Below are 55,027 nucleotides of genomic sequence, written 5' to 3'. Positions count from 1 at the left end.
ATCCTGAGCCAGGATCAAACTCTCATGTTTAAGTTTTGATCTTTGGTCAAAATTAACTCTAGCTAAGTTTAACCGTTAATTTACTTTGTTTAGGTTTTGTTCTCTGAACAATTCTTTTTAGAATTTTCAGGGTTGCATTGCTGTTTATTTGTCAAGGTTCTGTGTTGTATCTCTCGACGCAACTCTGATATAATATCATGTGTTTTGTCGTTTGTCAACACCTTTTTTATTTTCTTTTGGATCTCTCGATCTCATTTACACCACTTTTTCGCGGCGAATTTTATAATAGCACTGCCTTTTCTATTTGTCAACACGCTTTTCCCTATTTTTTCATAATTCTTTTTCTTTTTTTGCCTGCTTGTAGGCAGCGTGTTTTTCAGGCACTATATGCTGTGGTCTTACTCTTTCCGGATTCCCGTTTCATGCTTTTCTTCTATATAGATAAACGTGATCTTTTTCCGTATATAACCAGTAGAAAAAACATAGAAGAGATCATATAAATCATATACATATACTTGTTTTCGGATATAGCATGCTTCTGCCGTATCACATGTGTCAGAAAATAGGCAGCATATTCTGGAGCATCCGCAGAACACCGACCAGCAGTATTCCATATGCAGCCCCCACCCCAAAACCGAGCAGTTTATTCAATCCTTTTATAATAGGAAGCCCTGTCAGGATCCGCAGGGAAAGAATGATCGTCTTTAATACCAGAAACAGAACAATATATAATATGATGCAAAGCAGTACTCTGACAACCACAACCTGATGGTCGACCAGCAGAGTCGGGACAAGCTGCGCAAATGCCCATGTATTGAGCAGGTAAACAAGCAAAAGTGACAAGATGCCTGCACACAGCCTGCCCAGTGTTACGACAAAGCCTCTTCTTAAGCCTCTAAGTGCAGCCACCACTATGATCACGAGTCCTATGATATCAAACAATTCCATTATCTTAACTTTATCAGCTGAATACTGTCTTCCAATACAACAAGCAGTTTTGTATTGGAAGAAGTCGGTACGATCGCCTGGATCGTTCCACCCAGCTCTCCTTCGTATTTTTTCACACCGTTTAATCCGTATATAACAAGCTGATTCTGGTTATACACAAGAATCCTGTCATTCTCGACGATCAGATCCGTATATTCAAAATCGATCGTTTCCGACATTTTCTTTCTGCCGTTCATATCATATACCTGTATACTGTAACCGCCGTCCTTTTCTGTATTGCGGAAAACAAGCGCAAAATTGGTTCCGTTATAAAATACAGACTGCACCTCAGCATCCAGTTCTATTTCCGTCTGAAGCGTCGGCTTCTGCTTTCCTTTCAGGATCAGAACACGTTTATCTCCTACTGCCAGCGCATTATCTTCATTCGGATAAAACAGCAGCGGAAACAGTTCACCCGCATAATCATAGCCGCTGACCAAGTTATCCGTTTCGTTCTGCCCGACACCGCCAAAATTATAAAATGCCAGACTGGTATTGATCTTGCCGCCCTCTGCTTTCAGATAGGATACACCCACCTTGATATTATCCGGCGAAACAGAGAACGCAAGCGGATAACCGCTCTTTTGCATGGATGTTTTGATCTCAGAGATCACATCACCTGTCGTCGAAAACATTCTGAGGTAGATCGTCGCATCATCCTGCAGTGCTGCAACCGCAATACCGGAAGAAGAGACATCCAGATCCAGAATCGGCAGGTTGGTCTCTACCGTTGTTGCATTTCCGCTTGGTCCGATCAGATACAAAAGACTGCCCTTGTAATCCGCAACCGCCACATGACCGCCTCTGGATACAACGATCGGTTCCTGCATTTCATAAGTCTGGTTCCAGAGCTGTTTGCCATCCTTGTCATAGGCAGAAATACCGTCCTTACTGTATGTCAGCAGATTGTCCTGATATTTCTGGAATACACCGTCCGAGGTACCTACCTTGTCGATCGTTTTGATCGTTTCAAATTTGGTATATACCTGATTTGCCAGATATATTTTGACACCAGCCGCTATCGCCGCCACAAGTACGATCGCCAGAAGTACCCTGTAGACAATCGTCAGTTTATGATGAAAGATTCTATCTTTATAATCTGTCCTGCTCTTTCCGATCTGTTTCATTCCATTCTCCTTTGTACAACCTTCACGCAACGCCGCCTGTTTTCTGTGCGACAATCCATTATACCATATTTTTTTACGGAAGCACTATTTTTTGTCCATAGTAGATACTATCTTTGTCTTCGATCTGATTTCTTTCACATACCTCCCCCATTTTGGAAAGATTGCCATAATACTGCATACAGATCTTTGCCAGCGTATCCCCCTGCTTGATCATATAAACTGTTTCCTGTGAGGCGCCCGCCTGCGCGGTTGTTTCAGCCGCAGGTTGGGAAGCATCTGCACTGCTGTTTTCTGTCACGTCCGATCCTGCTGCATTTTCATCCGCTGCAGGCGTAATATCTGCATCCGGCTTGTCCGAAGGTTCCGTAGTTGTGTTTGGATCCACCTCCTGTTCACCACCAGCTTGTCCGTTATCTGACTGATTCTCCGCTGTCATATTTTCATCAGTTGTCTGACCTGCCGCCTGCCCGTCCACCGTCTGTTCTGCCATCGCCGGATCTGCCTGCTCCGCTGTCACATCCGCTCCGGTGGTCTGCATGGCTTCTGCCGTCTGCGACATATCCTGTGCATCTGCTGTCATTTCCGCCGTCCGGTCTGCCGCCTGCGTGTTTTCTGCCAGAAGTGCATCCTGCACTGTCTGATCCTGTGCTGTATCCGCATCCGCTGTCGCCTCTGTGGCATCATCCATTTTCCCGGAAATCTGATACAGTACACGCTCCATGCTCTGCATCTTTTCATAATTATTCAGCATTGTAATACCGATCACAAGAATCGCCATGACAAGAAGCAGACTGGCACAGGTTGCAAATGCAGAGCTTCTCTTTTTGTGCAGATCCTGTTTCTTTTCCTGACATACTTCCCGGAATTGCCGCGCTGCATGGTCTGCATTCATTTCTTCCGGATGGCGTTCCCTTGTCCGCAGGGAAACCATGTAGTTTTGCATACATTCGTTTCTTTCATAATAAATGTAATAGCCGCTGAGCATGTTCCGCTTTCCTTTTTCATGCAGATACAATGCTTCGGTCTTATCACTTGTTATGTACTCAAAATACAGCTTCTGATCCGGTCTGAAAAACTGCCGCTGCGTCCGCATGATCTGCTCTTCCAGATCCTCCGTGGAATCCTCTCTGGTGATCGCCCAGCCCATGACCGTCAGATCCGGAAAGAATTTTTCCGCCATCTCATTGACCTTTTTCCACGATTCTTCGTCAATGATCGTCTTTTCCATAAAGAAATCATGCTGTGCTTCCACTGCCCCGTTGACAAACCAGTAAAGCTCGTCCTCTATCATCTCCTTGTGTCCGTACAGGATCATGACACGCATATTCTCCTCCGGTGTCAGGATCTGCCGCAGGTACGTGATCACATAATCCTCCAGATATATTTTCTGATTACCGGTAGCCTGTCCGATCTGTCTGATGTTTTTTGGCAGCATGCCTTCTTTTCCTTGTTCCGCCATTTCTTTTTCCTCCTTATACCATTCTAAACAGGCAGCATTTCGCATATCCTGTATGATTATCCTGTTTCAGAATAGCATCCGATGCTGGCAGAATTTAGCAAAAAAAGCCGTCTTTTTTCCTATTTCATCCGACGCCAGTGCACAAAAAAAGAGACGAGTTTTGCTATCTCGTCTCTTTCTCTCCTATTTCGGCATTCTTTTTTCGGAAATCCGTTCTTTTTTTAGCCTTTTCTGCGATATTTTATTCATCTGTTTTTTCTGTTGCGTCCTGCTCTGTCACATCTTTTGTATGTTCTGTTTCTTCCACAGTCGCCGGCGTTTCCTCTGCATTTTCAGTATCACTGCCTTCCACTTCTTCCTGTGCATCACGCATCGGATCATAATAATCCTTTTTAATCAGACGGATCAGTGCCTTGAGCGCAATGTAAAAGCCGATGATCGCAAACAATACTGCAAATACAATACTGATCACGCGCATTTTTGTATCTGTCGGCAGCGGAACGACAAGCGAGTACGCAAGGTATACCAGATAGCCGCCGATACACAGACGCAGCGTCAATATGCCCGCTGTTGTTTTTCCAGACATCTTTTCTCCTTCTTTCATGTCACCATATACGCAGCCATTACAGCTCTGTATAGCTCTGACTAGTTAACAAATTTGTAGATAGTTGTAGAAGTAAACGGCTTTTCAGGTATCACAACCGGTTTGATAAAACCTTCCTGTCTTGCGCAGTTCGGGAAGAACTGTGTTTCCAGACAGATACCGCCACGACATGGATACAGGGCATCTCCCTTTCCAAGCTCAGGAACCATATTATTTCCTGTATAAAGCTGTACGCCCGGCAGATCTGTATACACTTCCATGGTTCTTAATGCTTTTTCATCTACTACTTCTGCAATCTTCTGTACTTTGCCTGCTTCATAGTCATCGATCACAAAGTTGTGATCATAACCCTTTACAAGCGCAAGCTGTGCATTCTCTGCATCAATATCCTGAGAGATCTGCTTCATGGTTGTAAAATCAAACGGCGTTCCTTCTACGGATGCGATCTCACCTGTCGGAATGGCACCATGGCGGATCTTTGTATAATGAGAAGCCTTCAGCCATACTTTGACATCTTCTACGGTTGTTTCGCTGTCATTTCCCTTCAGATTAAAATAAGAATGGTTTGTCATATTGACAAGTGTATCCTTATCGGTAGATGCAAAATAGTGGATCTCCAATGCATTGTCTTCTGTCAGCTTATAAGTCACGGCAAATTTACGGTTTCCCGGGAATCCCAGCAGACCGTCCTTGCAGGAAACAGAGAATGTCACTGCATTTTCTGCCTCTTTCTTTTCTGCCTGCCACATTGTCTTATGCAGTCCTGCGTTTCCATCGCTGTGCAGGTTGTTGTCATTGTCATTGATGACCAGATTATAAATTGTATCACCCAGCTCAAACTGTCCCTTTGCTGTACGGTTTGCAACCGGTCCGATCGTTGAACCGAAGCAGCTTCCGTTTACAAAGTAATCCTTTGCTCTGTCATAGCCAAGCACAACATCCTTTACTTCTCCGTTTTTGTTCGGTACAAAAAGATTTACAAGGATCGCTCCGAAATTCATCACATCAGCCTGCATGCCATTTTTATTTTTCAGGCTATACAGCATAATGTCCTCTCCGGCGATCGTTCTGCCAAACTTTCTTTCTTCTATCATGTTCTTTCCTCCCATTTCTCATCCATTTTCCATTACATATCCTGTTATAGCTCCGTACGGCCTTCCAGCGCACGCAGAAGTGTCACTTCGTCAATGTATTCCAGATCGCCGCCGACCGGAACACCACTTGCGATCCTCGTCACTTTAATGCCGGTAGGCTTGATCAGTTTACTGATATACATCGCTGTCGTTTCGCCTTCCAGACTGGAATTTGTCGCAATGATGACTTCTTTCACTTCGTCCGTCTGCAATCTGGTGATCAGCTCCTTCAGCCTGATATCCGAAGGCCCGATCCCGAGCATCGGCGAAATCGCACCATGCAGCACATGGTAAACGCCGTCAAATTTGCCGGTTTTTTCATAAGCTGCCAGATCACGTGTATTTTCCACTACCATGATCGTGCTGTGATCCCGTTTGGGATTGCTGCAGATCGGGCAGATCTCCTGATCTGTCAGTGTACAGCAGATCTTGCAGTAGCAGACATTATTTCTGGCATCTACTACTGTTTTGGCAAAACGCTCTACCTGTTCCTTTGGCATATTGACCATATGGAAAGCCAGTCTCTGCGCCGATTTATTGCCGATACCGGGCAGTGAAGCAAATTGTTCAATTAACTGATTGATATAACCGCTGTACAGATCCATTAGAACGGAAGTCCTCCGAGATTCAGACCGCCTGTCATGGATGACATTGCTGCAGCACTTGCTTCATCTGCTTTTCCCAGTGCTTCGTTTGTGGCTGCCATGATCAGATCTTCCAGCATTTCCACATCATCCGGGTCTACTGCATCTTTATCCAGTTTTACTTTTGTCACTACTTTTTTGCCGGATACTGTAACTTCTACAGCTCCGCCGCCTGCTGTTGCGGAAAATTCCTTCTCCTCCAGCGCTTTCTGGTTTTCCTCCATCTGACGCTGCATTCTCTGTGCCTGCTTCATCAGATTGTTCATGTTACCAGGCATTCCTCCGCCCGGAAAACCACCTCTTTTTGCCATATTTCATTTCCTCCTGTTTTATTCTTCTTCTATTTCCATATGAATGATCTGACTCAGATCAATATAAGAACGTTCAAATGACTGTTCCTTTGCAAGCGGTCTGACCTCGACCTGGATCTCTTTCCCGATCACCTGTCCGATCAGATCCTGCAGGATGTCTTTGTTTTCGGGATGTTTGATGAAATAATCCGACTGCAGTCCGTCCGGTAATACGACGAGAAGTCTGTTCTCACCGCCCAGGCTCAGCTTACTGCCCGAAAGATATGTCCGCATGGGCTGTCCGGTCTTCTGGACGATCTCACCCCAGCGTCCGACAACCTGCTGTACTTCCTCGGGAACCGCCTTCGGAAGCTGCGGTCTTTCCTGCACTTCTTCTGCCGGTGCATCTTGTGCAGCTGCTGCCACCGTATTCTGCGGTACAGCAAAATTTCCTGTTTCCAGTTTATGCTCCAGATCACGGATTCTTTCTAACAAAGCATCATTTTTTGTTTCCATGGATGGTCTGCAGATCTTGATGAGCGTCATTTCGATCATGATCCGTTTGCCGACCGCATAGCGAAGCTGCCCTGACAGCTCCGAAAAGATACGGATATACCGCATCAGTGCATTTTCGCTGACAAGCTCTGCTTCTTCCTGCATCAGAGAAAGATTATCCGTGGAAGCATCCACCACATCTTCGATATTTTCCGATGTCTTGAGCAGTAAGAGATTGCGCAGATACCAGATAAAATCCGTTACGAACTGTGTGAGCTCCCTGCCCTGCAATATGATCTCTTCCAGAAGCGAAAGCGATCCCTGCACATTTTTATCCGCAAGCTGACGCAGCATTTTGCCAAATACCTGTGTATCGACCGCACCGAGCACATCCAGTACCATATCATAGGTCAGCTTTTCGCCATAGTGGAATGCGATACACTGATCCAGCAGACTTAGTGCATCACGCATGGAGCCGTCTGCTGCCTTTGCCACATAACGGAGTGCCTTATCCTCGACCTCTACCTTTTCCTGCTGCATCAGATCCTGCAGTCTCTGCGTGATCGTGTCGATCGTAATACGCTTAAAATCATATCGCTGACAGCGGGATAAGATCGTGATCGGTATTTTATGCGCTTCTGTCGTCGCCAGAATGAATATCACATAAGACGGCGGCTCTTCCAGCGTCTTTAACAAGGCATTGAAAGCACCGATGGAGAGCATATGCACCTCATCGATGATATACACTTTATACTTTCCTTCCGCCGGCGAAAAGGAAACCTCATCAACAATCTCTCTGATATTGTCCACGCCGTTGTTGGATGCTGCATCGATCTCGATCACATTCATGCTCGCGCCGGCCGTGATCGCCCTGCACATCCTGCAGGTTCCGCATGGATTACCGTCCTGCGGATTTTCACAGTTTACAGCTTTTGCCAGGATCTTTGCGACCGTTGTCTTACCGGTACCGCGCGTTCCGCAAAACAGATAAGCATGTCCGACTCTGTCCGCTTTTATTTGGTTTTGCAATGTTGTTACAATATGCTCCTGCCCCTTGACATCCGCAAAGTTGTCCGGACGGAACTTTCTGTATAGTGCCTGATAGGACATAGTTAGTCTCCAAAGCAGATGCCAAGCATTTTTGCTTCCTGTACAATAGAAGCATCCGGTGATACCATTTTCAGCTTGCCTGCCACTTCTTCCAACGGCACTTTGATGATCTCACGATTTTTGATACCTACCATGAAGCCATATTCACCGTTTAAAATGAGCTTGCCTGCCTCAGAACCGAGACGGGAAGCAAATACGCGGTCATACGGACATGGGCTTCCGCCTCTCTGTGTATGTCCCGGAACCGTAACACGTACATCATAACCGCCTTTTTCTCTGATCTGCTGTGCAAGTTCATAAGATACGGAAGGGAATGGATAATTTTTCATCTTTTCTTTGTATTCCTTCTTGGACAGCTTTGCATCTTCCTTTGAAATAGCGCCTTCTGCCACCGCAAGGATCGTAAAACGGCTTCCGTTCTGTATTCTTTCGTCAATCTTATTGATAATGCTGTCAATGCTATATGGAATTTCAGGGATCAGAATGATATCCGCACCACTTGCCATACCTGCATTTAATGTCAGCCAGCCGACTTTGTGTCCCATCACTTCCACAATAAATACTCTGCCGTGGGAAGCTGCCGTTGTATGGATACAGTCAATGGCTTCTGTTGCAATATTGACAGCGCTCTGAAAACCGAATGTCATATCTGTTCCCCAGAGGTCATTGTCGATCGTCTTTGGCAGTGTAACAATATTGAGGCCTTCCTCTCTCAACAGATTTGCTGTTTTATGAGTTCCGTTACCGCCAAGGATCACAAGACAGTCGAGCTGCAGCTTGTAGTAATTCTGCTTCATTGCTTCTACCTTGTCCAGTCCGTTCTCATCAGGCTCACGCATCAGCTTGAAAGGAGTACGGCTGCTGCCCAGAATCGTTCCGCCTTTTGTTAAAATGCCGGAGAAATCATGCCCGGTCAGCATACGGAAGTTCCCATAGATCAGGCCTTTGTAACCATCTAAGAAGCCATAAATCTCCACATCACTTTCCGCGTTCAGGATACTCTTTACCACACCACGCATGGCAGCATTTAATGCCTGACAGTCGCCGCCGCTTGTCAACATACCAATTCTTTTCATTACAAGATTTCCTCCCATTTCAGATCATAGATTTATGAAGCAGTTTGCTATGCCCATATGAGAATATTATAGCTCATTTTATGCCTTATCACAACGGCTAATTAAAAAACGCCGGGAGCTGCGCTCCCGGCGTTTCTATCCATCTATTTCCTACAGCAGGCGGATGTGATCCACCTCTCCCGTTTCCTGAAAGATTGCCCAGTTTGCAATATTGACCGCATGGTCACCGATCTTCTCAAGATACTTTGCAAACATCATGACATCAATACAGTCATCCGGATTTTTGGATTCCGATTTCAGATGTGTGATGACATCATTTTTTACCAGATTAAACAGATCATCTACTGTGTCATCGCCTTCCACAACGTGCTGTGCACTTTCTGCACTGCGGTCTACAAAAGCGTTAATGGCTTCTGTCAGCTGCTTTCCGGTCTCTTCGATCATCTGCGGAATATGCTCGGAAAATTCTTTCAGATCCTTAAAGCCCATTCGTTTGACCAGTTCGGCAATATCACTGCACTGATCTCCGATCCTGCTGATATCCGTTACTACTTTCAAAGAGGCACTGACCTGACGCAGATCTCTGGCGATCGGCTGCTGTTTTGTGATCAGGTTCAGACAGCTTCCTTCAATCCTTCTCTGCAGGGTATGTGTACTCTGGTCACTTGCAATGATCTCTTCGATCACGCTTTCCTTTTGCTGCTGCAGGGCAGAAAACAGTCTGGCATACGTGGCGCGCACACCCATTCCCATTTCTTCAACGCTTTCCTGCAGCTGTTTTAATTCTTCTTCATATAATCTTCTTGGTGACATTTCCTTCTCCTTTTCTCCTATCCATCAACCGAATCTACCGGTAATATAATCCTCTGTCTTCTTCTGGGACGGATGCTTGAAGATTGTATCCGTTGTATCAAACTCGATCAGCTCACCAAGCAGGAAGAATGCTGTATAGTCAGACACACGTGCTGCCTGCTGCATGTTATGGGTTACAACTACAACTGTATATTTCTTTTTCAGATCTTCCATCAGATCTTCTACTTTTAAAGTAGAGATCGGGTCAAGTGCACTTGTCGGCTCATCCATCAGAAGGATTTCCGGTTCAACCGCAAGGGCTCTTGCGATACAGAGTCTCTGCTGCTGTCCGCCGGATAAACCGAGTGCGGATTTTTTCAATCTGTCTTTTACTTCTTCAAAAATGGCAGCATCTCTCAGAGAACGCTCCACAATATCATCCAGTTTTGCTTTTGCCGTAATACCGTGAATACGCGGACCATACGCAATATTGTCGTATATGCTCATTGGAAATGGATTCGGCTGCTGGAATACCATGCCTACTTTTTTCCTGAGTAATGTCGTATCAACCTTTGGACTGTAAATATCTTCTCCGTCAATCGTTACCGTTCCGTCAATCTTCACACAATCTACCAGATCATTCATACGATTTAAGCATTTCAAAAATGTAGACTTTCCGCATCCGCTTGGGCCGATAAATGCAGTCACTGCATTTTGCGCAATATTCATATTAATATCCTTCAGTGCATGGTTTTCACCGTAATGCAGATTCAGATGCTGTACAACGATTTTGGAAGGATTTGTTTCCTTTTTCATTCTTTGTCTCTCTTTCTATCTATGTAATGCTGTTATTTTTTGTCTACCTGAAGCTTCTTTGCCATTCCTCTTGCCAGCATATTGATCAGGAATACGATCACCAGAAGTACAAGTGCAATGCCAAACGCCACATCATACTGCGCTTTTGCCATTGACAGATACAGCTGGATCGTAAGCGTTCCGCCTGATTCCATGATCTTTTTCAGATAGCCGATCGCCGTCTTCGGAAGCACAAATCCGCTGCCGGCTGTAAACAGCAGTGCTGCAGATTCACCAACAATACGGCCGATTGCCAGAAGTACACCTGTTAAAATACCGGGCATTGCAGATGGCAGAAGGATCGTACGGATCATATACCATTTTGTAGCGCCCATACCAAGTGCTCCGCTTCTGTAGCTTTCCGGAACGCTCCTGAGTGCTTCCTGTGTATTCCTTGTGATCAGTGGCAGAATCATGATCGTCAGGGTAAGCGCACCTGTCAGGATTGAATAGCCAAATCCGCAGGCTGTTCCGAAAAATACCATTCCGAACAGACCAAATATGATCGATGGGATTCCGGAAAGTGTTTCTGTCGTAAACTCGATCAGACGGACAAGCTTTCCTCCCTTTGCATATTCATTCAGATAGATCGCAGATCCGATTCCGATCGGGGTTGCGATCAATAATGTCAGAACAACAATGTAAAGTGTATTTATAATGTTTCCCGCAATACCCGTTGTCTGCTTGATCGCGCTTGTCACGGTTGTCAGGAAAGTCAGATTCACATTTCTGACACCACGGATCACAACATATCCAATGATACATACCAGCACAAGTACAGAGAAAAGCGCTGACAGATAGATCAGAAAAAGAAGGATGTGATCTTTTAATTTATGTGTCTTATGCATAATACTGCCTGTCATTTAGTCTTCCTCCTTCTCTTTTAAAATACCTGTCAGTACCAGATTGATAATCATAATGAATACGAAAAGGACAAGACCGATCGTAAACAACACCTGTCTGTGTAGACCTGATGCATATCCCATCTCGCTGACGATCGCTGTTGTCAGGAATCTGACAGAATTAAACGGAAGCGGTGCATTGACGCTGCTGCCTGAAACGAGGGTGATCGCCATTGCTTCTCCGATCGCACGCCCTACACCGAGGACAATTGCAGAGATAATACCGGATTTTGCCGCCGGGATCACTACTTTGAATATCGTTTCGATCTTGGATGCGCCCAGTGCAAGAGAAGCACTTCTTAAGTGATCCGGAACTGCATGCAATGCTGATTCACTGATATTGATGACTGTCGGCAGAATCATGATCGCCAGAACCAGAATCGCAGACAGCATATTGGAACCGCCTGTATACTGATGGGTGGAGGATCCTGCAAAAACGGCTTTTTCCAGCTTATACATCAAAGGATTTAAGATCAGGATTCCGAGAAGTCCGTAGATAACGGAAGGAATACCTGCCAAAAGCGTTACCGCAGGTCTTACGATATCCGCAAGTTTCTTCGGCGCAACCTCTGCCAGAAATACTGCTGTCAGAAGTGCAACCGGAACGCCTAACAGGATTGCTGCAAATGTACCAATAATAGAAGTCAGGATAACATATAAAATACCAAAATGAGGTTCCGCTGCCGCCGGTGCCCATTTTGTATTGAATAATATCTCCTTGATTCCTACTTTGAAAAGTGCCGGTGATCCGTTTATGATCATATAAGCAGTAATGGCGAAGACCGCCATTACTGCTACCAGTGCACATACCACGAAGATGATGTGCGCGATAATTTCTACTATGGATTTGTTTTTATGGTTTGCAAAGATTGATGTATGCATATACTTAGTCCACCGTGATCAGACCTACGCTCTGGATCAGCTGTTTTCCTTCATCAGATTTTAAGTAGTCAAACAGTGCCTGTACAGGCTCGCTCTGCGCACTTACTTCGCCCATTGTTGCCATTACGAATGGTCTTGAAAGGATATAGCTGCCAGCTTTGATGTTTTCTTCTGTCGGCTCAACACCGTTCAGTTTTGCTGCAATGATTGTGTCATCTACTGCATCGAGAGAAGCATATCCGATCGCACCCGGTGTAGAAGCTACTTTTGCGATGACAGCACCTGTGGAATCCAGTTCGTTTGCATACTGGCAGGCATCTTCCAGGCCAAGTAATTCTTCAAAGGCACCTCTTGTACCGGAACCTGCTTCACGACCTACTACTACGATCGGTTCATCTGATCCGCCGAGATCTTTCCAGTTTGTTACTTCGCCTTTGTAGATCTGTACGAGCTGATCCTGTGTCAGATCTGTTACTGTATTTGCAGGATCCAGAACAACTGCGATACCATCGATCGCTACGATATTCTCAACACAACCTGCTGCTTTTTCTTCATCCTTTAAGCTTCTGGATGAGTTACCGATATCTACGCTGCCGCCCTCCAGTGATTCGATACCTGCTGAAGATCCTGTAAATTCTGCTGTAACGCTGACACCCGGATATTTTTCCATGAAAGCTTCTGCAACTGCATTTGCCAGTTTTTCCATGGATGTAGATCCTGCCATTGCAATGCTTCCTGAAAGATCGGCATTTGTATCTGTTGTTGCTGCGTCTGCAGCTTCATCTGTTGCTGCATCTGTAGCTGCGTCTGTTGCTTCATCTGTTGCAGCGTCTGCACTTGCGTCTGTTGCTGCTGCATCTGCGGTTGTATCTGCTGCATTGCTTCCGCATCCTGTTAATAAGCCAGCTGCAACTGTTGCAGCCATGAGTACTGTCATAAGTTTGTTCTTTTTCATTTTCTTTCTCCTCCACTATGAGTCTCTTATTTTTCGTGCGGCTTTCTTCCGTACGATACAATAAAAAAGAGGTATTCGTTTGTTTTCTCTTCCTTATTACAGGATCGAGTGTAACACCGGATACCTCTTACATAAAATCATGTTTCGGTAAGAAATTTGTAAGTTTCATGTAAAATGATCTATTGTCTGTTTTCTCACATTGCTTCTATTTTTTTGCGGAGTGCCAGCATCTTTTTATCAATCTTTGCAATCTCCTGCGCATAGGAAAGCAGTTCCTTGCGTACCTGCTCCGTCTCCTGCGGCGTACTCTTTTCCTGCTTGTAACAGAGCTGATGATCGAGCTTTGCCCAATAATTCATTGCCACAGTCCTGATCTGTATTTCCGCCCGCACCGTTTCGCCCTCTTCACCATACGGATATGGCATACTGACGATCAGATGCACGCTCTGATAACCGCTTGCCTTCGGCTTTTTGATGTAGTCCTTTGTTTTGATGATCGTAAGCTGTGGATGTTCTATCAGATATTTTGCTACCTGATATACTTCGTCCCGGAAAGAACAAACGATCCGGACACCTGCCAGATCGTTCAGCCTTTGCACTGCCTGTTCATATGAAATTTCATATCCCTTCCGTTCCAGCTTTTCCGCAGCACTCGCCGCCGTTTTGATCCGTTCCGATACGGAATTGATCACCTTATGCTTCGTGCCCTTCTGTTGTTCATATTGTCTGATCAGACTTTCTACCGTAGCGATCGCATACGATTGCTTTCTTATGTATTCCGGCTCTGCGAATGCTTTTGTCAGTTCTGCAAGCCCCTCCCTGTTTTGTTTCGCATTTTTGCTTTTACCCATACTTCTCTGCTTATTCCTTTCTCATATACCATATCACGAAAATAAGCCCTGCCACGATCGCCACGACCGATGCTGCTGTCTCCGGGCTCACTAATAATTCTATGCCCCCATATAAGAAAGTATTCCATATAAAATAAACAAAGCAGAACACAAGAATCATCCCCCAGATCCAGATAATCTTGATCAGCGGGTCTTCTCCATTCTGCCTTGTCTGTTTTAACCATTCCTGTATTTTTCCCATGTCTGCTTACCTCCGTCAGATATCCGTCTCTCATTACAACTTCTATTACATGACTATCATCTGATAAGCAGCGTTTCCCTTCTATCACACATGGGAAAAATTATTGTAAAATGAATGTAAATTATTTTTCTTCACGCTCTTCGAGCTTCTCTTTGATCTTCTCCTTTACTTCAGCCTTAAACTCCGGCCAGGTCTCATTGCGGAATTCCGCAAAAGCCAGCTTGTATTTTCCGGAAGTTGCGCCCGGGTTACGACGCAGGAGCTGCAGCTTATCCTTCGTAAGATAAGATCTGTCTTTTCCTTTCTGCATAATTTCTTCGATTCTTTCCCGGATCTCTTCTCTCTGCACAAGAGCCTGCTCTTTCTTCAGCTGTGTCTCATCCGCAATTCTTGCCTTGATCTCTTCCTTCTGCTGCTGTGCCTGTTCGATCCGCTGCTGTGCTTCATCCGCAATCACAGCTTCCACAACCTCAAGGCGCTTCTGCAAAAGCTTCAGTTCCTTCTTTGCCGCCTCTACCTTAATAAGTACATCACGCAGTTCGATAGCTGTCTTGAAGCTGAGTGCAAAGTCTGCTGCCGCCACCATCATGATCACATGCACGATCGGAGAAAGAACTACCTCCGGAATGGATAATACAAATTTTTCAAACGGCTTATGTACCCAGTAAACCATGGCAATACTGAAAAAGCCCCATGCCAGAGATGAAGACAGGCAGATGTGTCCCTGAATATTAAATTTCTGATTGGAATAATCCCAGTAACGCACCTTAAACAGAGATTCCATCAAGACACCTGTAATATATTCCAGGATCGTCGCTGCGATCATGCCTGCAAAATAAACCGCAACCGGATGTGCCTTAAACGGAAGCGATACAAACAGGATCAGCACCGCACCACTTCCGTAGATCGGAAGCATCGGTCCGTGCATAAATCCTCTGTTGACCCACTTTCTTTTTTTCACGGATACATAGGATGATTCCCAGCACCAGCCAATAAAACAATAGATGATAAAAAATGCCAGCCACTGTGTCAGGTTATAGGTATACATATCATTTCCTCCTTTTCACCATTTCTGTTGTTACATATTATAATAGAAGTCTTGCACGCATCTGCCGGATCACATCCTCTGCCGCAGAAAGCATCTGCTCTTCATCCTTCTGCACCACACCTGTCGGTGACAGGCGGTAGAAGAAGGTTGGTGTTCCCTTTACCGCAAAGGTCAGTTTCCCGCCATAATTGGCAAGCACCACTTCTATATTTTCCACACGGATCTTTGCGCCCGGATCCATCAGGAACGTGATTCCTTCTTTCTTGCCCCGGATCTCCGTGATATACAGATCATGCGCATACATACGGATCAGTGATACGCGGAGAAGATTTTCCACACTCTTTGGGATCTGTCCGAAACGATCCATCAGCTCGCCGCGCATATCTTCCGCTTCGTCCCTGCTTTCGATCGCAGCGATCCGTTTGTAAATATCCAATTTCTGGTATTCATTGACAATATAGCTTTCCGGAATGAAAGCATCCACATCCAGATCGATCGTCGTGACAAAATCAACGATCTGCTTCTGGCCTTTCATTGATTTTACCGCTTCATTTAACATCTTACAATACAGATCGTATCCGACCGCTTCCATATGTCCATGCTGTACTCTGCCCAGAAGATTTCCCGCGCCGCGGATCTCCAGATCTTTCATCGCGATCTTAAAGCCGCTGCCAAGCTCCGTAAATTCCTTGATCGCCTGCAGGCGCTTTTCTGCTACTTCTTTGAGCACTTTATCCCGTTTATACATCAGGAATGCATACGCCGTCCGGTTTGATCTGCCGACACGGCCTCTTAACTGATACAACTGGGAAAGTCCCATATTATCCGAATCGTGAATGATCATTGTATTGACATTGGGGATATCCAGTCCCGTTTCGATGATCGTTGTGGAAACAAGCACATCGATCTCACCGCTGACAAAATCATACATGATCCGCTCCAGCTCGCTTTCCTTCATCTGCCCGTGGGCAAATGCCACATTCGCCTCCGGTACCAGATTCTGGATAAAAGCCGCCATTTCCGCGATCGTGTTGACACGGTTGTACACATAGTAGACCTGTCCGCCTCTGGCAAGCTCACGTCCGATCGCTTCCCGCACAATTTCTTCATTATATTCCATAACAAAAGTCTGGATGGGCATACGGTCATTCGGTGCTTCTTCCAGAACACTCATATCCCGGATTCCCACAAGACTCATATGAAGTGTACGTGGGATCGGGGTTGCTGTCAGCGTCAGAACATCTACATTTTCCTTGAGCTGTTTGATCTTTTCTTTGTGAGTAACACCAAAACGCTGTTCCTCATCGATGATCAGAAGCCCCAGATCCTTAAACGCCACGTCCTTTGACAGAACACGGTGCGTTCCGATCACAATATCCACCAGTCCCTTTTTCAGGCCTTCGATCGTCTTTTTCTGCTGCGCCGCCGTCCGGAAACGTGACATCATCTCGATCGTGACCGGAAAATCCTTCATACGCTGCACAAAGTTATCGTAATGCTGCTTGGCAAGAATGGTCGTCGGAACCAGAAATACAACCTGTTTCCCTTCCTGTACTGCCTTAAACGCTGCACGGATCGCCACTTCTGTTTTGCCATATCCGACATCCCCACAGATCAGGCGGTCCATAATGCGGCTGCTCTCCATATCCGCCTTTGTCGCATCGATCGCCAGAAGCTGATCCTGTGTTTCCTCATATGGGAACATCTCTTCAAACTCGCGCTGCCATACGGTATCTTTTCCATATTGATAGCCCTTTCCGTGCTCTCTTGCTGCATACAGCTTTACCAGATCCTTGGCAACCTCATTGACTGCGCCCTTTACCTTGGATTTTGTTTTTGTCCATTCCTGCGTGCCCAGCTTATTCAGCTTCGGTGCTTTGCTTTCCGCGGAAGCATATTTCATGACCGCATCAAAGCCCGTTGCCAGTACATAAAGAGTTCCTCCATCACGGTATTCGATCTTCATGTAATCTTTCATGACCTTGTCTACGCATACCTTTTCGATACCGCGATAAATGCCCAGACCATGCGTTTCATGTACAACATAATCGCCAACCTTCAGCTCCGTGAAATCATGGATCTTCTGTCCTTCGTAACGCTTCTTTTTCCGTTTCTTGGCGTGTTTGCCGAAAATATCGCTTTCCGTGATCACGGCAAGACGCAGGGAAGGGTACTCAAAGCCCTTGCTGATCTGCCCATGCATGACCATGATCTCCCCGTTCTGAAGCACACGCTCCGTATCTTCGCTGTAAAAAGCAGTCAGCTCATTGGCACAGATATCCTCTGCCAGTCGTTTTGCTCTTGTCCGTGAGGGCGACAGCAGGATCACGCGATAACCGTTTTTATGATAACGCCTTAAATTCTCCAACAGGATCTCAAAACTGTTCTGGAACGAATTGACCGCCCTGGCATCTGCATAGTACCGCTCCTCCACCTTTAAAAACGGAAGATTGCTGTCCAATACAGACAACAGCAGAAGCCGCTGTCCGTTTAGCATTGCCCAGACCTGATCGGCAGTATACAGAAGCGCTGCCTGCCCGGGCAGTGCATAGCCCTTCTCCAGCCGGTGCTCCATGCTTTCCCGAAATTCCAGTTCCACTGCATTCAGATGTTCTTTCCCATGCAGCGGTTCATCCAAGGTAACCAGCAATTCGTCCTGCGGGAACAGTGAAAGGAAGCTGACAAGCTGCGGACAGAAATATTTCATATAGCTGTCCAGATTTGCCATCACGCCAAATTCTTCCATCTGCTCTCTAAGCTGCTCGGTCTGCACCTTCACACGATGTGCTTCTTCCAGCTTGTTTTCCTTTTTCAATGCTTCCGCTGCCTGTTTTGCCTCTGCTTCGATTGCTTTCAGTCCATCCAGCTTCTGCTGCTTTGTCAGGATCATTTCCGTCGCCGGATAGATCGTCACTGTCTTCAGTGCTTCCACGGAACGCTGGCTGAGTACATCAAACCGGCGGATCGACTCTACTTCATCGCCCCAGAGTTCGATACGATATGGGTTTTCTTCTGTCAGGTCGTAAATGTCGATAATGCCGCCGCGAATGGAAAACTGCCCCGGCTCTTCTACCTGATAGGTCTTTTCGTAGCCCATCTTTACGAGCTTCATCGCAACTGCTTCTTCCTCTACGATGCTTTCCGCAGAGATCGTGATACAGTTTTCCTCCAGCATCTGCAGTGGCAGACAGGGCGCAAGAAGCGCATCCACTGTCGTTACGATCGTCAGCGGTTCCTTCTCCAGAATCCGGCGATAGCAGCAGATCCGCTCCTTTGTCATCTCCTGTCCGTGGATATCCGCCTGAAAGAAAATGTAATCCTTGGCAGGAAACAATATGGTATTTTTATCAAAAAAGGAATAATCCTCATATAATTCTTTTGCCTTGACATCACTGAAGGTCAGGACCAGTTTGTACGGATAATCCTCTCCCTGCCCGCAAAGCATCTGCGCCTTCTGTGCATCTGCGCAGCCTGAGATCAGGACTGTTTTCTGCGCCATGAGTGCACGTCTGGCATCCTCATAAAAGGATAATTCCTTCAAATATTCTGTAAATGCTTTCACTTTATTACCCTCAAATGCAAGCTATCCCTGCTTTTTACCGTTAAAATGGTTCATTGCAGCATCTGCCGAATCATTCATCATCATCACGACCGCATCCGCTGCATCCGCAAATGCCTGCTGCATGACTTCCTGATCTTTTTTATCAAAATGTCCCAGCACGTAAGCAGCCAGATCATAGCCCTGTGGCTTTTCTCCAACGCCTACCTTGATCCGCATAAAGGTATCATGTCCCAAATGTGCGATGATATTCTTGATTCCGTTATGTCCGCCTGCGCTGCCTTTCTTGCGGATCCGCAGTTGCCCGGGCGGCAGAGAAATATCGTCGTAGATCACGATCAGCTCCTGTGTTTCGTCTACCTTATAGTAATCTATGAGCTCCCGCACGCTTTCACCACTTAAATTCATGTAGGTCTGTGGCTTTGCGAGGATCACTTTCTGTCCTTCTATATAGCCTTTTCCGATCAGTGCCTTGTGTTTCTTTTCCGCAACGGAGATCCGGTATTTTTCCGCAATGGCATCTATGGTGTCAAAACCGACGTTATGTCTGGTGTGCATATATTCTTTTGTAGGGTTTCCGAGTCCGACTATGATATACATATGGATGTCCTTTCTTTTATGACTAAGCCGAAGTTTGTTTCCGGTGAGTAGATTGATTCGTAAATCATAGTGTACTTGATTTTGAGGGGAAATTCAATAGGAGGGGGTTCAGGGAAGGGAAATGTGCTTACATATTGAATAAATCTGCGTGCGTTCCTGTGTCAACTAATGTTAATGTCAATATATGATCTTCTTTTAGATATATCAACAACCAGTCCGGTTGGATATGGCACTCACGAAATCCTTGGTAAGTACCTTTTAACTCATGATCTCTGTATTTTTCTTCTAAGATGATATTATTTTGAAGTTTTGTAACTATATCTTCCAGCAGAGAAATATCAAGTCCTCTTTTTCTGGCAAGTTTAAGACTCTTCTTAAATTTGCCGGTCAATATTAATTCATATGGCATCAATCAATGTCCTCCATCGCCTCAGAAAAGCTGGCGTATCGTTTGGTATTTGGGTCTTTACTAAGTTTCTTTGCTTCTTCCATTGCATCCAGAACATCCTGTTTATATTTAGGAAGTGTTACTTCAAAAGGCAGTCCGCCTCTCATAACGCACTGTCTGAGAAATATATTCATTGCACTGGACATGTCCATACCTAATTGAGAGAAGAGTTCTGTTGCCTGTTTTTTTAAATTTTCATCTATTCTAATTTGTGTAGGTACTGTAGCCATATCAATGCCTCCTTTTCTATATAATAAGTATTTATTGTTTTGTATTATTATATGCAGAAGTATTTCAAATGTCAATTATTTGGTTTACATTGTATATCAAATTTGTTTAATATAAAAATGCAGAAATATAAATACTTCCTTGCTCAGATAATCAGAAGCTAAGATGTTCTAAGTGTTTTCCGTTCAGTATCTTAACTATACGCAACCGATGCATATTCGCCATCCGGGCTCAAATGCATCTTGCCCGTACATCCTTGTACGGGCATTGCTATGATATTGATAAAACACTAAGAACATCTAAGCCCCTGATTGATTCGCAAGTCTGTATTTATATTCCTGCCGCTTTATGGTTTTACTTGGCTTTGTTTTATTTTTGTCTGGTATAAATTGATCCATCAATCTTATATATTCAATACGATTATCTAAACAAATCATCTGCAATAATCACTCTCCTGTTGGCGAGTTAAGATATACATCAGCCGGCGTCAGATGAATCTGTTGTTTCGGCTGATAAATCTTCATCTGTTTCTACTTCTGCGCTTGCGTCACTCTGTTCTTCTGATGCTTCGTTTTCTGCTACCTCCGTTTCAGTCACAGTTTCTGCATCGGTTGTTTCTCCCACTGCTGCATCTGAACTGCTTTCTGTTTTTGCATTTCCACAACCTGCAAGCAGGCAAGCTGCCAGACCTGCTACCATCAGAGAATGTACAATCTTGGTTATCTCCCTCTTTTTCATTTTTGTTCCTCCTATTTCGTTTTGTTGTTTGTAATTACCTTTGTGTAGGTAACTTATGTTAAGAATATCCTCTTTTTTCGGCAATATCAACTATGCATAGGTAATTTGAGTGGTATCCCTGTTATGATGTTCTTAACCTCACAAAGGTAATATAGAAAATAGCAGGTAGAAAATGACATACTCTGATATCCTGGCTCTGCGTATCAAACAATTATGTAAAAAGCGAGGCATTACGATCAATCATCTCGCTACACTGGCAGGCTTAAAGCAGTCTACAATCGATAACATTATACGTGGAACAAGTAAGAATCCTAAAATTTATACATTGCATAAAATAGCAATCGCATTCGGTATGACGCTCTGTGAGTTTCTGGATTATCCGGAACTGAACGAATATGATCTGGATGAAGATGAGAATGAAGATTAAAAATTATAATTCATATAAATAGCCAGTCCCGGCAAAGCCGGATCTGGCTATTTTGTTTTGCTACCTATTGTTTTATATATGTTTCAATCGCCTGAACCATATCCACAGCATTTTTATACTGCTCCGTTGCATCCTCTTTAGAGACAATGAAAAAGTCATCATAATCACAGTTATTTCTTATCTGAAATGCCCGTTGCAAAATTTTGGAATATTTTATATCAAATATTGCCGCTTTTATATATTCTCTCTGAAAATACGCTATCACTCCAGCATGTTTTGAAAAATCAACCTGATCTCTTGCCAGCACTGCTCTTACCGCTGTAAATATAGCATAGTAGGATCTTCCAATAGAATCTTTATATTGTCCGGCTTCAAGAAGCAGTCTTGCAGACTCCAAACGCTCTTTCGCACTACTTAATCTGTATTGAACTAAATCATCCAATTTTCTTCCCCTCCTTTTCTATATTCATATAGTAAGGGAGAATTCTCTTGTATTTTTCATATTCGCTGTATGGTATCACTGATGGCGAAATCACTACATCATTCTCCATTCCAATATCAGTCGAATAATCCCATACCTGTTTCAACAATTCCTGCAGGTCATTTCGTTCCCCATGTACGATTGCAACGATATCCACGTCTGATTCATTATCCTGTTCGTTTCGTGCATAGGATCCATATAAAAGTATTTTTTCAACCGCACTGCCATAAACTCTGCGATATTCCTGTACCATGTCATGGGTTATGCTATATAGTTGTCTGCTCGTACACATATATATCTCCTCCCTGCGCTTATTTTCCCATTGTGAGTTTATTATACCATGCTCCCCTCCGTTAAAAAAGCCCAAGGTTTTACACAAACCTTGGGCTCTTTGCTTCTTTTATTCCATTTCCGGCTCTGACAGTGATTTTTCGTATGCCTCAAGAATAACTTTCTGCATATGGTCTCTTGTCTCGGAGTTGATCGGATGGGCAATGTCACGATATTCGCCATCGGATGCTTTCTTGCTTGGCATCGCGATAAACATTCCCTTTTCACCTTCTATTACTTTAATATCATGTACGACAAACACGTCATCCAGTGTGATGGAAACAACTGCCTTCATCTTTCCTTCTTTCGCGATCTTGCGTACACGAACGTCTGTAATGTTCATCTTAAATTCCCCCTTTATCGAATTTTAGCATAAACTACATGACATAGCGGTCGTTTTTCTCAATGACAATCTTGATATCATCTTCCCCTTTGTGGTAAGAATTTGCATGGATCGTATCATGGCTTTCCACGATACAATTCTCAATGTAAGTGTTGTCACCGATATAAACATCGTTCAGGATGATGGAATTCTTAATGGTACAATTACTTCCAACAAATACCTTCTTAAAGATGATAGAATTCTCTACCGTACCATTGATGATACTTCCGCTGGAGATCAGGCTGTTCTTGATCTTTGCACCTACATTATATTTTGCAGGCGGAAGATCATCTACTTTGGAGTAGATATCCGGATACTGACGGAAGAAGTAATCTCTGACATCCGGCTTCAGGAAATCCATATTGGCATTGAAGTAATCATCAACTGTTGCAATGTTCTTCCAGTAATCCTGAATCTTATAGCCGTAGATTCTCTTCAGATTCTTGTAACGGATCAGAATATCCTTTACGAAATCATACTGTCCTTCTTCAGCAGCCTTCTCGATCAGCTCAATGAGCTGGCGGCGGCGGATCACGTAAATACCGCAGGAGATCGTATTGGAATTTGCTACGATCGGTTTTTCTTCAAATTCTTCGATACGGCTTTCTTCATTCATCTTTAAAATACCGTAACGGTCTACATTCTCGCCTGCAGGCATGTCTTTGCATACTACCGTGATATCAGCTTTCTTTGCGATATGATATTCAAGCACCTTATTGTAGTCCATTTTGTAAACGCAGTCGCCGGAAGCGATCACAACATATGGCTCATGACTTTCTTTCAGGAAATCCAGATTCTGATAGATCGCATCTGCTGTTCCGCGGTACCAGGAGCTGTTCTCACTTGTAACGGTAGGTGTGAAAACGGAAAGACCTCCCTGTTTTCTACCGAAATCCCACCATTTGGAAGAGCTCAGATGCTCATTCAGGCTCTTTGCATTATACTGTGTAAATACTGCCACACGCTGGATACGTGAATTTGTCATATTGCTCAGGGCAAAATCGATGCTGCGGTAACTGCCCGCTACAGGCATTGCAGCGATCGCACGTTTCTGCGACAGTTCTTTCATTCTGTGATTGTTTCCACCTGCTAAGATAATTCCTATTGCTCTCATGACCTGTCACCTGCCTTAATCAAAGTTTTGCCGCTTCCAAGATAGTAATCTGTATAGTCCTCGACTGTTGTGATACCGGATACTACAGAGTTCTTACCTACCGTTACCTTGGAAGGAATCACGGATTTTTCTCCTATTGTGACAAGTCCATGATTATAAATATGCGGATCTGTTTCGTTGTCTACTTCTTCGCCGATGCCCAGTTTGACATAGTCACCGATCTCAACATTTTCCGCTACGATCGCTTTATTCAGCTCACAGCCTTTACCGATCTGCGTCTCATTCATAATGATAGAATCCCGTACAACCGTATCTGCACCGATCGTTACGCCGCAGCCGATAACGGAATTGTAAACTTTACCGTAGATCTGGGAGCCTTCACCGATGATACATTTCTCGATCTCGCTGTCAGATGAGATGTACTGTGGTGGAAGGATGTCGCTCTTTGTATAGATCTTCCAGTATTCTTCATACAGGTTGAACTCCGGAACGATATCGATCAGCTCCATATTTGCTTCCCAGTAGGAATTCAATGTTCCTACATCTTTCCAGTAGCCGTTGAACTCGTATGCGTAGCACGGAGCGCCATTGGAATGGCAATACGGAATGACATGTTTACCAAAGTCGAGTGCAGGCTGGGATGCATTTGCAATCAGTGCTTCCTTTAATGTCTTCCAGTTGAATATGTAAATACCCATACTTGCCAGATTGCTTCGTGGGTTTGCAGGTTTTTCTTCAAATTCGCTGATCTTGCGATCCTCGTCTGTGATCAGGATACCAAATCTCTTGGCCTCCTCAAGCGGTACAGGCATTGCAGCCAGTGTAACCTCTGCACCTTTTGCCTTATGATAATCCAGCATTACTTCATAATCCATTTTATAAATATGATCTCCGGAAAGGATCAATACATAATCCGGATTATAGCTGTCCATATACTCAATATTCTGATAGATGGCATTTGCTGTTCCTGTGTACCATTCCGTATCTGTGCTCTTCTCATATGGCGGAAGTACGGAAACACCGCCGATATTACGATCCAGATCCCACGGAATACCAATGCCAATGTGTGTATTCAACCGAAGCGGCTGATACTGTGTTAAAACACCTACTGTATCAACTCCCGAATTAATGCAGTTACTAAGTGGAAAGTCAATGATTCTGTATTTTCCCCCGAACGCTACTGCTGGTTTCGCAACCTTCGCAGTTAATACACCAAGTCTGCTGCCCTGACCTCCTGCTAAAAGCATGGCGATCATCTCTTTTTTGATCATACTGTCACCCCTTACTTGTGTAATATCGATTTTTTTACACAATATTTTCCGAAATCTATCATTTCAGTTTCATCGATATTTTGATTATAGCATATAATATTGATAAAGTGAATGTTTTTTACAAATAAAATCCGTCTTTTTTCAGTTTATTTTGTATAAAAAGCTAAATAATTTGCCTTTATTTTTCTGCTTTTTGTGTAAATTTTCTTTTCTATATTTTTCCAAAAGATATCTGTAACTATTTTTTTGTAAATTTTGTCTAAAATGCATCTGTATTTTTCCATTCCCTCTCTTGTACATATGATGTTCTTTAGAGTATAATGGTTTTGATCCAATCAATCATATTTTAATAGGAAGTGTCATTATGTATCAAATCGATTTTAATAAACCAATTGCCATCCATTTTATCGGGATCGGCGGCATCAGCATGAGCGGTCTTGCTGAAATCTTATTGGACCGCGGTTTCCGCATCAGCGGTTCCGACGCCAAGGAAAGTGATCTGACAAAACATCTGATCCAAAAGGGGGCTGTCGTAAAATACGGGCAGCGTGCTTCCAACATCACGGATGATATCCAGCTCGTTGTTTATACGGCGGCGATCCACCCGGATAATCCCGAGCTTATGGAAGCAGAAAAAAAGAATATCCCCTGTATGACAAGAGCCGTCCTGCTCGGTGAGATCATGCAGAATTATCAGACCCCGATCGCCATCAGCGGAACGCACGGCAAGACAACGACCACATCCATGTTGTCCGAAATCCTGCTGGCAATGGATACGGATCCTACTTTATCGATCGGTGGTATTTTAAAAGATATCGGCGGTAATATCAGAATCGGAAGTTCTGAGCTTTTTGTTGCAGAAGCCTGTGAATACACAAACAGCTTTTTAAGCTTTTTCCCGAAGATCAGTGCAATTTTGAACATCGACGCCGATCATCTGGACTTTTTCAAGGATCTGCAGGACATCCGCAATTCTTTCCGCAAATTTGCATGCCTGCTCCCCACTGACGGAACACTTGTCATCAACGGTGAAATCGAAAATGTATCCGAGATCACGCACGATCTTCCCTGTCGTGTGATCACATACGGTTTTTCAGAAGATTTTGATGTTTATGCAACTGACATCACTTTCGATGCCATGGCACGCGGCTCTTACCGCATCCATTTAAAGAAAGATGGCGGTGAAACGGTTTTCCCTGTTTCTCTCGGTGTAACGGGCCGTCACAATATTTCCAATTCCATGGCAGCGGTCGCCATCGCTTATCTGCTGCTCGGCGGAGAACCAGAAGCGATCTGTGAGGCACTGAAGAGCTTCAGCGGTACAGACAGGCGGTTCCAGTATAAGGGCAAGCTTCTTGAGACAACTATAATAGATGATTATGCGCATCACCCGACAGAAATAACCGCAACTTTAAAAACAGCGCAAAATTATCCGCACAAAAAGCTCTGGTGCGTATTCCAGCCGCATACGTACACACGTACCAAGGCACTTCTGCCGGAATTTGCAAAGGCACTTTCCCTCGCAGACCACGTTGTACTGGCTGATATTTACGCCGCAAGAGAAACCGATACGCTCGGCATCAGCTCCCGTACCTTACAGGCTGAGATTGAAAAACTGGGAACACCATGTGAGTATTTCCCGTCTTTTGACCAGATTGAAAACTTTTTATTAGAAAATTGTGAGCCGAATGATCTGTTGATAACTATGGGCGCCGGAGACGTCTATAAAATCGGCGAAAACCTGCTTGGCAAATAACTTATCCACATTATCCACATTTTTTGGTGTGTAATTCACAGAAAAAGATGTGGATAATTTTGTTTACATAACCTATATATGGCAGCCCCCGCTGTCTGCGTCAAAAAGCGACAATCTATCACACCTTTTCCGGTTTTAACAAGCACGCGGCCAGGCAACTTATCCACTTTATCCACATTGTCCACATTTCCCGCAAACCCAGCATTTACAAGGGTTTGCAGAAAAATGGCTATTTCATTTTAAAAATGTCTGTGCTATAATTTCATTTGCTATTAAAACAAGGTCAGGTGAATGAAAATGAGTCGTCTTACGATATACAGAGATGATTATAGCGATGCAACGATCGTATCCAATCAGTTTATTGATGAATATATGGAAAATGCCAATGATGCGCAGATCAAGGTCTATCTTTATCTGCTGCGTATGATGCATGCCAATCTGCCTACGAGCATCTCCGATATCGCAGACAAATTTAATCATACGGAAAAGGACGTCGTCCGTGCACTTTCCTATTGGGAAAAGAAAAATCTGGTACGGATCGAATATGATGAAAACGGAGAGATCCTTGCACTGCATATGCAGTCCGGTGCTTCTTCTACGCCCGCTGCTCCTGTCAGTCAAAAGGAAGCTTATCCCAAAGTTCCACAACAGCCTAAGGCAGTCAAAAAAGCTCCTGCCCCGGAAGTACAGCAGGCAAAGAGTAAGCCTTCTTACAGTCTTGACGAGGTTGCTTCCTTCCAGCAGGAAGAGGAAGCCTCCCAGATTATCTTTATCGCAGAGCAGTATCTGGGACGTGTCCTGACAGTTCCCGACATCAAGACGATCATCTTCTTATATAAAGAACTGCATTTTTCAACCGATCTGATCGATTATCTGATCGAATACTGTGTCGGCAAAGGGCATCGGGAAATGCGTTATATCGAAAAGGTTGCGATCAACTGGTCAGAGGAAAAGATCACGACTGTCCAGCAGGCAAAGCAGCAGTCCTACAAATACAACAAGATCGTCTACACGGTCATGAACGCACTCGGCCGTACGAGTGCACCAACTGCAAAGGAAGCAGATTTTGTAAACCGCTGGGAAAAGGAATACGGTTTTACACATGACATGATCCTTGCAGCCTGCGAGAAAGCAGCTCTTGCTGTTGATAAGAACCGCATGGAATATACAGACGGCATTTTGAAAAGCTGGTTGAAACAGAATGTACATAACCTTGCAGAGGCAGAAGCTGCCAGCAAGGCGTTTTCCCAGAAGAAACAGACAACGCCGGCAAAGACAAGCAGCTTTCACGATTTTAAACAGCGCAAATATGACTATGATGCTTTAGAAAAGGAGCTTCTCAGTAATTAATGATCACAAATTCCCAGTTTAAGGCGATCACCGCCGACTACGAAAAAATACAGAATAAAAACCGTCATATCCTCCTGCAGCGTAAGGAAGAGATCTATGCCAAGCTGCCTGCCTATCAGGAGCTGGAACAGCAGATCTCCAGTCTGTGTATTATGCAGGGGCGCAGGCTCCTCAGTGGCGACAAGCAGGCTCTTGATGATATGAAAAAACAGCTCCACTCGCTTTCCGCGCAGAAGCAGCTGCTGCTTCAGGAGCATGGATATCCGGCTGATTATCTGGAGCCGGTTTATGACTGCCCGGATTGCCAGGATACAGGCTATCTGCCCGACCACAGCAAATGTCACTGCATGAAGCAGAAAATAGCCCATTATCTCTACGAGCAGTCCGGTCTTGAGCATTTGCTTGAAACTGAAAACTTTTCTCATCTTTCCACCGCATATTATCAGGGGGAAGATCTGGCGCGGTTTGAGAAGGCCGTGCAAAGTGCCAAAAATTTTGTATTAGATTTCAGTTCCCACTACCACAATCTGCTTTTTTATGGTACAGTAGGTACCGGGAAATCATTTTTATCCTGTTGTATAGCAAAAGAATTACTGGATGCAGGCTATTGTGTTCTCTATTTTAGTGCCTGTTCTTTATTTGATAGAATTTCCGAATACACCTTTGGCTCCAAAGATCGGGAGAACCTCGCACAGCTCTATCAGGATCTGTACGCATGCGATCTTCTGATCATCGATGACCTGGGGACAGAGCTTGCCAACGGATTTGTAGCGTCCGAGCTTTTCACGATCTTAAATGAAAGGCATCTGCGCAGAAGATCCACGATCATTTCCAGCAATATTTCTCTGGAAGAGCTCAGTGAACATTATTCAGAAAGACTGTTTTCACGCATTACCAGTAATTATGAGCTTTTTAAATTTACCGGTTCCGATATCCGGATTCAGAAAAAATTATCAGGCAGAAAGTGAGGATATTTCATCGTGGCAAAACGTGAAGAAATGAGAAACTTGGAAACCATTCCCGTCGGTTCGCTCGGGATCATTGCCTTAAAGGGCTGTCAGGAGCTTGGCGAGAAAGTCGATCAGTATCTGGTTGACTGGCGTACAGAAAGGGAAAATGAACACAAGGACAGTCTTGCATTCAAGGGGTATCAGAGAAGCTCTTACCTGCTGCAGGCAAAAGTACCGCGTTTTGGATCCGGTGAAGCAAAGGGCGTTATCTTAGAATCTGTTCGAGGCAACGACCTGTATCTGCTTGTTGATGTTGCCAACTACAGCCTGACTTATTCTCTCTGCGGACATGAAAATCATATGTCTCCGGATGACCACTATCAGGATTTAAAGAGAATCATCGCTGCTGTCGGCGGAAAGGCACGTCGTATCACGGTTATCATGCCATTTTTGTATGAAAGCAGACAGCATAAGAGAACAGCACGTGAATCACTTGACTGTGCACTGGCTCTGCAGGAGCTTACCAACATGGGCGTTGACAATATCATTACTTTCGATGCACATGATCCTCGTGTACAGAATGCGATCCCGCTGAACGGCTTTGAAACCGTTTCCCCTACTTACCAGTTTATCAAGGGCTTACTGAAGCACGTAAAGGATCTTACGATCGATTCTGATCATATGATGGTCATCAGCCCGGATGAAGGTGGTATGGGACGTGCTATTTACATGGCAAACGTACTTGGTCTTGATATGGGTATGTTCTATAAAAGACGTGATTATACACAGATCGTGGACGGCCGTAATCCGATCGTTGCACATGAGTTCCTGGGAAGCAGCGTAGAAGGCAAGGATGTGATTGTAATCGATGATATGATCAGTTCCGGTGAAAGTGTTCTGGAAGTTGCAGCAGAGCTGAAAGCCCGCAAAGCAAAACGTGTATTCATCTGTGCTACTTTCGGTCTTTTCACAAACGGACTTTCCAAATTCGATATTGCTTATGAAGACGGTCTGATCGCAGGTGTTCTGACAACCAACCTTGTATACCAGACGCCGGAGCTTTTAGAGCGTCCGTACTACATCAACTGCGATATGAGTAAATACATTGCTTACATCATCGATACATTAAATCATGATGCTTCCATCAGTGATCTGCTCAATCCGAGTGATCGTATCCAGGCTGCGATCGCAAAGTATAAGGCGCATGAATATTAAGATTGAAACTAACTATTTGATTATGCAATAAATAATATGGAATACTAACTAAAAAACAGCTCCGTAGTATATTTTGATGCACGCTGCGCATGCTTTTCTACTAAGGCACATGCTGGCATTCATATGGCACGCGGATATTCGACATCCTGTCTCAGATCCGCTGCCACGACATCCGTGTCGTGGCACCATATTCATCACCAGCATTTAGCCAAGTAGAAATACGCATTTGCAGCTATCACATCCTAATATACTATGGAGCTGTTTTGTTTTTCATTTTTCATGGATAAATCGCTTCTATCTATATTCACAACTGGAAATTCAATACATGATCTATTATGCGATTATCTCTAACTTGTTCTATATATCTTCTGAAGTTTCTGCCGCTTCCGGCTCTACGACTGTGGACGGAACGACGGCTGCGCCTTCTGCTTCGTGTGGCTCTGCCACGTTCTTTGCTGCATCTGACGGAGATTTCTTCTTATCTTCGATCTCTGCTTTCAGTTCCTCGATCTTTGCAAGCGCTTCTGTGATCGTCTGCATCTGCTCGCTGTAGATGCTGTCCACATCATCCTTATGTGCCAGATAATAGGCTTCTCCGATCTCCTGATATGCTTTTTTTACAATGCCCTCCTGCTTGCCGACCTGCAGGGAAAGTCCCGGAATCTCAGCGTAATTTTTTGCTTTCTTTGTGGCATCGCTTTCTTTGATTGTCTGGAAAGTCTCTCCTGCCTTCGCGCTCAGCTTATTCAAAAAATCCATGTTTCTACCTCCTGTAAATACCTTTTCCTTTTTATTCCATCATATACTTCCAATACTCCTTTTTCAATAAAGGAAATATTAAATTTACATGATTTCCATATTTCCTGCACAGACTAAAACAGACTATATAAAAGGAGCGGATTTTATGCAGGAAATTATTTATATTATTTTATTGTCTTTCGGATCAATCATAACTCTTTTTATTCTGACAAAACTCATGGGCTACCGGCAGATGTCGGAAATGAGTATGTTTGATTATATCAATGGTATTACGATCGGTTCGATTGCCGCGGAAATGGCAACCTCGCTGGAACAGAACTTCTGGCAGCCTTTTACCGCCATGGTCGTCTATGGATTCTGTGGCATTTTCTTATCCTTTGCCACAGGTAAGAGCATCAAGCTCAGGCGATTCATTACAGGAAAACCGATCACATTGTACTCCCACGGGCAGATCTTCGAAAAAAATCTGAAAAAGGCAAGATTAGACCTGTCAGAGCTCCTGACACTTGCCAGACTGAGCGGTTATTTTGAGCTTTCCACGCTGGAAGTCATTATGATGGAACCAAGCGGCAAACTGAGTTTTCTGCCCAAGGCATCCAGCAGACCTGTGACACCAGGCGATCTTGCACTAGCGCCGGAACAGACTCTGTTATCTGCCGTCCTCATTATGGACGGAAAACTCCTGCCGCATAACTTGAAGCACAGCGGCAAAGATGAGATATGGCTTTCGCGTAGAATCCACAATCAGGGCTTTCACGATTATAAAGATATTTTGCTTGCACTATGTGATAATCAGGGGAAACTGACCATTTATGGCTATCAGAAAACAGACAGACAGGAAGCGGATATCCTGATCTGAAAAAGATCCTATAAAAGGGGAAATCCGTTAGCCGAGGGGATTGGCTAACGGATTATGAGGGGATAATCTGAGAAGTAAAACTTCTCATATTTATAATAAACATTGCTGTTTATTATCTGATTGTAAGTTTGCATTAGAAATACTATTTCCCTTTGCATCATTTATTATATATCAAAATGCCTATTTTGTACAGTCTTTTTTTGAGAAATTCTCAAAAAATTTCAAGTCATTTTTAAGTTCTATTTTCCCGAATTTACGGTTATTTTGCCAAAATAAAGTTCATTTAATAACTTTTTGGCAAAAACGACATGATGTTTTGGCAAAATTTCTTTTTGGAAGTAGGCACCGTTTCCGGAGATCAGTTCCGAAGGAGCTCCTTCATAGCCCTGCAGGTCAACTTTTTGCACATAATCCTGCGCATATCCGGCAGCAAGTGCCTTCCGCAGCTCAATCTTCTGTACAAGCTCCTGCGTCAGACCGGTCTTCTCGATCTGCGCTTTCGTCATATCGGACAACAGTGTTGCAGCCTGCTCCGTTGCTGTATCTTTTTCCTCAGCAGTCAGTTCATAGCCATCCTGTTTCGCCATATCCGCATAGATGATCTCAGCCAGACATGTATTGACCGCTGTATCCTTTGCCATGTCTTTTAAAAATCTGCTCTTTTTTCCTGCAGAAAAATGTACATTCCAGTAGCTTTGCGGGCTCCCGGAATCATAAGCTTTTGCCTGCTGATCCACATACGCTTCCACTTCATAGATGTAATATCCAAATTCACGGAGCGTGACATCTGTTTCGTCTACCGAAAAGACTGTCTCATCCAGATGCGCTTCGTAATCAAAAGTATCTCTGTGTCTGCCCCAGACCGAAAGCACAGCCAGAACAAGAATCAGTCCAAATAATAGCAGAAATCCAAAAAGCACCTTTTTATCCGTTTTCTTCATGTCATTTATCCGTTCTGTACACGGTTCATGTATTTATCCCAGCCAAGCTCAGAACTGTCAAATGCGATCTGTAACCAGTAGGAGGTTTCCTCATCTGCATCGATCCCGACCAGATATAAGAAACGTCCTGTTGTATTGTATACATCTTCTACTTTTACCACATCAAACAGATAATAGCCCTTGCTTCCCTGCAAAAGCGCTGTAAGCTCTTCCTCAGAAAGCGGCTCATCCGGTTTTTCCTCCCGCAGTACATCATTGGCATCATAATACTTATAGCCTTCCTTCACTGCTTTCTGAATCTCTGCGTTTTTCAGCTCCATCTGCGTTGTTCCCGCATAACTGTCCGTATAATTACCGTTCTGGGAATTATTTGCTTTTACGATCACTGCCTCCAGCTCAAACCGGAGTGCATCTCCTGTCCATTCTGCTTTTTCAATCTGCGCATCTCTGAAGCTGAAATGCTCCAGTTCATTCACTGCCTTAAATTTCATCCTTACTTTCCTGCTCTTCCTCAGCTTCGCGCTCTTTCCTTCTGGCTTCGATCTGTTCTTGACGCCGGATTTCCATGAGTTCTTCCTGCTCTTTTCTCTTCTTCCAGGAAATCTTTGCTTCCCGGACAATCTTCTCCATCAGTTCTTCTTCCGACAAAGCAGGTTCTTCCTGCTTTTCCTCATCCGGAAGATTTTCCGTCTGCACAGGCTCCGTGGGCTTTTCTTTTTCGTCCGAAAGTGCATCGATCACGATCTGTGCCCGATCCACGCCTTCTTTTTCTGCGCGCTTTGCTGCTGCTTTTGCATATCGTCTGTCGATTGCTTTTTCAATCGTACCTTTGACAAATGCTTTCCACTTATGATATTCCCTTTTTACGGTCAACACAAGCCATATTGCAAATGAAATCACCGGAAATGCAAGAAACAGTGTCCGCAACGCAAGTAAAAACGCTGCTTTCATTTCAATACTGCGTTCTGCATTTTCCCAATAAGGATATGCAACTGCATTGCCGCGCATCATCAGCTTTGGCAGATTCCAGATCTTTTTATATAATTGCAGCTTTGAGAAGCGGTCAGTATTATCAACATATTCTTTATCCGAAAAACTGACTGCCGAATCAGAGAGTGTGGTCTCTTCATCCTCGCCAAACGCTGTTTTTAACGCGGTTAACGCAAATCCCTTTACCGGATTCGGCAGAACCGCTTCATATACTGTAATACCTGTTCCGTCAAAAAGAGACTGAAACGTATTAAAATCCATGAATAGATAAGACTGGTTTCCACGTGCATACTTTTCATATTTATTTTCAGATGGCTTATAGACGCCGGCAATCACAAACTGCCTGCCTTCGATCGTTACCGTTTTGCCTGCAATATCATATGCTCCAAACAGTGTCCATGCTGTATTTTCATCCAGCACAACTCTGTCCTTTGAGATATCATTTTCAGAGAAAACACTGCCCGAGATCATATCAAACAAATGAAACTGAAAGAAGTCACCACCAACACCTATGATCTGTACACTATCCACGGAAGCACTTCCTATATCCGTCAGTTTACTGATGGAACTGTCATGCATGGCAGCATAAGCATCGATCCAAAGCCTTCCTGTAACAGATTCTTCCGTAATAGAGGCATCTGTCAGCTTTGACTGCAGCGTGCTTCGTACCTCCGAGATCATATCCTTTGTGATCTGGCTGTCACTTTGCATAAATGCACTGACCTGATGGTATCTGATATCATTGGCCGCCCAGCGCTCTGCCTCCTGCTGGGAATACTGCTTCCCAACCAGTTGATTCTCCGCAATCGTCAAAATAAGCGCTGCCAGCAGACAAAACAGGAGACATGCCAGAAATCTGATATGGTCTCTGCACCAGATTAATACTTTCATATCCGGTTCCTCCTATTGATCTGCCAGACGTACCTTCATACCGGCCTCTAATGGTTTTGTAGAGTTTGTTACAACATACTCGTATCCAAACAGTCCCCCACTGACAGCAGAGTTGGTATCGTCACTTGCCATTACTTCCACATCTGCTCTGGATAAAACATAGCGGTTACCGAGTGGACTGCTCTTTACATTAACAACCAGCACAAATTTTCCGTTGTTGTCCTCGCGGATTGCACTGTTTGGTACAATCACATCATACTGGGAGCTCTTTTCACCGACAGAAAGACTCAAAGACTGTCCAACTGTCACATCTTCTCCAGTGATCTTAAATGTCAGGATCTTATTTTTATCGGGATTATCTACATCTGCCTTAATGGAATCCAGTGTTGCTTTCATATCTGTTCCCCAGATATTCTGGATCTCTGCTTCCTGTCCTGCTTTCACGAGCTTTGCCTGTTCTTTTGTCACGGAAAAGCTGACACTGTATCCGTTTCCGGTTACTGCTATAGAAGCAAGTGCACTGTCCGGTGTTACCGTATCACCTGCGATACAATTGACGGATTTTACAACACCCGCATTTTTCGCTTTGATCTCTGATTCCTGTCCGCCGTTTTTCAGTTTTTCCACAACTTCTCTCTGATCGTCCACCTTTTTCTTGGAAGCTTTCAGATCAAGCGCTGCCTGTCCCTGTGTTACCTTATCATCCGTCTGCTTATTTGCAAGTGTCAGGATCAGCGTATCCAGTGCTTTCTGTTTTTCACGGACTGCTGCATTGGCATCATCCACGGTCGGTGTACCTTCCAGATCTGAGGTGATCTGTGCCAGTGTGGCATTTGCATCTGCCAGTGCTTTCTTTTTCTCTTTTAATTTCTTATTGTATTTGCTCACACTGTTTCCGGATACGGAAGAATCGATCTGTGCCTGAATATAATCAACATCAGCCTGCAGATCATTGACCTTTTTCTGTGCTGCTGCCTGCTGTTCCACGAGAGATGCTCTGGCTGCTGCCTTTGTCTGATTTGCAACCGCATCACTGAGCTCTTCCCTTGCAGATTTGATATCCAGATTGTCAAGTGCGTAGTTCGGTGCTGCAGCAAGAAGTGCCTTGCTGTAATCAAGCTCCAGACTGTCCAGCGTATCCTGTGCTTCCTTCAGTGCAGATTCGTCGGTTGTGCCTGTTCCATCCAGTTCAAATAATACCTGATCTGCCGAAACTTCATCACCCACCTTGATCTTGACACTGCCAACCACATGATTTTCCGTCACCTTGACATCGTAATCTTCTGCCGTTTCTACCGTTCCCGTTCCTCTGACCTTTGCGGTCACATTTCCGCTCTGTGCATAAGCCGTAGAGACCTCAGGCAGGGAATAATTCATGATCGTATTGGAGAAAAACGTCAAAAGTAACATGATCACCAGAAAGACGATCGCAATATTTTTAATTCTATCTTTTTTGTTGGTCTGTTTTTTTTCGTTCACTTTCTTATCCTTTCTATCCCTTCACTCCGCCGGAGTAGGAAATTCCTTCAATCAGGTATTCTTCCCCATACAGATAGATCAGTATGGTTGGTACCATGTAAATAACCGCAACTGCAAATGCCAGTCCGACTTCACCCTTATTGATCTCTGACAGGAAGATCGACAGTGGATATTTATCGCTGTCAGACAACAGGATAAGCGGCTGTTCTACCATATTCCAATAATCAATGAATACCAGGATCGCTGTACTTGCGATCGCGCTTTTACATAGCGGAATGCAGACTTTTGTGAAAATCTGCCACTCTGAGGCACCATCCAACTCAGCGGCTTCAATCAGTGATTTCGGAATACGTCTCATATACTTTGTCAGCAAAAACACACTGAAGGTTGAAAAAATACCCGGTAATATGATCGCTGCTCTGGTATTTAAGATCCCCAGCCATTTGCTGACAAGGAAGTTCGGTACAAGGCTGACCTGATATGGCATCAGCATCAGTATAATATATAAAAAGAAGATAATTTCCTTTTTTCGTCCCCGGAACCGCGAAAAACTATACGCCGCTCCCAATGCAATAAAGATCTGAAATACAACGATCGGAACAACCAGTATGACCGAATTCCAAAATTTCAGCAGATAATCCGGACTCTGTAAGAGCACTGTGTAATACTGCTTAAAAGTTACCATATCCGGAATAAATTTCAGATTCGCCGCCTCCGATGTATAAGAGGACTGTGTCTGCGACTGCTGATTTCCGTAATAACTGTTGGAATCATCGGTATAACTGTCAAATACTGCACCATAGTTGGAAGAGATCTCACTCTCCTGCATAAATGAGTTTGCGACCGTCAGGACGATCGGCATTAAAAATGAGGTTGCAAAGAAAAACGCTATGATAAACAATACAACCTTTGTGCATTTCTGCTTTCGTCTGCTTTTCATCCTTCCACATCCTTTCCAAAGTGATTTTCGACCACAAAGAGAAGGCCTATGATAACAACCATGACAGAGCACATGATGATCGCAGCTGCTGAAAGCTTCTGATAATCCAGTGATTTAAAGGTATTATTCATGAAATGCTGCAACATATACAGTGTATCATACGGATAATCGCCTGTCAGCAGATATACTTCCCTGAATACCTTGAAGGAATTGATCAGTGACATGATCGCCACAAACAGGATCGTCGGGGAAAGATATCTGATCTTGATATAAATAAATTTCTGCCATGCGCTTGCGCCGTCCAGATCCGCAACTTCTATATATTCCCGCGGGATATCATTCAGTGCTGCCATAAACAGGATCATATTGTAGCCCAGATTCTTCCATAAGAACAAAAGCAATACAATGACCTGTGAAAAAGATGACTTAAACCAGTCGATCTTATCTGCACCCAGATTGACCAGAAACTGGTTGATCGCACCATTATAATGAAAAAACACCTGCCAGATCAGGACGATAGAAGCCGTCGGTACCATAAGCGGTGTTAAGAAAAAAGTGCGGAATGTACTTCTCAGTGGAATATTCTGTTCCAGAATGATCGCCATACCCAGCGACAGCAGTACCGCTAAGGGTACTGCCGTCAGGCTGAATACAGCCGTATTTTTTGCTGCCTGTAAAAAGGCAGAATTATGAAACAGATTCACAAAATTCTGAAGGAATACAAATCTCGGATCGATCGGACTGTCTACCATGGAATAATAGAAAACCACACCAAACGGTACGACGAAGAAAATGCTGACACCGATCAGGGACGGGAGCAGAAATCCGAGTTCCCATTTCTTTTCCTTCCATTTTTTATGCTTCTTCTTCATGTTTAACCTTTCTATCTGTTTTCATTTACATAGTTAGAAACACGGTTCTGTACGATATCTGCAACATCTTTTGCTGACTTCTGTCCGCTGAAATAAGCGCCTGTTTCGTCAGCAATGATCGTCATGATATCGTCATTGTATACATACAGATGATCTACAGATGCAATGACTTCACGAAGTTTGTTGACCTGATCCTCAGAAAGCGGTCCGATCTCAACATCAAGATCATCATAGCCCCAGGATGACTGGTATGGCTCTATCTCATTTCCATATTCATCCGTATATTTCTCTGTTGCGGAATATCTCTTGATCTGATATTCAAGCGCATCTTTACGGAGCGGGAATCCGCTGTAATAAATGCTGTTATTGTTGCAGGTGTAATCCTTTGTCAGGAATGTCTTTAAGAACTCCCATGCGCCGTCTACATTTTTGGACTTTGCATAAATACCAAGATCCATATTCATACTTGCAGATGCACCGACTGATTTGTCGGAAGGATATCCGATAAAGCTGATGTCATCCTGGAACATTTCATTGTAAAGTTCGATCTCTTCCATGCCCAGACTGTAAATATCGGCAAAGATTACTTTACCGTTACGGATCTGTGTCGGCAGGCTTTCGTAATCTTCATCCCAGTTGATATCCTCATCCTTCGGATAAGTATTTGCATACTCTAACAGTTTAATGAATTCATCACTGTTAAAGCTGCATTTTCCTGTGTTCCAGTCAATATAATCTTCATAGTTTGCTGTACAGATCATATTCAGCACGCTGGAGTTGGATCTCATGTAAAATGCTTTTGTATCGCCACCCTTTGACTGCTCCAGATCGATCAGATCCTGTACGGTGAATTTATCTCTGCCACCGATATCGGATGTTTTGCCGATCAGCACATTTACACCGAAGGTAGGTGTGATATGATACAGCTTACCGTCTGTCTCCATCACTTTTAAAACATTGTCGATAAAATCATCCTTTTTGATATCCGGATCTTTATCCATCATGGTATACAGATCCAGCAGCATACCCTTTGAGATATATTTCTCTGCGGAAATGCTGGAAAGATCAATGATATCCGGAATATCTCCCGCAAGGAGATCGTTGTTCATCTGTGTAGTAGGATCATCGTAAGAAGAATAATCCTTTACCATGATCTGATATTTATCCTGACTCTTATTAAATTTCACAGCCTGTGACTTGATGCTGTCATCCACATAAGTACCTGCGTATGTGATCGTTACTTTATCTGCCACTTCACTCGGATCTACCTTGGTAAAGATATATAATCCGCTGTCTGCGCCGTCGTCTGAGCTGTAATCGGAATAATTTGTAATAAACTGACCGCCCTTGAGTGCTCTTGTATCTCCCACATAACTTGTATTGATGTTACTGCTGATCCAGTTTAAGATCTCTTTTGACTGCTTTGTCTGTGTATCATAACCGTATAAGCTGCTGCCATCACTGAAATAGAAGCTGTAGTCCGCGCCATCGATCAGGGAATTGCTTCCATAACCGGAAATAGCAACATCGTATGTTTCGCCAAATGCTTTCTTTGCCAGATCGACCGTCTGTACCTGCATGCCATCCTGACCGTTCATTGCAACGATGATCTGTCCATCACCTGTTCTTGCCATTGCCATCAGATAGCTGTTGCCTGAATTATCTGCCTTGATCTGTGCGATCTTATTGCCATCCTTATCCAAAACGTAAACAGACTGGTCACCAAGCAGATAGATATTGGCATCTTTATCCAGTCTCAGGGACTGTACATAATCGTTTTCATCCAGAATACCGCTTAAATTGATCTCTCCTGTCTGGCTTCCGCTGGCATCCAGAACCTTGATCAGATATGTAGACTGCTCTGTTTTGTCATCATATCCGCTGTACAACATATATAAAGCGCCGTCATCTGTTGCCGCAAAGTAGTTCAGCCAGTTATTTTCATCCTGTGCCACATCCATCTGGATCTCCTGCAGATCAGATCCGTCTGCTTTACAGGTGTAGAAGTACTGATTGGTTGTACCATAGTAATCGTCCGGTACAGAATCTGTAGCGTCCGTTGTGTCACCGGTCTCCGCATCCGCACCGTCTGTTGCTGCATCTGCAGCTTCCGCATCATCGACCGGCTTTTCTTCTCCTTCTTCGGAGATGGCATTTGTTCCGTCTGTGCTGTCAGTCTGCTCATCACCGTCCACTGCAGCGTCTTCTGTTGTCAGAGTCGCAACATCTCCGTCAGTAGCACCTTCCTTATCTTTTGCTACTACATCTTCGCCTTCCTCATCTTCTGCTACTACTGACTCTCCGTCTTCTGCTTCCGTATCATCCATATTGCCCGGACCCGGAATCCATTCCGTTGTGTAGATATAAATCTTATCTCCCGCAACGGTAAAACTGCTGATATCTCCCTTGATATCGTCTGTGCAGCTTAATTTCTCTGATTTATAAACCAGATCTTTCATATCTTTGTTGTCCTTGCCAGATTTTCCGCCACATCCGGTTAAAAGCATCGATATGGCAAGCACACCGGCAAGTCCTTTTGCGATTATTCCTTTTCTTTTCATACTCAGACTTTCCTTTCCCAGTTTTTCTAAGTTTGATTATATGCTATAACTCCCTATCTTTCCACAAAAGTATTCTTAAGATTTGCGAAATATTCGGAGCCATTGTGCTAAAATGATCACATACAAAGGCCCCAACAATATTCCCGCAAATCCAAATACTTTGACGCCCGCATAGATCCCAAGCAGCGTCAGGATCGGCGATACTCCCATTTTGTGACTGATCAGCTTCGGTTCCAGATACTCTCTTGCAAATACAGCCGCCGCGTAAGTAAGCAAAAGCACAATACCCGAGAACACATTCCGCTTTAAAAAATGCCAGATTGCCACAGGCAGGATCACGATCCCTGTTCCGATAAAAGGAAGGACATCCAGAAATGCCGTCAGCACAGCAAGCCCCGGTGCATTGGAAAGCCCTGCGATCCGGAATCCCAGCAGACACAAAAGTGCGATTACCGTCATGATCTTTCCCTGTGCCAGCAGGCTTACACGAAGATAGCGCAGAATTTCATCGATCACCTGCCATACTCTGCTTTTCCGGTCTTCCTCTTCTCTCCATTTTTGCAGATGCTCCCATTCTTTTGCATATAATAAGGTAGCAATTACCGTGATCAGTAAAAAAGCCCCTGCCTGCACCACGCCCGTGAAATACTGGTAGGAATTGCGGTAAGCCATGGCAAACAGCTTATTACAGACTGTCATGCTGCCCTGCTGCAGCTTCTGCCAGAGCATTCCTTTTTCCAGATGCATTCCGGTCTCGATATAACCACAGCAATCCCTGACCGTACACAGAAGTGTTTCCTGATATTCCAGCCGCCGCTCCCAGAACAACATCCCATAGGCCAGTATTTTTCTGCCGAACAGCCAGAAAAACAATACCAGAAACAGCACTGTCAGAAGAAGCATGCCTGCAGTCCAGAGCTGGCTGCAGATCCCCGTCCTGTGCTTCAGATAACAGACCGGTTTTTCATAAACCGCCATCAGGAGCGCTGCCACCAGAAACGGAGCCAGCAGTCCGATCAAATACCGGAACACGATAAACAACAGAACCGCTGTCACACAAAATTCAATTTGTTTTCGATATGTTTCCCATATATTACGCATTAAAAAACACCCACCTGCTCTGTTCTCCTCCAGATTAGTATGGGCATTTTTTCTTAATTCATAGTTGTTAATAAATGGCTGATCGCCGGATTTTGAGAATTCACCTGAAATTCCATTTGTTTTCCGGTTTTTGGATGTGTAAAAGCAAGCGCATAGGCAAAAAGCGAGACATTTTTGATTCCCAGTTCCTTAGAGCGCTCCGTAGAAGCCTGCGTTCCGTATTTCTGATCTCCCAGTATCGGAAATCCCGCATGTGCAAGCTGTGCCCTGATCTGATGGAACCTGCCGGTTTCTATTCTCACATCCAGCAGTGCTGTGTCAGCTTCCTTTGTCAGCAGACGGTACTGCAGCTTTGCCTGTTTCCCTTTCCCGGATGCCTGCGCCACAATTTCCGCCTTCTGCGTCTGCGGGTTCTTCCATAAATAATCCACCAGCGTGCCTTCCGCAGGAAGCTCTTCTGCCCAATGCACAAGTGCATAATATTGCTTATTCAACGTTCCCGCCAAAAGCTGCTTATTCAGCCCCGCTGCTGCCTGCTTTGTCTTTGCCAGCACGAGCAGTCCTTCCACCGGCTGATCCAGCCTGTGCACCACATAAACAGGTGCGCCCTTTAAGTGCCGCGTCACGGCAGATACCAGATCCGGGCTTGTTACCCGCGCTGACTGTGTCGCCAGTCCCGCCGGTTTATAAACAACCAGCAGATCTTTATCTTCATATTGTATATCATTATCTGTTATCGTCTGCATCATACCTTAAACCTGTAGCCAACGCCCCAACGCATCTCACGAAACTATTTGGGGTGCTCATATTTATACTTTAAATCTATATCCAACACCCCAAATAGTTTCAATGTACTGCGGCTTGGAAGTGTCGTACTCGATCTTTTCTCTTATCTTCTTGATGTGCACCGTAACGGTCGCAATATCTCCGACCGAATCCATATCCCAGATCTCGCGGAACAGTTCATCTTTGGTAAAAACATGGTTCGGATTCTCTGCTAAAAATGTCAGAAGATCAAATTCCTTTGTCGTGAACACCTTTTCTTCCCCGTCCACATACACTCTTCTTGCTGTTTTATCGATCTTAATGCCACGGATCTCCACAATGTCATTCTGCTTCTGGTTGGATCCGATCAGTCTTTCATACCGGGACAAATGCGCTTTTACACGCGCCACCAGCTCGCTCGGGCTGAACGGTTTTGTCATATAATCATCTGCGCCGAGTCCCAGTCCTCTGATCTTATCAATGTCATCCTTCTTTGCCGATACCATGATGATCGGGATATTTTTCTGGTTTCTGATCTGCTTACAGATCTCATATCCATCAATGCCCGGAAGCATCAGATCAAGGATGATCAGGTCAAAGTCTCCGGAAAGTGCTGTTTTCAGTCCTTTTTCACCGTCATTTTCAATCGTTACTTCAAAATCGCTGATCTCCAGATAATCCTTTTCCAGCTCTGCGATCGCTTCTTCATCTTCAATAATTAAAATCTTATTCATCACGTTCTACCTCTTTGTACTTTCTGATCACGAAATGCATACAGGTTTCTTCTCCTTCCCTGCTGGTTGCCCAGATATAACCGCCGTGATCTTCTATGATCTTCTTTACAATGGAAAGACCGATACCACTTCCGCCCTTTGTGGAATTGCGGGAAGAATCCGTGCGGTAAAACCGCTCAAAAATGTGTCCCAGATCTTTTGCTGCTATTCCCTTTCCGTTGTCTTCAATCTCCACACGGATCGCATCCACTTCATCCAGAATTCGGATCTCAATCTTTCCGTGCTCCTTATCCAGATATTTCACACTGTTTCCTATAATATTACTGATCACACGGCGGAGCTGCTCCGGATCCGCAATGATCTGCGTTTCCGGCGAAACCAGATTGTAAAAATTCAGTTCAATATCTTTCGACTCCAGATCCAGTCCGACTTCTTCCACACAATCCTGGAAAAATTCCGCCACGTTCATCCTTCTGAAATTATATGGAATTCTGTTACAATCAATTCCCGCATAAAATGTCAGCTCATTGATCAGACGGTTCAGCTCGTTTGATTTATTATAGATCGTACGGATATATTTATCCATCTTCTCCGGCGTATCCGCCACACCATCCATAATGCCTTCCACATATCCGGTAATGGAAGTGATCGGCGTTTTCAGATCATGCGTGATATTGCTGATCAGTTCCTTATTTTTCTTTTCATTTTCTATGGACTCTTCCGTCGATTCCTTCAACCGGAGCCGCATCTCTTCATAATTATGAAACAGTTCCCCGACTTCTCCCGTATATTGGACATTCAGCTGATATTCCAGATTGCCTTCCGCAATGTTTTTCATGGCTACGCTGAGCTCATCGATCGGTCTGACAAACCATCTGTGCAGCAGTCCCCTGAACATATAGACCGAGAAAAACATGATCAGGACAATTGCCATAAACATATCAAAAAAGAAAGTCCGGCTGATCTTCTGCTCGGCAAAAATCAGAGCAGCTTGAGATCCCATACGATGTGTCATATACAGACGGAGCAGGCAAAAGGATAACAGTGTCAAAACAAGCGGAATCAGTACCATCGCCGTACACGCCATAATCAGTTTTGTACGAAGTGATACATTTTTCATCTTATCTTTCATAGCTTTTCTCCTGCAAAATTCTACTTTGTACCTATAGTATAGCCTGTTCATTTTCAGTCGTCTATGCAGTTTCGAGGAATATTATCCTTTTTAGAAAATTTTTATTAAAATCTGTTGACAAAATTTTATTATCTGTTATTATAATAACAGTAACGATTACTGTTTCTGATAACAGAAAGGAGAAGTCAGATGGCTGGATTAAAATACAGCAGGCAGCGCGAAGCTATCTTACAGTTTTTAATGACCCGTAAAGATCATCCTACTGCTGATGTCGTGTATGCCAACATCCGGGAAGAATTCCCCAATATCAGTCTTGGCACCGTCTATCGGAATCTGACACTGCTTTCCGATCGCGGACAGCTTCTCAGATTGCATCTGGGCGACGGCGTCGATCACTTTGACGCAGATACCTCACCACATTATCATTTTGTGTGTGAACGCTGCCATGCCGTGCTGGATCTGGAAATGCCGGATATCGATTCTATCGACAAACTGGCAGGCGCGCATTTTGCAGGGAAGATCAAAGGACACTGCACTCACTTTTACGGGCTTTGTCCATCCTGTGTCAAAGCTGAATAAATGGTAACTTCTGTGAGCAAAATCACAGTTTCACGTTTGAAATATTTCAAACAACATAAAATAAAATGAAAAATATGAAAAAAGAAAAGGAGAAATGAAGTATGAAGTATGTATGTCAGGTATGTGGTTATGTTTATGAAGGAGAAAATCCTCCGGCAGAATGTCCGGTATGTCATGTAGGTCCGGACAAGTTCAAAGCAGTAGAAGGTGAAATGACACTCGCTGCAGAACATGAATATGGTGTTTACGGCCAGACAGTAAAGAACAACCCTGAAATCTCAGACGAAGATAAGAAGTATATCTTCGAGCAGTTAAAAGCAAACTTTGAAGGAGAATGCTCCGAAGTTGGTATGTACCTTTGCATGGCAAGAATCGCTCACCGTGAAGGATATCCGGAAATCGGCCTTTACTGGGAAAAAGCTGCTTACGAAGAAGCTGAACACGCAGCTAAATTCGCTGAAATGCTCGGCGAAGATCTGGAGCCAAACATGAAGGCTACAACAAAGGACAACCTCAAATGGCGTGTTGACTGCGAATTCGGTGCAACAGCCGGTAAGGTAGATCTTGCAAAATGCGCTAAGAAAAACAACCTGGATGCAATCCATGATACAGTGCATGAAATGGCAAGGGATGAAGCTAGACACGGAAAAGCACTCAAAGGACTTCTGGATAGATACTTTGGTTAAGCTGTAAGCCGAGCAAGGATAAAATAAAAATGGCTGGAGGGCATTTATGCACTTCCAGCTATTTTTTATTTTAGACTTATTGGGCGCCAGCCCAACATGAATAGCCCGCAGGGCTATGAATGGCTCGGCGCAGCATTCTATGAATGAGCATGGCATTTTCTATGAATGGCTCGGCTGTTTATCATTGTCCTTTTTCTTCTGCGCAAGCAGCTCATCATATTTCTTCTTTGCCTGCGTAAAATACTTCCTGCTTATCATGATTTTATTTCCACTCCGCAGAATAATTCCTTTCCGTTCAAAACTGTCGATATAATAGAAATTGACTGCATAACTCTGATGTACTCGAATAAAATAGTCCGGCATTTGTGCCAGACATTCATCCATCTTCAACCGGAACTTATATGGAATACCGTCCTGATAGATCAGCACATTATGCTTTTTGCTCTCCACATGGGTAACTTCCCGTGCATTTACAGCAAGCATCTTCCTTTTCGTATGGAAGGATACCATATTGTGATCCTCTATCATCCGCCGATTTACACATTCTACTACTGCGCTCTGCGAAACAGGCTTTGTCAACACATGGGACTTGTCCATTACATAAACAGTCTGCAGATCCGGATTCATCTTCCACATCTGCTCGATCAACTGCAATTCCCGTGCATTATGGTTTAACTCTGTTACCAAAATATCCGGACGTTCTTTTTCCTTTTCTGAAATTCTTGCATAATAGTCATTGAAATTCTGACTTTCCGAGATTTCCTGTACTTCTCCCCTCTCATCAATGACTATCTCTTTTATAAATAGAGTATCCTCTGCTGCCTTACCATCATAAACGCACACTCTATACATATAAAGACCCCTCACTTATTCATTTGTATTGGATTATCCCTTAATTTATCCCCTCACATCGGCAGTATAACATATTAAAATAGCAATTTCACTCTTTTTGTTACAATTTAGTGCGTTTTGGCAAATTTAACATATATTGTGTCATAATTAGCATAATACCGTAATTTTCCAGTACTATATGACCGGCTTTTACTACAAATGACAAAAGGAGGATGAATCGTGGACACAATTGGCGAGAGAATTGTCTTCTTAAGAGAGGAACGAAATATTTCCCAGAAACATCTTGCAGCCTGTATTGACGTGACACCTGCCACATTATCCCGCTATGAAAAAAATACATATGAACCCAAGGGAGAAACGCTCGGCAATATGGCGCGTGAGCTGCATACAACTACAGATTTTATATTAGGACTGTCCGATTATTATGATCTGCCGGATAATACGATGCCACACTCCAATCATCTGACCGCAAAGGAGCATCGTCTTTTAGACTACTATCGCAGACTGAATCATGATAATCAGATCCGTTTACAGGAGCGGGCACAAAGTCTTTTTGAAAACCAGAAATAATCAAGTCGCCGGATGTCATCTGCAACATCCGGCGACTTTTTCTTTGCCATTGTTCTAATAAGTTTCTTTATTTGATATAGTATACTCTATTTTCTTTTCTGGCAGGTTCTGCCGGATAAGCACCATCTATATAACCGAGTGCACAATGTCCGATACCTTCATATTCTCCTTCAATACCAAGAGATTTCAGAAGCTCTTTGCCCCACTCGGTTTCAAATTCTTCCTTTGCACGATGGATCCAGCAGCTGCCCAGTCCCAGCTCGTGTGCTGCCAGCATCATATTACCCATCACTAAGCTGCCATCATACACATGGGTCGGCCAGTCTTTTCTGCCAAGTACGATCAACATGGCAGGGGCTCCGTAAAACGGATCGAAACCTTTATCCCAGCCACCGATCTCTGCATTCATTTCTGCGATTTTATCGCGAAGCTCCTTCTGGGTTACCTGGATAATAATCGCTGCCTGCTGTCCTTTTCCGCTTGCTGCATACAGTCCTGCTTCGATGATCTGATCGAGCAGCTCCTGCGGAACTGCATCCGGTTTATATTTTCTGATACTTCTTCTTGTTTTCATTTTTGTAAGTACGTCGCTCATGGTCATTCTCCTTACTTTAATTTCAGTCCGTCTTTAAAAGCATTTCCGACCTTTTCTCCCAGTCCGAGATAAGCATTGTTGACCGGATCATAAGTGATCGGTTTCAGTTTCTTCGGATCGATCTTTCCGTCTGTCAAAACGCTTGCATCCGCATTGACATTTACGATCTCTCCTACTAAAATACCGTTTTCGAAACTTTTTACCTTGCATTCCAATGCCATCGGAAGTTCATCGATCAGCGGTGCATTGACAAAACTGCTTTTTGTTGCATGAAAACCTGCTTTAGCAAACTTGTCCGGCACTTTGGATGCGGATTCCACACCAACATAATCACATGCCACAACTGTGTCCTCTGTCGCCATGCTCACGGTGAAAGCACCTGTTTTTGCGAGATTTGCTGTCGTTTTGTGCTGTGACATGCTGATAGAAATCTCATTCATATCTGTAATGATACCCCACGCCGCGTTCATGGCATTCGGTGTCCCATTCTCATCATACGTTCCGATGATCAATACCGGCATCGGATACATTTCCGGTTTTACTCCAAAATTAACTCTGCTCATATTCAAAAACTCCTTTCTGCCTTTTCACAGACGTTGTCTGCTGTCTTTATTATAGAAGTATAAAAGGAAAATATCAATTTTTTGTGAACAAAATACTATTTGGGTTCTTTTATCATTTACTGCCTTTTTCTTGCCGCACCTAAAAGTTCCATCAGCCCTTTTTCTTTGATGATGGCAATTCCCTGCCCTTCATCTCCAAGTACGATCAGATTATCTCCCGGCTTGATATCAAACAGCTTTCTGGCTTTTGCCGGGATCACGATCTGTCCTTTCTCCCCGACTTTTACCATACCAAAGATATATTTTCCTTTTGGCGGCACACCAAGCCCCATATTTTCTTCTTTTTTGTATTTGACAAGATCGTCCAGGGATACACCAAACACTTCCGCAAGTGCCTGACTTTTTTCAATGTCCGGTAAAGATTCTCCCGTTTCATATTTTGACAAGGTCTGTCTGGACACACCTATTCTGTCTGCCAGCTCTTCCTGTGACATATTGTGGTATTTTCGAAGTTCTACCAGATTTTCTCCAAGCATTTTTATCTTTCCTTTCTTTTGATTCCCAAAACACACCAGCGAATAACCGGTATACGGCTTATGATCTGATATAATATCACCGCACCCAAAAAAGCTGCAGCCCCGGTCAGGATATAAACTGCAGCAATCGGCAGATTTTTCGCATATGCATGCAGATAATATGCACACATTGCCAGTGGCAGATAATGGAATATATAAAGTCCCCATGCTTCCTTTTGCATAAAATCTGAAAAGCTATTTTTAAAATTGCCAAACCTGCTCATACCCGCCAGAATGGCAAGCACGCTGATCCATGCAAATGCATTGCAAAGTGGTTTGTCCAGTACGGAATGCTCCGCATAGGGAGCTCCCCAATATCTGACAACAAACAGGATCCCAAGTACCACTGCGGCAAATGCCAGTGGCAGCCAGTATTTCTGCAATCTTTCCACAACACTGTCATGTGACAGGCAAAAATATCCAATAAAAAATCCAAAACCATAGATACCGAATCGATATACAACGATTATGGGCATGTTAAGTATCTGCGCAGATCCATATGCAGCAATTGTAAACAACAGAAGAAGCCAGACCGGGACTTTTTCGCATTTCCGGTACAACCGGTCTTTTTCCAGCTTACGTATCACAACCAGAATAACAGAAAACAGCCATAGCATCTGTAAATACCATAATGGTCCAATGCCACTGACTGCCATGATCATATAATAGATTACCCCGGGTATTTTCTGCATTGTATCTGTAAAAACACCGCTGATCATCATATTGTAATATCCCAGTATCCACTGAAAAACAAATAACCCTATTGTAGAGGGGACAAGCAATTTCTGCGTTCTTTTTTTCAGAAATTCTTTATCTAAGCGGCCTTCCAGACAAAAACGGGCACACATACCGGATACCACAAATAACAGCAGCATAAACCAGGGATATACCATGTATTGATAGATATCCTGATACTGTTGCTTCGCAAATGGTCCGATCACACCTGCCGTTTCGATTCCGTTAAACATATAAATCACATGATAGATCACAACCAGGACCACTGTGATCCACCGGATATTATCAATGTATGTCTTTCTCATAAAAATACCACCTTTGCTATTATTTTTAACATAATTGTAAAAAAACGCAAAGGTGGTGTCCAGCAAGTCTGCTTTACAGATTCATAGTGATCGTGTTAAAAAAAGTGGCAAATGCTCTACTCTGTCTTTTATTCCGTCTCTGCCTCCTGCAGTTCTTTCGCGCCGTCCAGATAAACCCACTTGATCGTATAGGTCTTTCCTGTGCATGCACCGATATTATTCACATAATCCTCTAACAATTTCTGTGCCCTCTGCTGTGCACTTGCCAGCAGAACGGTATCTTTTTCGGCTTCTTTGCGCATGTTATCCTGCGCTTCCTGAAAAGCCGCCGTCTGATGCTCGGCTTCTACTTTGGCAGAGTTCTTAGCTATAATAAAGGAATCTTCCGTCAGTGTCGATTCATCCACCTTACATCCCAGTATTTTGGCAGGTGGAAGCGTGATGGTTACCGTATCATCCTTCACTTCCATATTGACCAGCGAGGCATCGATTCCAACCGTAACAACACCGGCATATTCTATCCAGAACTTTCTGTCCTTTTTCCAAAGCCAGATACCGGAGGCATCTTCCTCATTATACTTTGCCACATTATGGTAGTAACAATCCATCGTAGCCAGTTCACAGATGGATTTCATCTGGGAAGACTGTGGTATGATTTCTTTTTTATCATCCTCATTCTTGCCACATGCAACAAGAGAAAGGCTCATGAGCACAAGCAGAACAGTGCTTATCACTTTTTTCATTCCGCATCCCTCCTACTCGATCTGCAGCTGATATTCTTCATCAAGCTGCTCCATAAAAGGCTGAATGATGGCTTCCATCGTATTTTTTGCATTCTGCTTTGCAAGCTCATAGATTGCTTTTTCTTCAGCACTTTCCTTTGTCACGTCCTCAATGCATTTTTTATATGCCTGCTCAGATACGTTCTCCGTATTTGCCTTCTTATTTTCAAATATGTAATCAAGCGATCCGATATCCACATTGACATCTGTGATTTTGATCTCCGGAATTTTCACCATGATCACCTTCCGGTCATGATCTACCTGCATATCCAGTTTTTCAAAATCAAAGCCCGCTTTTACCTTCGCTTCATAAGAAACGTAATAGTCGATCTGAGCCGGATCTGCTTCATTCTCTACCTCCGCAATCCCGTTATAGATCGCCTCAAAGGTAGACATATCACTGACATCAACCATCTTTTCCAGCGTTGTCAGACTGATGATCTCCGGTTCTTCCTTCTTTGCATTACGCGAAACCACAATAGCGACTGCTGCCAGAATTACCACGATCAGCACCGCGAATACGACTATTTTGCCCCTTTTTCTTCGTTTGTGCTCTTTTTTCATGCCTGTCTATCCTCTCTTTTTATATAGAGTTCGTTTATACTTCATTCGTAACTTCTACCTGACAGGATTTCATTGTCTGAAGTGCTGCAGTATGCGCTTCTTTTGTTACCCCTGCACAACAGCTTGCATCCACTCTGACAGTTGCTTCCGGGTAAAATGCTTTCAAAATAAGGGCATTTGATGCTACGCAGATATCTGTACAGACACCGATCAGCTCTATCTGCAGATCACTTCCGTCCGCTTCCTGCGCAGCGATCACATCCAGCCAACCTGTATAGCCAAATGATGGTTTATCTACAACTGTGTAGTCCTTCTCTGCGCAAAGTCCTTCCGTTAACGCACTGCAGATCTGCCATCCTTCCGTTCCTTTCATACAATGCGGAACCGGCAGATGTTTTCCCTCATTTGTCTGCATATAATCTTCCCCATGGGTATCTCTGGTGAAGATCACTTCTGCATCTTCTTTATGATATGCTTCTATTTTGGCTCTGACACCGGGAAGGATCCTCTGTGCGTCCTCCGAACCCAGTGCTCCTGTCACAAAATCATTTTGCATGTCTACAACGATCAGTATTTTTCTCATATTGTTCTCCTTTTCTATCTGCAGTATCTGATCCGGCAGTTTCCTTTCTCGTCAAATTCTTCAATCTCATATAACAGCGGTCCATCCTCATATATGCGGCTGTAGATCTCTCCCAGTTGCTTGGTCCTGCCTCTGACTATAGTCCACTCATCCGGCAGATCAATTTCATAATCTGCCCCGGTTATCGTTCCCTGTTTTAGGGCTATCGCATACTCTATGGAGTCAGCCGTCCAATTACAGCCAAGCCCCATCAGATTTTCTCTGCCGTATATGTCTGACAGCTCGTCCCAAAAGACCCCAATTGTGGTGTATTGTTCTTCGTTTTTTGTTGAGAATACTCTTCTGATTCCAGTGAATTTCATGTGGGCTCCTTTCAAAAACATAAATGCCTCAATCACGGCGATCCATTCATTTTTCCTGCCTCTTCATTTTTTTATTTGTAACAACTGCCATCACCAGAAATATAATACCCATAATGACAAGTATCACATTCTCGGATGTATTTTGAGCAATCTCAGCTGATGATGGATCTGCCGGATCATATAAGATTTCCTTTTCTGCTCCAATCCCAGGGGTATTATCCGATGATGACTCTGTAACCTCATAATCCTCACCATTCACCTGATAAGTATACGTTCTTGTATATCTGGCTATCATATCTCCGTCCACATATTTGTCTACATCCGTGACCACGCCTGTAGCCCGGTCATAATTCTTATACTTCCAGCTACCTATGCCCGCGTCCACTATTCCAAATACAATAAGAGCTATACCCACAACTGTGAACAGCAGAATTCCCAATTTACCTTTCAAATCTATCATGCCTTATACTCCACTCCATATTGGAACTCCAGCCATGAAAATCACCTGCGGTGATGAGCTGGAGCTGCATCATGCATCTCTGATGCATGACATTTCTATGAATTTGCTACCACTTTTTCCACTTATATCCCCAATAATCAGTGTTTTTATTATATCAAATACAAAATTATACAACAATCCCTTCCTGATTATTCACACATTTCCCTGTGCTTTTAGGCACCACCTGCTTAAAAATGGGTAAGAAAAAGAAGGTATATTTCAACCTTCTAATTTCGAATACTAGAATTTGATTTATTTTGCTGCCAAGGCTTTGCCTACCTTTACGCTTACTGCGTCTTCATTATCCGGTTCTTTATGAAGAAATGATACGAAAGTCATCTTTTTGTCGATAAGCTTTCCTGCAATAGCAACACCTTTCCCCATTGTAAATGCAGCCACAACGGTTCCTATTCCAAGTCCCAGGATCCTTTCCAGTGCAAAATATGTCATACACGCCGTAACCAGCAGACAAGTTACATCAAAAGTGATCTTTACTCTTGCATATGGCTTATTGATGATCTCTGCCAGATCTCTTGGGAACAGATCTGTCGGAATAATAGGCAGTTTACACCGGTTTGACAATGCTATACCAAAGCAAAGTATTACATAACTCACCATAAAATAGGCTATTCTAAGCGGAATTGACATTGGTAATTTTGTTATCCACAATTCATTTACATCCATTAATTTACCAAACATAAACCCTGCAACAAAGCTAAATAAGTAGGATGGCACAAATCTTTTCTTAAGAACCATAAGCGTAATTACCAAAAGTCCCTGAAATATATAAGTCCATGTCCCAAGCGTCAGCTTAGGAAATACCTCACTAAATGCATAAGGCACACTTGATATTGCAGATATGCCCGAACCGGACTGGAGCATCAACAAAACTCCCATGCTGTTTATAATAATAGCAAACAAAAGTGCCGCTTCTCCTCTAAGTACAAGTCTACCGTCTTTCATACTTTTCTCCTCTTTTTCTTATGAAATATTGGAATTTTTCCAGATGAGATTATAGTCTCATTTTTTCAGGATAGCAAGACTGTGTTTGCTATTGCCACATTACATTTTATCTGATCTTTGTATATTTTCCCTTTAATCTTAGATACTATTAAGGGAATTTTCCCTTAATGCATTGCCTTTTCCCTTATTTTGAGCTATATTATAAGGGAATCGAAGTGAGGTAAGGGAATGAGAAACTTTAATTATTCTGAAATTAAAAATCAAAAATGGGATTCTGATATTCTTGGATTAATTGCTGCTATATATAAAGAAGCCGGAAAACAAGAGATGTACCTTAAGCAAAAGCCACAGGAATTGGAAAAGCTCGTAGAAATAGCAAAGATACAAAGCACTGAAGCATCTAATGCCATTGAAGGCATTATCACTACAAGTACCCGTATCAAGCAACTCGTAGAAAAAAAGACAACACCGAAAAATCGTAATGAACAGGAAATTGCCGGTTACCGCGATGTGCTTAATATCATTCACGAAAGTTTTGATGCTATTCCTATTTCTCAAAACTACATCTTGCAGCTTCACAAGATTTTATATAGCCATATGAATAATCCTATGGGTGGCAAAACTAAAAGTGTACAAAATTATATAAGTGCAACCTATCCGGATGGACATGTAGAAACATTATTTACTCCTCTTTCCCCTTTTGAAACACCGGAAGCCTTGGATAAAATCTGTGATGAGTATAATCGTGTGATTGGAAATATGGAAGTAGAACCACTCATTGTTATTCCTATCTTCATCCATGATTTTTTGTGTATCCATCCCTTTAATGATGGTAATGGCAGAATGAGCCGTCTTCTCACCACATTACTTCTGTATAGAAATGGTTTTTATGTTGGAAAATATATTTCCTTGGAAGCAAAAATTGCTAAGAATAAAGATCTGTATTATAATGCACTTTCCCAGGCACAACACGGATGGCATGAGGGTACTGAGGATGTAGTCCCTTTTATTAAATATTTGCTTGGAACCATTCTTGCAGCCTACAAAGATTTTGAGGATCGCTTTTCCCTCGTCGAAACGAAACTTCCTGCTCTTGAAATGGTAAGACAAGCAAGCATGTATAAAATAGGTCGTTTCAATAAACAGGATATTCGGGAACTTTGCCCTACGCTTAGCAACAGTTCTATAGAAAAAGCATTTAGAGATCTCATTTCATTAGGCGAAATAAAAAAAGAAGGCAAGGGGAAAGGAACCTGTTATTACAGATTAAAATGAGGCTTTTCTTATATATTTTCAGCAAGAGGATTGTAACAACTTTTTGAGCTTAGGGGCTGTAAAAATTCAATTTATTTTTACAGATTATCTGAATCTGAGTGTGTGAAGAAAACTCTGTAAATACTTAGATCTTCTATGATAATGAATGGCGGAAGGCTTGAGATTAAGCTTTCCGCCTTGTTTTTATATATAACAGCGAAATGATTGCATGTCAA

At 43.6% G+C, this 55,027-nt stretch carries 60 protein-coding genes and 1 pseudogene; 10 read left to right on the top strand and 51 right to left on the bottom strand.

The genetic code is table 11. The features are described from left to right. Window positions 1–555 precede the first annotated feature (555 nt). The 22 genes from KQI22_RS11680 to KQI22_RS11575 all read right to left on the bottom strand — a co-directional run bounded on the left by KQI22_RS11680 (window position 556) and on the right by KQI22_RS11575 (window position 21,024). Entirely contained in the window at window positions 556–948 is a 393-nt protein-coding gene (locus KQI22_RS11680) for a CvpA family protein (protein WP_216552540.1), read from the bottom strand. After that, a complete protein-coding gene (locus KQI22_RS11675) occupies window positions 948–2,114 on the bottom strand; it encodes a DUF5711 family protein (protein ID WP_216552537.1) in 1,167 nt (388 codons plus the stop codon). Before KQI22_RS11675 ends, KQI22_RS11680 begins: the two co-directional genes overlap by 1 nt. Before the next feature lie 73 nt (window positions 2,115–2,187). After that, window positions 2,188–3,573: a LysM peptidoglycan-binding domain-containing protein gene (locus tag KQI22_RS11670; protein WP_216552535.1), complete on the bottom strand. Its 1,386-nt coding sequence runs from the start codon at window positions 3,571–3,573 to the stop codon at window positions 2,188–2,190. A gap of 241 nt (window positions 3,574–3,814) precedes the next feature. Next, entirely contained in the window at window positions 3,815–4,159 is a 345-nt protein-coding gene (locus KQI22_RS11665) for a hypothetical protein (protein ID WP_216552533.1), read from the bottom strand. Between the two features lie 59 nt (window positions 4,160–4,218). Beyond that, complete coding sequence (locus tag KQI22_RS11660; RefSeq protein WP_216552531.1) at window positions 4,219–5,271, bottom strand: aldose epimerase family protein; 1,053 nt, start codon at window positions 5,269–5,271, stop codon at window positions 4,219–4,221. Window positions 5,272–5,315: 44 nt separating this feature from the next. Further along, window positions 5,316–5,915 carry a recombination mediator RecR gene (recR, locus tag KQI22_RS11655; protein ID WP_022003819.1) on the bottom strand — a complete coding sequence of 200 codons (600 nt, stop codon included), beginning with the start codon at window positions 5,913–5,915 and terminating at the stop codon, window positions 5,316–5,318. After that, entirely contained in the window at window positions 5,915–6,265 is a 351-nt protein-coding gene (locus KQI22_RS11650; RefSeq protein ID WP_216552529.1) for a YbaB/EbfC family nucleoid-associated protein, read from the bottom strand. The genes recR and KQI22_RS11650 overlap by 1 nt, the downstream gene beginning before the upstream one ends. Before the next feature lie 18 nt (window positions 6,266–6,283). Beyond that, window positions 6,284–7,849 carry a DNA polymerase III subunit gamma/tau gene (gene dnaX / locus KQI22_RS11645; RefSeq protein WP_216552527.1) on the bottom strand — a complete coding sequence of 522 codons (1,566 nt, stop codon included), beginning with the start codon at window positions 7,847–7,849 and terminating at the stop codon, window positions 6,284–6,286. A gap of 2 nt (window positions 7,850–7,851) precedes the next feature. Beyond that, window positions 7,852–8,925 carry a 6-phosphofructokinase gene (locus tag KQI22_RS11640; protein ID WP_022003822.1) on the bottom strand — a complete coding sequence of 358 codons (1,074 nt, stop codon included), beginning with the start codon at window positions 8,923–8,925 and terminating at the stop codon, window positions 7,852–7,854. 150 nt (window positions 8,926–9,075) lie between these two features. After that, window positions 9,076–9,738, bottom strand: a complete 663-nt coding sequence (gene phoU / locus KQI22_RS11635) for a phosphate signaling complex protein PhoU (protein WP_216552525.1) — start codon at window positions 9,736–9,738, stop codon at window positions 9,076–9,078. 24 nt (window positions 9,739–9,762) lie between these two features. Next, window positions 9,763–10,533, bottom strand: a complete 771-nt coding sequence (pstB, locus tag KQI22_RS11630; RefSeq protein ID WP_022003824.1) for a phosphate ABC transporter ATP-binding protein PstB — start codon at window positions 10,531–10,533, stop codon at window positions 9,763–9,765. Between the two features lie 32 nt (window positions 10,534–10,565). After that, window positions 10,566–11,435 (bottom strand): phosphate ABC transporter permease PstA, encoded by an 870-nt coding sequence (gene pstA, locus KQI22_RS11625; protein ID WP_216552523.1) that lies wholly within the window; start codon window positions 11,433–11,435, stop codon window positions 10,566–10,568. After that, entirely contained in the window at window positions 11,436–12,356 is a 921-nt protein-coding gene (pstC, locus tag KQI22_RS11620) for a phosphate ABC transporter permease subunit PstC (RefSeq protein WP_216552521.1), read from the bottom strand. Window positions 12,357–12,360: 4 nt separating this feature from the next. After that, window positions 12,361–13,311: a phosphate ABC transporter substrate-binding protein gene (locus KQI22_RS11615; protein WP_216552519.1), complete on the bottom strand. Its 951-nt coding sequence runs from the start codon at window positions 13,309–13,311 to the stop codon at window positions 12,361–12,363. Between the two features lie 194 nt (window positions 13,312–13,505). Beyond that, complete coding sequence (locus tag KQI22_RS11610) at window positions 13,506–14,162, bottom strand: GTP pyrophosphokinase (RefSeq protein WP_216552517.1); 657 nt, start codon at window positions 14,160–14,162, stop codon at window positions 13,506–13,508. Between the two features lie 10 nt (window positions 14,163–14,172). Next, the gene (locus KQI22_RS11605) at window positions 14,173–14,403 is read right to left on the bottom strand and encodes a hypothetical protein (protein ID WP_216552515.1); all 231 of its coding nucleotides are present in this window, start codon (window positions 14,401–14,403) and stop codon (window positions 14,173–14,175) included. A gap of 121 nt (window positions 14,404–14,524) precedes the next feature. After that, window positions 14,525–15,451 carry a putative ABC transporter permease gene (locus KQI22_RS11600; protein WP_216552513.1) on the bottom strand — a complete coding sequence of 309 codons (927 nt, stop codon included), beginning with the start codon at window positions 15,449–15,451 and terminating at the stop codon, window positions 14,525–14,527. A 37-nt stretch (window positions 15,452–15,488) separates the two neighbouring features. Then, on the bottom strand, window positions 15,489–19,013 hold the full coding sequence (mfd, locus tag KQI22_RS11595; RefSeq protein ID WP_330623367.1) for a transcription-repair coupling factor: 3,525 nt from the start codon (window positions 19,011–19,013) through the stop codon (window positions 15,489–15,491). Between the two features lie 21 nt (window positions 19,014–19,034). Next, window positions 19,035–19,610, bottom strand: a complete 576-nt coding sequence (gene pth / locus KQI22_RS11590) for an aminoacyl-tRNA hydrolase (RefSeq protein ID WP_216552511.1) — start codon at window positions 19,608–19,610, stop codon at window positions 19,035–19,037. Between the two features lie 127 nt (window positions 19,611–19,737). Further along, window positions 19,738–20,019, bottom strand: a complete 282-nt coding sequence (locus KQI22_RS11585) for a type II toxin-antitoxin system YafQ family toxin (RefSeq protein ID WP_216552509.1) — start codon at window positions 20,017–20,019, stop codon at window positions 19,738–19,740. Then, window positions 20,019–20,288, bottom strand: a complete 270-nt coding sequence (locus KQI22_RS11580; RefSeq protein WP_216552507.1) for a type II toxin-antitoxin system RelB/DinJ family antitoxin — start codon at window positions 20,286–20,288, stop codon at window positions 20,019–20,021. The genes KQI22_RS11585 and KQI22_RS11580 overlap by 1 nt, the downstream gene beginning before the upstream one ends. Window positions 20,289–20,763: 475 nt before the next feature. Further along, window positions 20,764–21,024 carry a hypothetical protein gene (locus KQI22_RS11575; RefSeq protein ID WP_216552505.1) on the bottom strand — a complete coding sequence of 87 codons (261 nt, stop codon included), beginning with the start codon at window positions 21,022–21,024 and terminating at the stop codon, window positions 20,764–20,766. Window positions 21,025–21,196: 172 nt separating this feature from the next. Here KQI22_RS11575 and KQI22_RS11570 point away from each other — a divergent pair, with 172 nt between their 5' ends. After that, a complete protein-coding gene (locus KQI22_RS11570) occupies window positions 21,197–21,451 on the top strand; it encodes a helix-turn-helix domain-containing protein (protein WP_216552503.1) in 255 nt (84 codons plus the stop codon). Between the two features lie 64 nt (window positions 21,452–21,515). Here the strand turns inward: KQI22_RS11570 and KQI22_RS11565 are convergent, their stop codons facing one another. From KQI22_RS11565 to KQI22_RS11540, 6 genes are all read right to left on the bottom strand, one after another. Then, complete coding sequence (locus KQI22_RS11565) at window positions 21,516–21,893, bottom strand: HEPN domain-containing protein (RefSeq protein ID WP_216552501.1); 378 nt, start codon at window positions 21,891–21,893, stop codon at window positions 21,516–21,518. Further along, on the bottom strand, window positions 21,886–22,299 hold the full coding sequence (locus tag KQI22_RS11560; RefSeq protein WP_330623366.1) for a nucleotidyltransferase family protein: 414 nt from the start codon (window positions 22,297–22,299) through the stop codon (window positions 21,886–21,888). The genes KQI22_RS11565 and KQI22_RS11560 overlap by 8 nt, the downstream gene beginning before the upstream one ends. Window positions 22,300–22,332: 33 nt before the next feature. Then, entirely contained in the window at window positions 22,333–22,605 is a 273-nt protein-coding gene (gene spoVG / locus KQI22_RS11555) for a septation regulator SpoVG (RefSeq protein ID WP_216552499.1), read from the bottom strand. A gap of 34 nt (window positions 22,606–22,639) precedes the next feature. Next, the gene (glgD, locus tag KQI22_RS11550) at window positions 22,640–23,758 is read right to left on the bottom strand and encodes a glucose-1-phosphate adenylyltransferase subunit GlgD (protein ID WP_216552497.1); all 1,119 of its coding nucleotides are present in this window, start codon (window positions 23,756–23,758) and stop codon (window positions 22,640–22,642) included. Next, entirely contained in the window at window positions 23,755–25,029 is a 1,275-nt protein-coding gene (locus KQI22_RS11545) for a glucose-1-phosphate adenylyltransferase (RefSeq protein ID WP_216552495.1), read from the bottom strand. The genes glgD and KQI22_RS11545 overlap by 4 nt, the downstream gene beginning before the upstream one ends. Before the next feature lie 146 nt (window positions 25,030–25,175). After that, window positions 25,176–25,313: a hypothetical protein gene (locus KQI22_RS11540; RefSeq protein ID WP_216552493.1), complete on the bottom strand. Its 138-nt coding sequence runs from the start codon at window positions 25,311–25,313 to the stop codon at window positions 25,176–25,178. Between the two features lie 80 nt (window positions 25,314–25,393). On the opposite strand from KQI22_RS11540, the gene murC reads away from it, so the two are divergent. The 4 genes from murC to KQI22_RS11520 all read left to right on the top strand — a co-directional run bounded on the left by murC (window position 25,394) and on the right by KQI22_RS11520 (window position 30,300). Then, a complete protein-coding gene (gene murC / locus KQI22_RS11535) occupies window positions 25,394–26,785 on the top strand; it encodes a UDP-N-acetylmuramate--L-alanine ligase (protein WP_216552491.1) in 1,392 nt (463 codons plus the stop codon). A 297-nt stretch (window positions 26,786–27,082) separates the two neighbouring features. Further along, window positions 27,083–28,135: a DnaD domain protein gene (locus KQI22_RS11530; RefSeq protein ID WP_216552490.1), complete on the top strand. Its 1,053-nt coding sequence runs from the start codon at window positions 27,083–27,085 to the stop codon at window positions 28,133–28,135. Next, window positions 28,135–29,103, top strand: a complete 969-nt coding sequence (locus KQI22_RS11525) for an ATP-binding protein (RefSeq protein WP_216552488.1) — start codon at window positions 28,135–28,137, stop codon at window positions 29,101–29,103. Before KQI22_RS11530 ends, KQI22_RS11525 begins: the two co-directional genes overlap by 1 nt. Window positions 29,104–29,133: 30 nt before the next feature. Then, window positions 29,134–30,300, top strand: a complete 1,167-nt coding sequence (locus tag KQI22_RS11520) for a ribose-phosphate pyrophosphokinase (RefSeq protein WP_253293619.1) — start codon at window positions 29,134–29,136, stop codon at window positions 30,298–30,300. A gap of 357 nt (window positions 30,301–30,657) precedes the next feature. On the opposite strand, the gene KQI22_RS11515 is transcribed toward KQI22_RS11520, so the two are convergent. Beyond that, complete coding sequence (locus tag KQI22_RS11515) at window positions 30,658–31,059, bottom strand: hypothetical protein (protein ID WP_216552484.1); 402 nt, start codon at window positions 31,057–31,059, stop codon at window positions 30,658–30,660. Between the two features lie 145 nt (window positions 31,060–31,204). Here KQI22_RS11515 and KQI22_RS11510 point away from each other — a divergent pair, with 145 nt between their 5' ends. Further along, window positions 31,205–31,918 carry a DUF421 domain-containing protein gene (locus KQI22_RS11510; protein ID WP_216552482.1) on the top strand — a complete coding sequence of 238 codons (714 nt, stop codon included), beginning with the start codon at window positions 31,205–31,207 and terminating at the stop codon, window positions 31,916–31,918. A gap of 239 nt (window positions 31,919–32,157) precedes the next feature. Here KQI22_RS11510 and KQI22_RS11505 read toward each other — a convergent pair whose 3' ends face one another. The 11 genes and pseudogenes from KQI22_RS11505 to KQI22_RS11455 form a co-directional block, all read right to left on the bottom strand. Then, on the bottom strand, window positions 32,158–32,859 hold the full coding sequence (locus tag KQI22_RS11505; RefSeq protein ID WP_216552480.1) for a hypothetical protein: 702 nt from the start codon (window positions 32,857–32,859) through the stop codon (window positions 32,158–32,160). A gap of 5 nt (window positions 32,860–32,864) precedes the next feature. After that, window positions 32,865–33,350, bottom strand: coding sequence for a hypothetical protein (locus tag KQI22_RS11500; protein WP_216552478.1), 486 nt, complete (start codon window positions 33,348–33,350; stop codon window positions 32,865–32,867). Next, a complete protein-coding gene (locus tag KQI22_RS11495) occupies window positions 33,340–34,740 on the bottom strand; it encodes an ABC transporter permease (protein WP_216552476.1) in 1,401 nt (466 codons plus the stop codon). Before KQI22_RS11495 ends, KQI22_RS11500 begins: the two co-directional genes overlap by 11 nt. Before the next feature lie 12 nt (window positions 34,741–34,752). Beyond that, window positions 34,753–36,219, bottom strand: coding sequence for an efflux RND transporter periplasmic adaptor subunit (locus tag KQI22_RS11490; protein ID WP_216552474.1), 1,467 nt, complete (start codon window positions 36,217–36,219; stop codon window positions 34,753–34,755). Window positions 36,220–36,232: 13 nt separating this feature from the next. Continuing rightward, window positions 36,233–37,159: a carbohydrate ABC transporter permease gene (locus KQI22_RS11485; protein WP_216552472.1), complete on the bottom strand. Its 927-nt coding sequence runs from the start codon at window positions 37,157–37,159 to the stop codon at window positions 36,233–36,235. Beyond that, entirely contained in the window at window positions 37,156–38,031 is an 876-nt protein-coding gene (locus KQI22_RS11480; RefSeq protein ID WP_216552470.1) for a carbohydrate ABC transporter permease, read from the bottom strand. Before KQI22_RS11480 ends, KQI22_RS11485 begins: the two co-directional genes overlap by 4 nt. Window positions 38,032–38,042: 11 nt before the next feature. Then, the gene (locus KQI22_RS11475; RefSeq protein ID WP_216552468.1) at window positions 38,043–40,592 is read right to left on the bottom strand and encodes a hypothetical protein; all 2,550 of its coding nucleotides are present in this window, start codon (window positions 40,590–40,592) and stop codon (window positions 38,043–38,045) included. A gap of 75 nt (window positions 40,593–40,667) precedes the next feature. Beyond that, on the bottom strand, window positions 40,668–41,693 hold the full coding sequence (locus KQI22_RS11470; RefSeq protein WP_216552466.1) for an AI-2E family transporter: 1,026 nt from the start codon (window positions 41,691–41,693) through the stop codon (window positions 40,668–40,670). 53 nt (window positions 41,694–41,746) lie between these two features. Next, window positions 41,747–42,442: an RluA family pseudouridine synthase gene (locus tag KQI22_RS11465; RefSeq protein WP_216552464.1), complete on the bottom strand. Its 696-nt coding sequence runs from the start codon at window positions 42,440–42,442 to the stop codon at window positions 41,747–41,749. A gap of 60 nt (window positions 42,443–42,502) precedes the next feature. Next, window positions 42,503–43,192: a response regulator transcription factor gene (locus tag KQI22_RS11460; protein WP_216552461.1), complete on the bottom strand. Its 690-nt coding sequence runs from the start codon at window positions 43,190–43,192 to the stop codon at window positions 42,503–42,505. Then, window positions 43,185–44,135: pseudogene (locus tag KQI22_RS11455) on the bottom strand (sensor histidine kinase); the annotation flags it as partial. The gene KQI22_RS11460 and the pseudogene KQI22_RS11455, both read right to left, overlap by 8 nt. Before the next feature lie 378 nt (window positions 44,136–44,513). Here KQI22_RS11455 and KQI22_RS11450 point away from each other — a divergent pair. Beyond that, window positions 44,514–44,903 (top strand): Fur family transcriptional regulator, encoded by a 390-nt coding sequence (locus KQI22_RS11450; protein ID WP_216552459.1) that lies wholly within the window; start codon window positions 44,514–44,516, stop codon window positions 44,901–44,903. Between the two features lie 101 nt (window positions 44,904–45,004). Further along, window positions 45,005–45,589, top strand: a complete 585-nt coding sequence (locus KQI22_RS11445; protein WP_216552457.1) for a ferritin family protein — start codon at window positions 45,005–45,007, stop codon at window positions 45,587–45,589. A 159-nt stretch (window positions 45,590–45,748) separates the two neighbouring features. Here KQI22_RS11445 and KQI22_RS11440 read toward each other — a convergent pair whose 3' ends face one another. Next, complete coding sequence (locus KQI22_RS11440) at window positions 45,749–46,441, bottom strand: LytR/AlgR family response regulator transcription factor (protein ID WP_216552455.1); 693 nt, start codon at window positions 46,439–46,441, stop codon at window positions 45,749–45,751. 219 nt (window positions 46,442–46,660) lie between these two features. Between KQI22_RS11440 and KQI22_RS11435 the strand changes: the two genes are divergently transcribed. Then, complete coding sequence (locus KQI22_RS11435) at window positions 46,661–47,011, top strand: helix-turn-helix domain-containing protein (protein ID WP_216552453.1); 351 nt, start codon at window positions 46,661–46,663, stop codon at window positions 47,009–47,011. Window positions 47,012–47,078: 67 nt separating this feature from the next. Here KQI22_RS11435 and KQI22_RS11430 read toward each other — a convergent pair whose 3' ends face one another. The 10 genes from KQI22_RS11430 to KQI22_RS11385 all read right to left on the bottom strand — a co-directional run bounded on the left by KQI22_RS11430 (window position 47,079) and on the right by KQI22_RS11385 (window position 53,537). Continuing rightward, a complete protein-coding gene (locus KQI22_RS11430; RefSeq protein ID WP_216552451.1) occupies window positions 47,079–47,606 on the bottom strand; it encodes a nitroreductase in 528 nt (175 codons plus the stop codon). A gap of 11 nt (window positions 47,607–47,617) precedes the next feature. Beyond that, on the bottom strand, window positions 47,618–48,169 hold the full coding sequence (locus tag KQI22_RS11425; protein WP_216552448.1) for a flavin reductase family protein: 552 nt from the start codon (window positions 48,167–48,169) through the stop codon (window positions 47,618–47,620). Between the two features lie 116 nt (window positions 48,170–48,285). Beyond that, the gene (locus KQI22_RS11420; RefSeq protein WP_216552446.1) at window positions 48,286–48,705 is read right to left on the bottom strand and encodes a helix-turn-helix domain-containing protein; all 420 of its coding nucleotides are present in this window, start codon (window positions 48,703–48,705) and stop codon (window positions 48,286–48,288) included. 2 nt (window positions 48,706–48,707) lie between these two features. Further along, complete coding sequence (locus tag KQI22_RS11415) at window positions 48,708–49,784, bottom strand: acyltransferase family protein (protein ID WP_216552444.1); 1,077 nt, start codon at window positions 49,782–49,784, stop codon at window positions 48,708–48,710. Between the two features lie 128 nt (window positions 49,785–49,912). Next, complete coding sequence (locus KQI22_RS11410; protein WP_253293617.1) at window positions 49,913–50,527, bottom strand: DUF4230 domain-containing protein; 615 nt, start codon at window positions 50,525–50,527, stop codon at window positions 49,913–49,915. 12 nt (window positions 50,528–50,539) lie between these two features. Beyond that, window positions 50,540–51,130, bottom strand: a complete 591-nt coding sequence (locus tag KQI22_RS11405; protein ID WP_216552442.1) for a DUF4230 domain-containing protein — start codon at window positions 51,128–51,130, stop codon at window positions 50,540–50,542. 34 nt (window positions 51,131–51,164) lie between these two features. Further along, window positions 51,165–51,713, bottom strand: coding sequence for a cysteine hydrolase family protein (locus KQI22_RS11400; protein ID WP_216552440.1), 549 nt, complete (start codon window positions 51,711–51,713; stop codon window positions 51,165–51,167). 14 nt (window positions 51,714–51,727) lie between these two features. After that, complete coding sequence (locus KQI22_RS11395) at window positions 51,728–52,075, bottom strand: hypothetical protein (protein WP_216552438.1); 348 nt, start codon at window positions 52,073–52,075, stop codon at window positions 51,728–51,730. 46 nt (window positions 52,076–52,121) lie between these two features. After that, on the bottom strand, window positions 52,122–52,535 hold the full coding sequence (locus KQI22_RS11390; protein WP_216552436.1) for a DUF3592 domain-containing protein: 414 nt from the start codon (window positions 52,533–52,535) through the stop codon (window positions 52,122–52,124). Window positions 52,536–52,826: 291 nt separating this feature from the next. Next, entirely contained in the window at window positions 52,827–53,537 is a 711-nt protein-coding gene (locus KQI22_RS11385) for a DUF6198 family protein (protein ID WP_216552434.1), read from the bottom strand. Between the two features lie 228 nt (window positions 53,538–53,765). Here KQI22_RS11385 and KQI22_RS11380 point away from each other — a divergent pair, with 228 nt between their 5' ends. Beyond that, complete coding sequence (locus KQI22_RS11380; protein ID WP_216552432.1) at window positions 53,766–54,812, top strand: Fic family protein; 1,047 nt, start codon at window positions 53,766–53,768, stop codon at window positions 54,810–54,812. Window positions 54,813–55,027: the final 215 nt, after the last annotated feature.

The sequence above is a fragment of the Kineothrix sp. MSJ-39 genome (assembly GCF_018917935.1).
GTDB lineage: Bacteria > Bacillota > Clostridia > Lachnospirales > Lachnospiraceae > CAG-194.
The sequence above is the reverse complement of the archived record's forward strand: the minus strand, read 5'-3'. Positions and strand labels throughout refer to the sequence as shown.

Excerpts from the sequence above, each read along its gene's own strand:
- KQI22_RS11680 (WP_216552540.1), bottom strand. The coding sequence starts at position 948 with ATGGAATTGTTTGATATCATAGGACTCGTGATCATAGTGGTGGCTGCA.
- KQI22_RS11675 (WP_216552537.1), bottom strand. The coding sequence starts at position 2,114 with ATGAAACAGATCGGAAAGAGCAGGACAGATTATAAAGATAGAATCTTT.
- KQI22_RS11670 (WP_216552535.1), bottom strand. The coding sequence starts at position 3,573 with ATGGCGGAACAAGGAAAAGAAGGCATGCTGCCAAAAAACATCAGACAG.
- KQI22_RS11665 (WP_216552533.1), bottom strand. The coding sequence starts at position 4,159 with ATGTCTGGAAAAACAACAGCGGGCATATTGACGCTGCGTCTGTGTATC.
- KQI22_RS11660 (WP_216552531.1), bottom strand. The coding sequence starts at position 5,271 with ATGATAGAAGAAAGAAAGTTTGGCAGAACGATCGCCGGAGAGGACATT.
- recR (WP_022003819.1), bottom strand. The coding sequence starts at position 5,915 with ATGGATCTGTACAGCGGTTATATCAATCAGTTAATTGAACAATTTGCT.
- KQI22_RS11650 (WP_216552529.1), bottom strand. The coding sequence starts at position 6,265 with ATGGCAAAAAGAGGTGGTTTTCCGGGCGGAGGAATGCCTGGTAACATG.
- dnaX (WP_216552527.1), bottom strand. The coding sequence starts at position 7,849 with ATGTCCTATCAGGCACTATACAGAAAGTTCCGTCCGGACAACTTTGCG.
- KQI22_RS11640 (WP_022003822.1), bottom strand. The coding sequence starts at position 8,925 with ATGAAAAGAATTGGTATGTTGACAAGCGGCGGCGACTGTCAGGCATTA.
- phoU (WP_216552525.1), bottom strand. The coding sequence starts at position 9,738 with ATGTCACCAAGAAGATTATATGAAGAAGAATTAAAACAGCTGCAGGAA.
- pstB (WP_022003824.1), bottom strand. The coding sequence starts at position 10,533 with ATGAAAAAGGAAACAAATCCTTCCAAAATCGTTGTACAGCATCTGAAT.
- pstA (WP_216552523.1), bottom strand. The coding sequence starts at position 11,435 with ATGACAGGCAGTATTATGCATAAGACACATAAATTAAAAGATCACATC.
- pstC (WP_216552521.1), bottom strand. The coding sequence starts at position 12,356 with ATGCATACATCAATCTTTGCAAACCATAAAAACAAATCCATAGTAGAA.
- KQI22_RS11615 (WP_216552519.1), bottom strand. The coding sequence starts at position 13,311 with ATGAAAAAGAACAAACTTATGACAGTACTCATGGCTGCAACAGTTGCA.
- KQI22_RS11610 (WP_216552517.1), bottom strand. The coding sequence starts at position 14,162 with ATGGGTAAAAGCAAAAATGCGAAACAAAACAGGGAGGGGCTTGCAGAA.
- KQI22_RS11605 (WP_216552515.1), bottom strand. The coding sequence starts at position 14,403 with ATGGGAAAAATACAGGAATGGTTAAAACAGACAAGGCAGAATGGAGAA.
- KQI22_RS11600 (WP_216552513.1), bottom strand. The coding sequence starts at position 15,451 with ATGTATACCTATAACCTGACACAGTGGCTGGCATTTTTTATCATCTAT.
- pth (WP_216552511.1), bottom strand. The coding sequence starts at position 19,610 with ATGTATATCATAGTCGGACTCGGAAACCCTACAAAAGAATATATGCAC.
- KQI22_RS11585 (WP_216552509.1), bottom strand. The coding sequence starts at position 20,019 with ATGCCATATGAATTAATATTGACCGGCAAATTTAAGAAGAGTCTTAAA.
- KQI22_RS11580 (WP_216552507.1), bottom strand. The coding sequence starts at position 20,288 with ATGGCTACAGTACCTACACAAATTAGAATAGATGAAAATTTAAAAAAA.
- KQI22_RS11575 (WP_216552505.1), bottom strand. The coding sequence starts at position 21,024 with ATGAAAAAGAGGGAGATAACCAAGATTGTACATTCTCTGATGGTAGCA.
- KQI22_RS11570 (WP_216552503.1), top strand. The coding sequence starts at position 21,197 with ATGACATACTCTGATATCCTGGCTCTGCGTATCAAACAATTATGTAAA.
- spoVG (WP_216552499.1), bottom strand. The coding sequence starts at position 22,605 with ATGAACATTACAGACGTTCGTGTACGCAAGATCGCGAAAGAAGGAAAG.
- glgD (WP_216552497.1), bottom strand. The coding sequence starts at position 23,758 with ATGAGAGCAATAGGAATTATCTTAGCAGGTGGAAACAATCACAGAATG.
- KQI22_RS11545 (WP_216552495.1), bottom strand. The coding sequence starts at position 25,029 with ATGATCAAAAAAGAGATGATCGCCATGCTTTTAGCAGGAGGTCAGGGC.
- KQI22_RS11540 (WP_216552493.1), bottom strand. The coding sequence starts at position 25,313 with ATGGAAAAATACAGATGCATTTTAGACAAAATTTACAAAAAAATAGTT.
- murC (WP_216552491.1), top strand. The coding sequence starts at position 25,394 with ATGTATCAAATCGATTTTAATAAACCAATTGCCATCCATTTTATCGGG.
- KQI22_RS11530 (WP_216552490.1), top strand. The coding sequence starts at position 27,083 with ATGAGTCGTCTTACGATATACAGAGATGATTATAGCGATGCAACGATC.
- KQI22_RS11525 (WP_216552488.1), top strand. The coding sequence starts at position 28,135 with ATGATCACAAATTCCCAGTTTAAGGCGATCACCGCCGACTACGAAAAA.
- KQI22_RS11520 (WP_253293619.1), top strand. The coding sequence starts at position 29,134 with ATGAGAAACTTGGAAACCATTCCCGTCGGTTCGCTCGGGATCATTGCC.
- KQI22_RS11515 (WP_216552484.1), bottom strand. The coding sequence starts at position 31,059 with ATGGATTTTTTGAATAAGCTGAGCGCGAAGGCAGGAGAGACTTTCCAG.
- KQI22_RS11510 (WP_216552482.1), top strand. The coding sequence starts at position 31,205 with ATGCAGGAAATTATTTATATTATTTTATTGTCTTTCGGATCAATCATA.
- KQI22_RS11505 (WP_216552480.1), bottom strand. The coding sequence starts at position 32,859 with ATGAAGAAAACGGATAAAAAGGTGCTTTTTGGATTTCTGCTATTATTT.
- KQI22_RS11500 (WP_216552478.1), bottom strand. The coding sequence starts at position 33,350 with ATGAAATTTAAGGCAGTGAATGAACTGGAGCATTTCAGCTTCAGAGAT.
- KQI22_RS11495 (WP_216552476.1), bottom strand. The coding sequence starts at position 34,740 with ATGAAAGTATTAATCTGGTGCAGAGACCATATCAGATTTCTGGCATGT.
- KQI22_RS11485 (WP_216552472.1), bottom strand. The coding sequence starts at position 37,159 with ATGAAAAGCAGACGAAAGCAGAAATGCACAAAGGTTGTATTGTTTATC.
- KQI22_RS11480 (WP_216552470.1), bottom strand. The coding sequence starts at position 38,031 with ATGAAGAAGAAGCATAAAAAATGGAAGGAAAAGAAATGGGAACTCGGA.
- KQI22_RS11475 (WP_216552468.1), bottom strand. The coding sequence starts at position 40,592 with ATGAAAAGAAAAGGAATAATCGCAAAAGGACTTGCCGGTGTGCTTGCC.
- KQI22_RS11470 (WP_216552466.1), bottom strand. The coding sequence starts at position 41,693 with ATGCGTAATATATGGGAAACATATCGAAAACAAATTGAATTTTGTGTG.
- KQI22_RS11465 (WP_216552464.1), bottom strand. The coding sequence starts at position 42,442 with ATGATGCAGACGATAACAGATAATGATATACAATATGAAGATAAAGAT.
- KQI22_RS11460 (WP_216552461.1), bottom strand. The coding sequence starts at position 43,192 with ATGAATAAGATTTTAATTATTGAAGATGAAGAAGCGATCGCAGAGCTG.
- KQI22_RS11450 (WP_216552459.1), top strand. The coding sequence starts at position 44,514 with ATGGCTGGATTAAAATACAGCAGGCAGCGCGAAGCTATCTTACAGTTT.
- KQI22_RS11445 (WP_216552457.1), top strand. The coding sequence starts at position 45,005 with ATGAAGTATGTATGTCAGGTATGTGGTTATGTTTATGAAGGAGAAAAT.
- KQI22_RS11440 (WP_216552455.1), bottom strand. The coding sequence starts at position 46,441 with ATGTATAGAGTGTGCGTTTATGATGGTAAGGCAGCAGAGGATACTCTA.
- KQI22_RS11430 (WP_216552451.1), bottom strand. The coding sequence starts at position 47,606 with ATGAGCGACGTACTTACAAAAATGAAAACAAGAAGAAGTATCAGAAAA.
- KQI22_RS11425 (WP_216552448.1), bottom strand. The coding sequence starts at position 48,169 with ATGAGCAGAGTTAATTTTGGAGTAAAACCGGAAATGTATCCGATGCCG.
- KQI22_RS11420 (WP_216552446.1), bottom strand. The coding sequence starts at position 48,705 with ATGCTTGGAGAAAATCTGGTAGAACTTCGAAAATACCACAATATGTCA.
- KQI22_RS11415 (WP_216552444.1), bottom strand. The coding sequence starts at position 49,784 with ATGAGAAAGACATACATTGATAATATCCGGTGGATCACAGTGGTCCTG.
- KQI22_RS11410 (WP_253293617.1), bottom strand. The coding sequence starts at position 50,527 with ATGAAAAAAGTGATAAGCACTGTTCTGCTTGTGCTCATGAGCCTTTCT.
- KQI22_RS11405 (WP_216552442.1), bottom strand. The coding sequence starts at position 51,130 with ATGAAAAAAGAGCACAAACGAAGAAAAAGGGGCAAAATAGTCGTATTC.
- KQI22_RS11400 (WP_216552440.1), bottom strand. The coding sequence starts at position 51,713 with ATGAGAAAAATACTGATCGTTGTAGACATGCAAAATGATTTTGTGACA.
- KQI22_RS11395 (WP_216552438.1), bottom strand. The coding sequence starts at position 52,075 with ATGAAATTCACTGGAATCAGAAGAGTATTCTCAACAAAAAACGAAGAA.
- KQI22_RS11390 (WP_216552436.1), bottom strand. The coding sequence starts at position 52,535 with ATGATAGATTTGAAAGGTAAATTGGGAATTCTGCTGTTCACAGTTGTG.
- KQI22_RS11385 (WP_216552434.1), bottom strand. The coding sequence starts at position 53,537 with ATGAAAGACGGTAGACTTGTACTTAGAGGAGAAGCGGCACTTTTGTTT.
- KQI22_RS11380 (WP_216552432.1), top strand. The coding sequence starts at position 53,766 with ATGAGAAACTTTAATTATTCTGAAATTAAAAATCAAAAATGGGATTCT.